The sequence below is a fragment of the Paenibacillus tengchongensis genome (genome assembly GCF_008973665.1).
GTDB classification, from domain to species: domain Bacteria; phylum Bacillota; class Bacilli; order Paenibacillales; family Paenibacillaceae; genus Paenibacillus_AQ; species Paenibacillus_AQ tengchongensis.
Genome location: NZ_WACP01000006.1, coordinates 57672 through 115342, shown reverse-complemented (window position 1 = coordinate 115342; position 57671 = coordinate 57672). Strand labels below are relative to the sequence as shown.

The following is a 57671-nucleotide window of genomic DNA, read 5'->3' as shown; positions in this document are numbered from 1 at the left end:
AAGAAGAGGCGCGCGAAGAAACAATGCGGATGCTGGAGAACTACCGTGATTTCGTTGAGAGCTATCTCGCGATCCCGGTCATCACCGGGCAGAAGACACCTTCCGAACGGTTTGCCGGTGCAGTGGATACTTATTCCATTGAAGCAATGATGAAGGATGGACGGGCTGTCCAGGCGGCGACCTCGCATTATCTCGGCACCAAGTTTGCTGTCGCTTTTGACATCCAGTATTTGAGCCGGGAAAATGTGCTGGAGTACGTGCACACCACCTCCTGGGGCTCCACGACACGCCTGATTGGCTCGCTGATCATGGTGCATGGAGATGACCGCGGACTGGCACTGCCGCCGAAGGTGGCCCCAACCCAGGTTATCATGATTCCAATTGGTCCGCCGAAGACCCGTGATGCCGTCATTGCCCGTACCGATGAACTTTTCAAGCAGTTGAAAGACGCCGGCGTGCGCGTACGCGTCGACGACCGTGCCGATGTAACGCCGGGCTGGAAGTTCAACGAATATGAAATGCGCGGCGTGCCTATCCGTCTGGAGCTGGGCCCGCGTGACATGGAGAACGGCGTATGCGTACTCGTCTCCCGCATTTCCGGCGAGAAGAAGGTCATCCAGCAGGAGAACCTGGTCGAAGAGGTCCAGGCGATGCTGGAGCAGGTCCACAATGAAATGTTCGAGCGTGCGCTGAAATTCCGTGAGGAGCACTTCTATTCCGTGGACACGCTGGAAGAGATGAAGAGCCTGATGGAAGAGAAACGCGGTTTCGCCCTGGCCGGCTGGTGCGGCTCCGAGGAGTGCGAGTCCGGCATCAAGGAAGAAACGGGTGCGGGCAGCCGCAACATCCCGTTTGAACCGGCTGAGACCAAAGACACCTGTATTTGCTGCGGCAAGCCTGCTGCTCATACCGTAGTATTTGCCAAGGCGTATTAATCCGCCTGACTATATCTGCTGTATCCATTTCAGCTTCTGGCGAGTAAAGTCGGCGGGCCTTAACAACCCGGGCGTTTTGCTTACCGGAAGCTTTTTCTCATGGCACTCTGGGTTCTATCATGTTAAAATTTTATAGATTGATCTATGCGCAAGTAAGGTGGGGGAGGCATGGAACAGAACTTGGAGAGAAGAAAACGATTTGAACTGCTGATGAAGCAGGCGGAGATTCCGCCGGCGGTTATCGATCCCTACTTTTTGGATGGTGTGATTGAAAGAGTTGAGATCAGCCGCGGCAACCGCGATTGGCATATTGTCATTGCCAAAGAAAGTCTGGTTCCGGCTCAGATGTACCGGACCTTTTGTCTGAAAGTACGCGAGAAGCTGCAACACATCGCCAAAGTCAGCTTCTTGTTTCAATATGATGGGAAGATCAGCCGCGCGGATATCGTGTATGAATATTGGGGCCTGTTCCTGGAGTGGGTGCAGCGGGAAATTCCTTCGGTCAACGGCTGGCTGACCCGGTCCGGCCAGGAATTGCAGGGCGAGACGCTGGTGCTTAGCCTGAGCGATTCAATGGCCTTGGAGCTTGCCCGCAAGAAAGGCATCGAAGGCGCGGTTACGGCATTTTATAACAGGTTCTTCGCCTTGCCGCTCAAGGTCAAGCTGCAAATCGCCGACAACGAGAGCAGTAAAGCGGAGGCTTATGAAGAGTTCCAGCAGAAGCTGCAGCAGGAGCAGCGTGAACTGGTTGAACTGATGATGCTGGCCAGCGAGCCGGAGGAGCCTGCGGAGGAAGTTGACCCGAACGAGGTCATTAAATTGCAGGTCGGTTACGATATCAAAGAGCCGCCGGTGCCGATTGTGCAAATTCAGGACGAAGAGAAGAAAATTACGGTTCAGGGTACCATTTTCGGACTGGAGAGCAAGGAGCTGCGCAACGGCAATACGCTGTTCACCTACTATATCACCGACTTTACAGACTCGCTGCAGATGAAGATGTTTGCCAAGACCAAAGAAGACTTGAAAATTATGGGCCAGCTCGCCAACGGCAAGTGGGTCAAGGTTCGCGGCAAAGTGGAATACGACCGGTTCATGCAGATTCCGGAGCTGGTGATGATCCCTTCGGATCTCAGCGAGGTTACCGCACCGCCGGCACGCAAAGATAACGCCAAACAGAAACGGGTAGAATTCCACCTGCATACGACAATGAGCACAATGGATGCGGTCACGCCGATCGATGCTTATGTCAAAACGGCGGCCAAATGGGGCCACCCGGCGATAGCTGTAACTGACCACGGCGTGGTGCAGAGCTTTCCGGAAGCGAATCATGCCGCGCACAAGAACAAGATCAAGATGCTGTACGGCGTCGAAGCGAACATCGTCAACGATTCCGTCAGTGTCGTGGAGAATGCGCAGCCGATTGATCTGAAGACGGCCACATTCGTTGTCTTTGACATCGAGACCACCGGCCTGTCCATTACCCGCAACAACATTACGGAGCTGGCTGCGGTTAAATACCGCGAGGGCTCCGAGCTGGAGCGGTATACAACCTTTGTCAATCCGCATGAAAAAATACCGTACCACATTCAGCAGCTGACCAATATTACCGACGAGATGGTCAAGGACGCTCCGGATCTGGAGCCGGTGCTGAAGCGCTTTGTGGAATTTATCGGGGACAGTATCCTGGTGGCGCATAACGCCAATTTCGATATGGGCTTTATCCAGGCGATGCTGGTGAAGCACGGCATGCCTACATTGCCCAATCCGGCACTCGATACACTTGAGCTGGCACGCCTCTTGTTTCCTTCCATGAAGAACCACAGGCTGAATACGCTGGCCGATAAATATAAAGTGCTGCTGGAGAGCCATCACCGTGCAGTAGACGATACCGTGGCGCTCGGCGGCATTCTGACCGGCCTTCTGTCCGACGCCGAGAAGCTGAAGGGCATCACCCGGCTGGATCAGATGAACGACTATGCCGGCAATGACCTGTCGAATGTCCGCCCGTTCCACTGCGGTGTGTACGCCCTCAATGAAGTGGGCAAGAAGAATCTGTACAAGCTGATTTCCATGTCGCATACAGAGTTTTTCAAAAAGGTTCCCTGTATTCCGAAATCGAAGCTGGAGCAGCACCGGGAAGGCCTGCTGGTCATTTCGGGCTGCGAGCGCGGCGAATTCTTTGAAGCCGTCCTCAACAAAACGGTGGAAGAAGCCATTGAAGTAGCTGAATTCTACGATGTGCTGGAGATCCAGCCACTGACAATGTATATGCATCTTGTGGATAAGGGCTTCGTGGCAACAGCGGAAGATCTGCGGGATGTTGTACGCAAAATATGTGAGATTGGCGAACGGATGAACAAGCCGGTCATTGCCACAGGGAATGTGCATTATCTGGAGCCCCGCGACAAGATGTTCCGCGACATTACCATTCACGGAATTACGGGCTTCAGCCCGCTGAAGGACCAGCGCAAGCCGGATGCCCATTTCCGGACGACGGATGAGATGCTGGAGGAATTTGGATTCCTCGGCGCGGACAAAGCGATGGAAGTCGTAGTGACCAACACCGTAGCGCTAGCCGAACGGTTCGAGGACTATGAGCTGTTCCCGAGCAAGCTCTTTACCCCGAATCTGGAAGGGGCCGACGAAGAGATCCGCCAGACCTGCTACGATACGGCTAAATCCATTTACGGCGAGGAATTGCCGGAGGTGGTAGTAGCCCGTCTGGAGAAGGAGCTGGCGCCGATTATCAAATACGGCTTCTCCGCCAACTACCTGATTTCCGAACGCCTGGTCAAAAAATCGAACCGCGACGGCTATCTGGTCGGTTCCCGTGGTTCCGTCGGTTCATCTGTCGTGGCGACTTTCCTCGGCATTTCCGAGGTCAACCCGCTCCCGGCCCATTACATCTGCCGCAATCCGGAATGCAAACACAGTGAATGGTTCCTGGACGGCAGCGTGCCGAGCGGATTCGACCTGCCGGACAAGAATTGTCCGGATTGCGGCGGCAAGCTGAAGGGGGAAGGACAGGATATTCCGTTCGAGACCTTCCTGGGCTTTAAGGGCGATAAGGTTCCCGATATCGATCTTAACTTCTCCGGGGAATATCAGCCGCAGGCCCACAATTTCACCAAAACCATGTTTGGTGAAGACAATGTATACCGTGCGGGAACTATAGGTACGGTAGCCGAGAAGACGGCCTTCGGCTTCGCCAAGAAATATGAGGAGCACCACCAGAAGCATTGGCGCGGTGCCGAGCTGAACCGCCTGGCTGCCGGCTGTACCGGGGTTAAGCGCAGTACCGGCCAGCATCCGGGCGGTATCGTGGTCGTTCCGGATTATATTGAGGTGGAAGATATCACCCCGGTACAATATCCGGCTGACGATGTGAACGCCGAGTGGAAGACGACGCATTTTGACTATCACGCCTTCGATGCGAACCTGCTCAAGCTCGATATTCTGGGACACGACGATCCGACCATGATGCGGATGCTGCAGGATTTGACGGGCGTCGACCCGACAACCATCCCGATGAATGATCCCAAGGTGATGAGCATGTTCAACTCGACCGAGGCGCTGGGAGTGAGACCTGAGCAGATTCGTACACCTGTTGCCACCTACGGGGTTCCCGAGATGGGGACGAAGTTCGTCCGGCAGATGCTGATCGAATCGAAGCCGTCGAGCTTTGCCGACCTGCTGCAGATTTCCGGCCTGTCGCACGGAACGGGCGTCTGGCTCGGGAATGCGCAGGAGCTGATCAAGAATAATACATGCAACATTAAGACAGTTATCGGCTGTCGTGACGATATTATGCTTTATCTGATTTATAAAGCGGGTATGGATGCGGGTCTCGCGTTTAAAATTACAGAGAGCGTGCGTAAGGGCAAGGGTCTCAGTGACGAATGGATTGAAGAGATGAAGAAGTGCAAGGTGCCGCAGTGGTACATTGACTCCTGCCTCAAAATCCAGTACATGTTCCCGAAGGCGCATGCGGCGGCCTATGTCATCTCCGCGGTGCGTACCGCTTACTTCAAGCTGTATCATCCGATTGAGTTTTATGCGACTTACTTCTCGGTCCGTGCGGCTGATTTCGACATCGAATTGTGCTGCCAGGGCTATGACGCCATTTTCCGCCAGATTGTCGAAATCGAGGGTAAGGGCTTCTCGGCCCAGCCGAAGGAGAAGGCGCTGCTGCCGATTCTCGAGATGGCACTGGAAATGACGGCGCGCGGTTTCACGTTCAAGAACATCGATCTGTACCGCTCGCAGGCGACGCGCTTTACTGTGGATGGCACCAGCCTGATTCCGCCGTTCTCGGCACTGGCCGGTATCGGTGAGAATGCGGCGATTAATATCGCCGCCGCCAAGGACGCCGGAGAATTCCTGTCCATTGAGGACTTCCAGCAGAAATCCAAGGCAAGTAAGACCATTATCGAGCTGCTGACAGGCATGGGCTGCTTCCGCGGCTTGCCGGAGAGCAATCAGCTATCGCTATTCTGACCCCACAAGGTGAAGTGTAGCTTCGAAGGCTATTCAGGTACTTTGCGGGGACCCCGGAATGCATGGCCACAAAGTGGAGCGATCTCTCCGGAGCTTGCTCAGGTACTTTGCGGGGATTCAAGTGGCTGGTGATGCGCCGTAATGGGGTGTTAATCGCCTTCGTCAAGGGCCGGCACTTGTCAGTCCGGGAGCACTATGGTATAATTTTTTTGGTAATAATGAGATAAGTCCGTTGTGTAAAGAGTGGGGAAACCCACTCTTTATCTTTGGTATATAGCAAAAGACAAGTTCGTGGAGGTAATTTTCTTTTGAGCACACCCAAATCCAAAATTAAACAAACGGTAGAGCAAATGCTCGGCTCCTATCTCGAGGAGAATGGTTTTGAACTGGTTGACGTGGAGTACGTTAAGGAAGGCTCGAGCTGGTTCCTGCGCATATTCGTGGACAAGGAAGGCGGCATTGACATCGATGACTGCGGCGCCATCAGCGAATATCTCAGCGCGCGGCTGGATGAGAATGATCCGATTCCGGAGGCCTATTTCCTTGAAGTATCCTCGCCCGGCGCGGAGCGTCCGCTGAAGAAGGCTGCCGATGTCGCCAAGGCGGTGGGCAAGGACGTATATGTGACAACCTATGAGCCTGTTTCCGGCCTGAAGGAATTCGAGGGCCGTTTGCTTTCGTTCGAGAATGAGGAACTGCTCATCTCCGCGGGCAAAAAAGAACATGTGGTGCCGTATGCCAAAGTCGCCAGCGCGAGATTGGCCATTATTTTTTGATGTCTTGAAAGGGGGACCGGAATTTCATGAGTATGGATTTTATTGAAGCTATGAATGAACTGGAAAGGGAGAAGGGCATCAGCAAGGATGTGCTGTTTGAAGCCATCGAAGCTGCGCTGATCTCCAGCTATAAACGTAATTTTAATGCGGCGCAGAACGTGCGCGTCGATATGAACCGCAATACCGGCGTCATCAAGGTGTTCGCCCGTAAGCTGATCGTCGAAGAGGTGCTGGATTCCCGTACCGAAATTTCGCTGACGGCGGCCAGAGAGATTAACCCGCATTTCCAGTTGGAGGATGTGGCCGAGCTTGAGGTTACGCCGCGCGACTTCGGGCGGATTGCCGCCCAGACCGCCAAGCAGGTGGTGACCCAGCGTATCCGCGAAGCGGAACGCGGACTCATCTATAACGCTTTTATCGACAAGGAAGAAGATATCGTAACTGGCCTTGTCCAGCGCCAGGATCTGCGCAACATCTATGTGGATCTCGGCAAGATCGAGGCCGTTCTGCCGCTCACGGAGCTAATGCCCGGCGAGAAGTTCAAACAGGCTGAACGGATCAAAGCGTATATTACCAAGGTGGAGAACACAACCAAAGGCCCGCAGATCTTGCTGTCCCGCAGCCATCCGGGTCTGCTCAAGCGGTTGTTTGAGCTGGAGGTTCCGGAAATTTTCGACGGAGTGGTGGAGATCCGCTCGGTTGCCCGTGAAGCCGGGTTCCGTTCCAAGATCGCTGTATACTCCCGTAATCCCGAAGTGGATCCGGTAGGTTCCTGCGTCGGTCCGAGAGGAACACGGGTACAGACTATTGTTACTGAACTGCGCGGCGAGAAGATTGATATCGTCCGTTATTCGGAGTCGGTGGAAGAGTATGTGGCGAACGCGCTCAGCCCGTCCAAGGTGCTGGAGGTACAGGTGTTTGAAGCTGAGAAGATGGCCCGGGTTATTGTGCCTGACTATCAGTTGTCGCTCGCCATTGGCATCAAGGGTCAGAACGCCCGTCTTGCCGCCAAGCTGACCGGCTGGAAGATCGACATTAAGAGCGAGACCCAGGCCGAGCAGGAGTTCGGCAGACCGATCTCTTCCAATGATGAAATGCATCAGGATTCCGTCTCCATCGACTAATTTGAGGATTATGGACGGGAGGCGTTTACCATGGTGAAACAAAGAAAGGTGCCGCTGCGCAAATGCGTGGCCAGCCAAGAAATGATGCCGAAGAAAGAGCTGATCCGTGTGGTCAGAACTCCTGAAGGCGAAGTCATGATTGACCTGACCGGCAAAAAGTCGGGACGGGGGGCCTATATCTGCGGCAAACTGGAATATTTCAAGCTGGCCCAGAAGAGTAAAGCGCTGGACCGTGCTTTGAAATGCCAGGTCAGTCCGGAGATTTACGCCCAGCTAATCAGAGATTTTGCTTCTGTGGAGGATGAATTTCTGGCGGCGAAGGATCGTGAGGAAGATGAGTAAGGCGCTATCTTATTTAGGGCTTGCCATGAGGGCAGGCAAGATTGTCACCGGCGACGAGAGCGTACTGAAAGCCGTACGTTCATCGGAAGCGAAGCTGGTCGTTTTAGCAGGTGACGCTTCAGATAATACCCAAAAAAAGTTTCGCGATAAATGCGGAACATACGATATTCCACTAGTCATCGCATCTGACCGGGATGAGCTCGGTGCAAGCATTGGTAAAGACCAGCGCGTAGTGCTGGCCGTTACGGACAAAGGATTCGCGGAAATGGTCTCCAAGGCGTTCGGAGATACAGTCGGAGGTGGAGTTATTGACTAAAGAAGATAACAAAGATAAACTGCGCGTGTATGAATATGCAAAATCGCTGAACATGAGCAGCAAAGAAATTATTACTATTCTGAAGCGTTTGAATGTTCCTGTGAATAACCATATGAGTGTGATGGAGAACGACTCCGTATCCAAAGTGGAACAATTCTTCAAGGACATTAAATCGAACGCGGCAGCCAAGCGGGAGGGCGGTGCCAGCAGCCGTCCAACTGCAGTGCATGCAACTGCAGAGCCGCAAAATGCCAACAAAATACAATCGGAAAAGCAGGTAGGTATGAACAGTAACCATAACAACAACCAATCGACAACGTCACAAAGGCCACAGAGCGGACAAGATTCCCGCCGACCATCAGGAAACGGACAGAATTCCCGTCCGCAAGGAAGTTCGCAAGGAGGAAACCGCCCGCAAGGCGGCAACCGTCCGCAAGGCAGCTCGCAAGGCGGCAACCGTCCGCAGGGCGGCCAAGGCGGCGGCAACCGTCCACAAGGTTCCCAAGGCGGCAACCGCCCGCAGGGCGGCCAAGGTGGCGGCAACCGTCCGCAGGGTGGACAGCAAGGCGGCGGCAACCGTCCGCAAGGCTCGCAGGGCGGACGTCCGCAGGGTCAAGGCGGCCCGTCGCGCAGCAATGACCGTCCGCAAAGCAGCGCTCCCCGCAACGATGGACGCGGCGGCCAGCCGGCGCAGGACTTCTCGCGCGGCGGCGACCGCAACCAGAAGAAGAATGTGCCCGGCGGCAGAGCGGGCAACGGAAACCAGAAGCGGTTCGAAGACGGCAAAGGCGGCAACAACTTCCGCGGCCGTCCGGGCAATAATAAGAATAACCGCGGCAGAAACCAGCAGCAGACTGAGCGCCGCGAGAAGATCGACAATACACCGAAGAAGATTATTGTGCGCGGCAATATGACGGTCGGCGAGACCGCCAAGCTGCTCCATAAAGATGCTTCGGAAGTAATCAAGAAGCTGATCCTGATGGGCGTAATGGCAACCATCAACCAGGAGCTGGACATCGAGACCATTCAACTGCTTGCCGGCGAATTCGGCGTAGAGGTGGAAGTGAAGATTCCGGTCGACGAGGACACCTTTGAGAATGTGGAAGAGAATGACTCCGAGGAGGAGCTGCAGTCCCGTCCTCCGGTAGTAACGATCATGGGTCACGTTGACCATGGTAAAACCACACTGCTTGACGCTATCCGTTCCACGAATGTAACCGGCGGAGAAGCCGGCGGCATTACCCAGCATATCGGTGCCTATCAGGTGGAGATCAACAACAAGAAGATCACCTTCCTCGATACTCCGGGCCACGAAGCGTTTACCGCCATGCGTGCGCGCGGTGCGCAAGTAACCGACATGACAATTATCGTGGTTGCAGCTGATGACGGCGTAATGCCGCAGACGGTGGAAGCGATCAACCATGCCAAGGCTGCTGCTCTGCCGATCATTGTCGCTGTCAACAAAATCGATAAACCGGGCGCCGATCCGGACCGTGTCAAGCAGGAACTGACCAACTATGAGCTGGTACCGGAAGAGTGGGGCGGCGATACGATCTTCGTTAACCTGTCCGCGAAGCAGCGCATCAATCTGGAAGAGCTGCTGGAAATGATTCTGCTGGTTGCCGAAGTCAACGAATACAAAGCCAACCCAGACAAGCGTGCGCGCGGTACAGTCATTGAAGCGGAGCTGGACAAGAACCGCGGTCCGGTTGCCCGCATACTCGTGCAGAACGGTACGCTGAAGGTTGGGGACGCATTTGTAGCCGGCAACTGCTTCGGCCGCGTCCGCGCCATGGTCAACGACAAAGGCCGCAAGATCAAGGAAGCGGGTCCTTCCACACCGGTGGAAATTACCGGCCTTACGGAAGTGCCGGGAGCGGGCGATCCGTTCATGGCCTTCGAGGACGAGCGCAAAGCGCGCGCCATCGCCGACCGCCGTTCGATCTCGCACCGTCAATCCGAGCTGAATACGAATACCCGGGTTACGCTCGACGACCTGTTCAAGCACATCAAGGAAGGCGAGATCAAAGACCTCAACGTCATTATCAAAGCCGACGTGCAAGGTTCGGTTGAAGCCCTTAAAGGCTCGCTTGCCAAGATCGAAGTGGAAGGCGTGCGCGTGAAGATAATCCACAGCGGAGCCGGTGCCATTACCGAATCCGACATTACGCTGGCTGCGGCCTCCAACGCCATTGTGATCGGCTTCAACGTTCGTCCGGATACGCAGACCAAAGCGGCTGCCGAACAGGAGAAGGTGGATGTACGCCTGCACAACATCATTTACAACGTAATTGAAGAAATCGAGAGCGCCATGAAGGGCATGCTCGATCCGGTCTTCAAAGAGAATATTATCGGTCATGCCGAAGTGCGCAATATCTTCAAAATCAGCAAAGTGGGCAACATCGCGGGCTGTATGGTTATCGACGGCAAAATTTCCCGCAATGCCGAGCTGCGCCTGATCCGCGGGGGTATCGTGGTGCATGAAGGCAAGGTTGACACTCTGAAGCGCTATAAAGACGATGCCAAAGAAGTGTCGCAAGGGTTTGAATGCGGCATAACTTTGGAACGCTATAATGACATCCAAGTGGGTGACATCATTGAAGCGTTCATCATGGAGAAGGTAGAGCGCTAAGCGAAGAGGTGAATGCATAATGTCCAAAATCAGAGCCGGACGGGTTGGCGAGCAGATCAAGAAAGAGCTCAGCCAGCTCATCCAGACCGGACTTAAGGACCCGCGTGTCGGGTTCGTTACAGTGACCGGCGTCGACGTGACAAGCGATCTGTCGCAGGCCAAAGTATACCTGAGCGTCTTCGGTGACGCGGAGCAGCAGGCTTCCTCGCTTAAAGCGATTGAGAAAGCGAACGGCTTTCTCCGCTCCGAGCTGGGAAAAGCGATCCGCCTGCGTCATACACCGGAGCTGATCTTCAAGTTTGATGAATCCGTAGCTTACGGCAGTCATATCGAGAAGCTGCTCGGTGAAATCGGCAAGAACGAAGAGCGCCAGGATTAATAAAGGAGACGGCGAATGCAGAGCTATGAACAAAGTCTCCGGCAGACCCGTGAGTTTCTGCTGGAACACGACGATTACCTTGTAGTGTCGCATGTTCAGCCGGACGGAGATGCAGTCAGCTCCACCCTAGCGGTGGGCTGGCTTCTCTCATGTCTGGGCAAAAAATACACCATGCTGAACGAGGGGCCGATTCCGCAGCGGATGAAATATCTATGGCATGCCGACGAGATCCTCAACATGGCCGATGGCGGATTGAGCCGGAAGTTCAGCCATGTAATCTGTGTGGACTGCGCCGATTTTCAGCGCGTCGGGTTGACCCGGAACTATTTTGCGGATGACTGTCTTATCGTTAATATCGATCATCATCCCACCAACAACGGATATGGTTCCGTCACGCTGATCAAGCCGGACGCGGCTGCGACTGCCGAAATTTTGTTCGACCTGCTGAAGACGTTTCAGGTGCAGTGGGATCTGAATATCGCCACCGCCATCTATACCGGGCTGTTGACGGATACCGGCGGGTTCCGCTATACCAATACATCCCCGAAAGTAATGGCCGCTGTGTCTGAACTGCTGGCCATGGGCGTCAACGGCCCCCTGCTGGCGGAGACGCTGCTGGAGGAGATGACGCTGGCCCAGGTGAAGGTGCTGCAGCGAGCCTTAAGCACGCTGGAAATGTCTGAGGACGGACAGATTGCCTGGGTGTCTGTGACTCCGCAGGATATGGTGGATTGCGGGGCGGCGAATGAAGATCTGGAAGGGATCGTCAATTATCCGCGCAATATCCGCGGCGTTGAGGTAGGTATCCTTTTTAAAGAGATTAATGGACAAGCTGTAAAAGCCAGCCTGCGTTCCGCCGGCAAAGTGGATGTTGCGGCTTTGGCGCAGGTCTTCGGCGGCGGGGGGCATACGCGGGCTGCAGGGGCGCGGATTGACGCTCCGCTGGCACAGGCGATTCCGCTTGTGCTCGAGGAGGTTAAGCGGCATTTATGAGTGAACTTACAGGCGTCCTCGCCGTATACAAACCGGCCGGCTTCACCTCGCATGATGTCGTGGCCAAGGCGCGGCGGATTCTCGGGATGAAGCGGATTGGCCACACGGGAACGCTGGACCCGATGGTGACGGGAGTACTCCCGATCTGCCTGGGACGGGCGACCCGCGTGGTCGAATATATCCAGGAGCTTCCAAAGGAATATGTGGCAACCCTGAGGCTGGGCTTGTCCAGTGATACAGAGGACATGACCGGTACAATTACCGAGTCTGTGGACGAGGTGCATGTTAACCAATCCCAGGTGCAGGCCGTGCTTCAGGCTTTTGTGGGCACCATCTCGCAGGTTCCGCCGATGTATTCGGCCGTGAAGGTGGACGGCAAACGGCTCTATGAGCTCGCCAGAGAAGGCAAGACGGTGGAACGCAAAAGCCGTGAAGTGGAGATTTATGAAATCGAAATGACCGGGATGGTCTACAGTGGCAATTATCCCGATATTACCTTTCGCGTCAAGTGCTCCAAGGGTACATATATCCGCACCCTCTGCGTAGATATCGGCAAGGCGCTGGGTCTTCCCGGGGTGATGGTGAGCCTGACGCGGACCATGTCCGGCGGCATTCCCGCCAGCCGTTGTCTGACGCTGGAGCAGATTGCCGAGTATAAAGCTGCCGGAACGCTGCAGGACTTCCTGATTGCAGCCGATGAGGCGATTGCCCACTTGCCCCGGCACACGGTGACCGAGGAGAAGAAGAAAGCCGCTTTGCAGGGGCAGCGGCTCTCACTCCGGGCGGTTACGCCAGAAGTGGGAAATGGCGGCCATTTCCGGCTGTATGATCCTTCGGGAGAATTCCTGGGCATTTATGAACGGGATGAAGCCGGCGCGATCGCTCCAGTGAAGGTGTTCGCTCAGGCATAAGCGTAATTTTACTTATGAAGTGTAGGTGAGAAGCAGCGTGAGAACGATTAATTTAAGCTATCCAATGCCGCCGGAGACCACGGCGCAATGGGCACAGCCGCAGGTGGCCGCGCTCGGGCAGTTCGACGGACTGCACCGCGGGCATGCCAGCGTCATCTCCACCGCTGTAGCGCTGGCCCGCCGGGAAGGGGTGCCTGCGGCAGTCATTACCTTCCATCCCCATCCGAAGGATGTGATGGGCCGGGGCGATTACGACGGATATTTGACGCCGCCGCGGGACAAGCAGGAACTGCTGGCCGCAATGGGCGTCGATCTATTATATATTATTGAATTTAATCCGGAGCTCTCCCGGGTCAGCCCTCGGGATTTCGTTACGGGCATGCTGCTCCCGCTGCAGATTTCTACGGCGGTGGTCGGCTTTGACTACCGCTTCGGATACAAAGGCGAAGGCGATGCCGATATGCTCCGCGAGCTGGGCGGCGGCGTCATGAAAGTGGAGACAACACCTCCATACCTGCTTGCCGGCGAGAAGGTCAGCAGCTCAGGCATTCGCAAGAGCCTGCAGGCCGGGGATATGCAGCAGGCCAACGCCTGGTTCGGCCGCTTCTACCATCTCCGGGGAACGGTCGGCCACGGCGAGAAGCGCGGACGGACCATCGGTTTTCCGACGGCTAATCTGCAGCTCGAAGATCGGTACGTGGTCCCTGCCAAAGGCGTGTACGCCGTAAAGGTCCATCACCTCGGGGACGTCTTGCACGGTGTCATGAACGTCGGCGTGAAGCCGACCTTTCATGAAGGGGTCAGCGCACCGAGCTTCGAAGTGCATCTGTTCGATTTTGCCGCAGACATTTATGGACAGGAGCTCCGGGTGGAGCTGGTGGATTTCATCCGCCCGGAACGCAAGTTTCCCTCCATCGATGCGCTGATCGCGCAGATTGCCGAGGATGCGGAAACCGCCAAGCGGCTGCTCGGTTATCATTCATAAACATGACGTTTACTTTTGATGGCGGAAATGCTATACTGATTAACGTTGCTGGAAAGACAGCATCATAACCTTGGCTTGGTTGCCCGTTCTCACCGACGGTTACGAGGCCATTGGCGATTATAATGAAGGAGGTGAACAGGATGGCATTGACTCAAGAACGTAAACAACAATTGATCAGCGAGCACAAAACTCATGAATCCGATACAGGATCCCCTGAGGTGCAAGTTGCTATCCTTACGGAAAATATCGTAAACTTGACTGACCACTTGCGTACGCACAAGAAGGATCATCATTCCCGTCGCGGACTCTTGAAGATGGTTGGACAACGTCGTAAACTGCTGGCATATCTGAAGAACAAAGATGTGCGTCGTTACAGCGCCCTGATCGAAAAACTGGGATTGCGTCGTTAATTTTCCATAAGATGACCCTTAAAGCAGCCTGGTTGTATACCGTATGTCCTTAATTATGAGGTACAGCGGGACAGCCGGGTTGCTTTTTGAAAATTTAGGGAAAACTTTAACAGTGACTTGCTTTTAAAGAAGCACAGAAACCAAACGGCTGTTGCATTAGTGCTGGACAAGCCGTTTCTTCTTTTATGATATGCTACAATACAATGCCTGGCTTCCCCGGAAACAGGTATTCTTTGTCTCATTCGACCGCTTGAATAGCTTGCAAAGTAATTATAGGTGGTCTATCACCACCCGAGGAGGGACTTTATGGAAAAACGTGTGGAAATGCAACTTGGCGGAAGACGCCTCGTGCTGGAAACCGGCCGTCTGGCCAAGCAGGCCAACGCTGCCGTTATGGTCCGTTACGGCGATACTGCCGTATTGTGTACGGTTACAGCCTCCAGCGAACCCAAGGATCTTGATTTCTTTCCGCTGACTGTAAATTATGAAGAAAGACTGTATGCCGTCGGCAAAATTCCGGGCGGTTTCATTAAGCGTGAAGGCCGTCCCAGCGAAAAAGCGATTCTGTCCAGCCGTCTGACCGACCGGCCAATCCGTCCGCTCTTCCCGGAAGGCTTCCGTAATGATGTACAGGTGCTGAATCTGGTGATGAGCGTGGATCAGGATTGTGCGCCGGATATCGCTGCAATGATCGGTACCTCGGCTGCTCTGAGCATCTCTGACGTTCCGTTTGACGGACCGATCGGCGGAGTCTCTGTCGGACGGATTGCCGGTGAATTCGTCATTAACCCGGATGTTGCGCAGCAGGAAGCCAGTGACCTGTATCTTGTCGTGGCCGGAACCAAGGATGCCATTATGATGGTAGAAGCGGAAGCCAACGAGGTGCCGGAAGAAGTGATGCTGGAAGCGATCATGTTCGGTCATGAAGAGATCCGCAAGATTGTAGCTACCATTGAAGAGCTGGTTCAGATCGCCGGCAAAGAAAAGATGGAAGTGAAGCTGCACGCCGTCAATGCCGAAGTGAACAACGAGGTTCGCGACTTCGCGCAAGCGCGTCTGGTCGAAGCCGTCAGAATCGCCGAGAAGCATGCCCGCCAGGAAGCCATTGACGAAGTGAACAACGAGACGGTTTCGTATTTCGCGGAGAAATACATAGAGACCCCGGAACTTGTGGGCGATGTTAAAGAAGTTCTGCATGATATCGTCAAGGAAGAAGTCAGAAGACTGATTACCCATGACAAAATCCGTCCGGATGGACGGAAGCTGGATGAAATCCGTCCGATTGATTGCGATACCAATCTGCTGCCGCGTACCCACGGCTCCGGTCTGTTCACGCGTGGACAAACCCAGGCGCTCAGCGTCTGCACCCTTGGCGCGCTCGGCGATGTGCAGATTCTCGACGGAATTGATCCGGCCGAGACGAAGCGCTTCATGCATCATTACAACTTCCCGCCGTTCAGCGTAGGGGAAGCCCGTCCGCTCCGTGCACCGGGCCGCCGCGAAATCGGCCATGGCGCCTTGGGCGAGCGGGCGCTGTCCAAGGTCATTCCAAGCGAGACCGAGTTCCCGTATACGATCCGCCTTGTTTCCGAAGTCATTGAATCCAATGGTTCGACTTCCCAGGCCAGCATCTGCGCCAGCACTCTGGCTATGATGGATGCGGGCGTGCCGATCAAAGCACCGGTTGCCGGTGTGGCCATGGGTCTGATCAAGGACGGCGAGCATGTCTCGATCCTGACCGACATTCAGGGGATGGAAGATCACCTGGGCGATATGGACTTCAAGGTTGCCGGTACGGCAGAAGGCGTTACGGCGATTCAGATGGACATCAAGATTGCTGGCATCGACCGTGCGATTCTGCAGGAAGCGCTGCAGCAGGCCAAGGAAGGCCGGATGCACATTCTCGGCAAGATGATGGAAGCCATCTCTGCTCCAAGAACGAGCCTCTCGCAGTATGCGCCTAAGATCATTATCATGAACATCAACCCGGACAAAATCCGTGATGTTATCGGTGCAGGCGGCAAGATCATCAATAAGATCATTGAAGAAACCGGCGTGAAGATCGACATCGAGCAGGATGGCCGTGTATTCATCGCTTCTTCTAATGAAGAAATGAACCAGAAAGCCCGCAGCATTATCGAAGGCATCGTGAAGGAAATCCAGGTCGGCGAAATTTATGTCGGTACGGTCAGACGGATCGAGAAATTCGGGGCATTTGTTGAGCTGATTCCGGGTAAAGACGGTCTGGTGCATATTTCGCAGCTGTCTACGGAACGAGTAGCCAAAGTGGAGGATGTGGTGGCCATCGGGGATACGATCACGGTCAAGGTAACCGAAATCGATCAGCAGGGCCGCGTCAATCTGTCCCGCAAAGCTGTGCTTACTGCAGAAAGCGGCACAAAAGCCTAAGGATGTATTAAAAATCCAACTGCAATGTGTCCACTGGAATAAAAGAGTAGGAAGAAGAGACAGAATCGGTTACCGATCTGGCTCTTTTTTTAATGTGTGGACATTCGCGACATCTGCCGGCTCGCTCCGACTGTCCTATTCTCCGGCCAAGCCGCATAATTTCCGGACATGACTCATAGGCTGGGACAAAGCGTCTTCTGCAGCCCGCGGAAGATGCCCTAGTTGCTTCGGGGAGGCAGGACGTCATGAAGACGGAAAAAGCGGCAATTGTACTGGCCTGTATGGCCATTGTTATCGGCCTGGGTTCAAGCGACGGCCCCATTAAGGACATGCTGGCGGATCTCAAGCCGCAGACAGAGCTCGCGGTATGGAACGAACTGCAGAGCGGGGACGCTGATCTGCTCAAGCGGATAGAGGATCAGGCAGCCAAGCTGAATGCGGCGCCTGTGGATGCTGCCGTGGATCGGGTATGGAAGGCTGTACCCGGCTATAACGGGCTTGAGGTGGATGTGGAGGCGACGTACCGCCATGCGCTTTTGAAAGGCCCTGAGGACCGTCTGAGGCTGATTGTCCGCCAGATTAGACCGAAGGTTTCGCTGGAGGATCTGGGTGCGCAGCCGATCTACCGGGGGAATCCCGGCAAGCCGATGGTCTCGCTGATGATCAATGTGGCCTGGGGTAACGAGTATCTGGTGCCGATGCTGGATATTCTGGATCAGGAGAAGGTCAAGGCTACATTTTTTCTGGACGGCAGCTGGCTGAAGAAGAACCGCGAGCTGGCGCAGGAGATACAAAAACGCGGACATGAGCTGGAGAACCACGCGTACACGCACCCCAATATGAGCACGCTGAGCCGGGCGCGGGCTACGGCCGAAATCGAGAAGACGAAGGCGCTCCTGAAAGAGAGTCTCGGCGTAGACAACAAATGGTTCGCCCCGCCTTCGGGCGACTTCGACCAGGAGACCGTGGAGATCGCTGCATCGCTTGGCCTGAAGACCGTACTGTGGACGCTCGATACGGTGGACTGGCGCCATCCGTCGCCCGAGTCGCTGGTACAGAAGATCAGCAGTAAAGCGGCTCCCGGCACACTGATCCTGATGCACCCGACCGACTCCTCCTCGCAGGCTCTGCAAGGGATGATTCGCGGAATCAGAGCCAAGGGCCTGCAGCTCGGAACAGTCAGTGAGACGCTGTCGGCGGAGCGGGTGCTGCCCGGCGAAGTTGAGTGAGCCGTTTTTTTCTGGTAGGATAGTTAGCATGCGTATCAATTGCAGGGCTGAAAAGAGCTATGCCAGGAGGACGAAGAATTGGAAAAAATCGTATTATCAAACGGCCTGCGGGTGGTGACGGAGACAATTCCCACCGGACGGTCCGTTTCATTTGGAATTTGGGTGAAGAACGGCTCGCGCAACGAAAATCCGCTTAACAACGGAATCTCCCATTTTATTGAGCACATGCTGTTTAAAGGAACCGAGCGGTTCAGCGCCAAGGATATCGCTGAGCAGTTTGATGCCATAGGCGGCAATGTGAACGCCTTTACGGCCAAGGAATATACCTGCTATTATGCTAAAGTGCTGGATGAGCATCTGCCGATTGCCATGGACGTACTGGCGGATATGTTCTTCCGGTCGCGTTTTGACGCGGAAGAACTGGCTAAAGAGAAGAATGTCATCCTGGAGGAGATCGCCATGTGCGAGGATACGCCGGATGACCTGGTGCATGACCTGATGTGCGCCGCCGCTTACGGCGATCATCCGCTGGCCTATACCATTCTGGGGCTCAAGGAACGTTTGCTGGAGATGACGCCGGATGATCTTCGCGCGTTTATGCAGCAGCGGTACACCGTGGAGAACACGGTAATCAGTGTTGCCGGGAATATCAATGAAGGTCTGCTGGAGCTGTTGGAACGGCATTTCGGCTCATTTGACAACCATGGCTCTGCAGAATCGCTCACAGCGCCTGATTTCCATGGCAACCTGGTGTTCCACCGCAAGAAGACCGAGCAGAATCACATCTGCATCTCTCTTCCGGGCGTGGAAAGCGGCGGACCGCTGCAATATCCGATGGTGCTGCTCAACAATGCCATCGGCGGGGGGATGAGCTCACGGCTCTTCCAGGAAATCCGCGAGAAACGCGGCCTGGCTTATTCCGTCTATTCCTACCATAGCGCCCAGGCCGACAGCGGACTGTTCACAGTCTATGCCGGCACCGCTCCGAAGCAGACGAAAGAGGTCACCGAGCTGATCAAGGAAATGCTGCATGAGCTGGCCGTCAAGGGCCTGAGCGAGGACGAACTCAGCAAGGGTAAGGAGCAGCTCAAGGGCAGCCTGATTCTCAGTCTGGAATCCACCAGCAGCCGGATGAACCGGATCGGCAAGAACGAGCTGATGCTCGGCAGACATGACACCCTGGACGAAATGATCGCCAAAATCCAGCAGGTGACAATGGATGACGTCAACCGTCTGCTGGATCATATGTTTGCCCAGCCGCTGGCTGCAGCGATGGTAGGTTCAACCGATAAAGTGATTGCAAATGTTAGGAGAGATGATCTTGTCTTATTACGTGCAAATTCATAAGCTTCCCGGTAACGAGGATGTTCCGCTGCCGCGCAAAATGTCCGAGCAAGCCTCAGGTTACGATCTGTTCGCGGCTGTAGCGGAAGAGGTTGTGCTTGCTCCGGGCGAGCGGGCGCTGATCCCCAGCGGGATCGCACTGGCGATGCCGGACGGTCTCGAAGCGCAGATCCGCCCGAGGAGCGGCCTGGCGCTGAAGCATGGCATCACCTGCCTCAATACGCCGGGAACCATTGATGCCGATTACCGCGGTGAAATCAAGGTGCTGTTAATCAATCTGGGCCAGGAGCCGTTTACGATTGTGCGCGGCGAACGGATCGCCCAGATGGTATTCCAGGCCGTACCTGCCGTTACCTTGACGGAAGTTGACGTCCTGTCCGAAACCGAACGCGGAGCCGGAGGCTTCGGGCATACCGGGAGATAGACTCCCGAACAGGTATATAAAAAGGCTTGCAGACGGGCGCTTGATAAGCGCCGTGCTGCAAGCCTTTTTGGATAGGAGATGTCTATGGGAATTGATAGTGCTGAGGGCTTGGGGTGTACTTCGCTTAACGTTGCAACCAAGCAATCCAGATCGGCTTTCATTTGTGCGGGAGTCAGGGTGGCAGGCTGTTCCGCAGAATTGGCAATGGGTTGTGGAGACAGTGTGGGCAACGGTGATAAGGTGGCTTCGGCCGCAGCCGTCCCGGCCGCGCCTGTTCTAATAAAGAGAACTATATTACGACTTTGTATTTATATCTGTGACGAATCTGCCCAGCGGCTTTTTCCGCTGCAGCGTTTCACCCATCCGCACATGCCGGCATAAGATGCTTTATAGTCGATTGTCTATGTGGAAAGGAGCGTCATCCCTATGCTTACTGGCATCAGGATCGTGTTCCTGGGCGGGGACGCGAGGCAGATAGAAGTGATTCGTAAATGTGTGGAAATGGATGCGACGGTAAGCGCAGCCGGGTTCGAGAAGTGGGATTCTCCAAGTCCCGGGGTCAATCTGGAGCCGTTCTCGGAAGCGCTGCTGGCCGGAGCGGATGTGCTGGTGCTGCCGACCGTAGGCTGTGATCAGGAGGGCAATATCAGCGCACTCTTTGCGGGTGAACGGCTGAAGCTGGAGGAAGAACACGTGGCGGCGCTTCCGCCGAACTGTACGGTATATACCGGTATAGCCAAAAGCTATCTGCGCAACCTGTGCGCCAAATATTCGCTGAAGCTGGTGGAGCTGCTCGACCGGGATGATGTGGCAATCCTCAATTCGATCCCTACGGCGGAAGGCGCACTGGTGATGGCGATTCAAAATACCGATTTTACCATTCATGGCGCAACTTCCATGGTGCTGGGAATGGGGAGGACCGGATTTACGATGGCGAGGGCGCTGCAGGGGCTCGGTTCAAGCGTCAAGGTGGGAGTGCGAAAGCAGGAGCATTATGCCCGTGCCGAGGAAATGCGCTGGCGGCCGTTCATGACCGGTGAGCTGCTGCAGCAGGTGGGGGATGTGGATCTCATCTTCAATACGATACCGAGCATGATCATCACCGCCCAGGTGCTCTCGCGCATTCCCCGGCATTGTGTGATTATCGATCTCGCTTCCGCCCCGGGGGGCGTCGATTTCCGGTATGCGGAGAAGCGCGGCATCAAGGCCATGCTGGCACCGGGTCTTCCGGGCATTGTAGCCCCCAAGAGTGCCGGAATCATTATGGGCAACGCGCTGGTTCAGTCGATCTCGGAAGAGATCATCATCAGGGGGGATTGATTCAATGGATTGGCACGGAAAAACAGTAGGTTATGCAATTACCGGCTCCCACTGCACCTTTGCCGAGGTTATGCCGCAAATCCGGCGTTTTATGGACGGCGGTGCCAAGGTCGTGCCGATTGTGTCGGCTTCGGTGCTGAATACAGACACCCGGTTCGGGACCTCGGAAAATTGGTTAAAACAGTTGAAAGAAATAACAGGGAATGATATCATTTCTACAATTGTTGAAGCGGAACCGCTCGGGCCGTCCAAACTTCTGGATGTGCTCGCCATCGCTCCCTGCACAGGGAATACCACGAGCAAACTGGCCAATGCCATGACCGACAGCCCTGTGCTGATGGCGGCCAAGTCGCAAATGCGCAACGGGCGTCCGCTCGTCATTGCGATCTCGACCAACGACGGTCTTGGCCTGAATGCAGCCAACATCGCGAAGCTGCTGGTGACCAAGAATATTTATTTTGTGCCGTTCGGCCAGGATAATCCCGAGGGTAAACCGAATTCGCTGGTGGCGCGTATGGAACTCATACCCGAGACCTGCTATGCGGCGCTTTCCGGCAAGCAGCTGCAGCCGATGATCGTCGAACGGTTTCATTCAGCATAGATAAAGATGTATCAGCATATAGCTGCTGCGATAGTTCGTTCATTTCCGCCGTCCCCTGCTGGGGGCGGCCTGAAATATTTTAACAGCCCTTCGGAAATGAACAGCGCTTCGGCTTAGAGAAGTTATGGAGGAATTATTCATGGGTATTTTGGTGCAAAAATTCGGCGGTACCTCACTCTCCACACCGGTGGCCAGAGAACATGTCATCCGCCATGTCAAACGCGAGCTGGCCAGCGGTTACAGCCTGGTGGTCGTCGTGTCGGCTATGGGCCGCAAGGGTGAGCCGTATGCCACCGACACTTTGCTGGACTGGTCCGTACAGAACGGCAATGCCCTGCCGGACCGCGAGAAGGACCTGCTGATGGCGTGCGGTGAGATTATCTCCGCGACGACGCTCTGCGGCCTTCTGGAGCAGGAGGGAATCCGCTCTACCGTGCTGACCGGGGCGCAGGCAGGCTTTGTCACGGACAACAGCTTCGGCAACGCGCGGATTCTGGATGTGCGGACCGACCGGATTATGCGTGAGCTGCGCGAGAATAAGGTCGTCATTGTGACCGGGTTCCAGGGCCAGACGGAAGCCGGCGATTTCACGACCCTCGGACGGGGCGGAAGCGACACATCGGCGACGGCGCTGGGTGCAGCGCTGCGTGCGGATATTGTGGATATTTACACTGACGTGGACGGTATCCTGACCGCCGACCCGCGCATTGTCGAAGACGCCAAACCGCTGACCTATGTCAGCTACACGGAGATTTGCAATATGGCTTACCAGGGGGCTAAGGTCATCCATCCGCGTGCGGTGGAGATCGCCATGCAGGCGCAGATTCCGGTACGCGTGCGCTCTACCTTTTCCGACGGAGAGGGTACTTTGGTGACTCACCCTGAAGGCTTCAGCGATGTGTCGCACGGCATTGTCGACCGCTATGTGACCGGTATCGCTTATGTCAGCAACATTACCCAAATTTCGGTGGAATGCCCGGACGGCAACGGTACCGGAGTGCAATTACAAATCTTTAAGAGCATGGCCGACAACGGCATCAGCGTTGACTTTATCAATGTAACGCCTACAGAGGCGGTATATACGGTTAATGACGACAAATCCGAACAGGCCATCGCCGCGCTTCAGGAGCTTGGGCTGCGGCCGAAGAGTCTGTCCGGCTGTGCCAAGGTGTCCGTCATCGGGGGCGGAATTAACGGAGTACCGGGGATTATGGCCCGGATTGTTGAAGCGCTCAGCTCTGAGCATATCCAAATTCTGCAGTCTGCGGATTCCAACACGACCATCTGGGTACTGGTGAAGAAGGAAGACATGGTTCAATCCGTGCGTGCCCTGCACAACAAGTTTGAATTACACCGCTAATGTAGGAGGAATGGTGCGTGGACTTCGGAAGATTAATCACAGCTATGGTTACTCCGTTTGACGGAGAGGGCAAGATCAACTGGGAAGCAGCTTCCCGGCTGGTGGATTACCTGATTGAAGAACAGAAATCTGATGCGCTGGTGGTTTGCGGCACTACCGGCGAATCGCCTACGCTCAGCGACCGGGAGAAGCTGCAATTGTTCGCATTTGTGAAGGAGCATGCGGCCGGGCGCTGCAAGATCATTGCCGGAACCGGCACCAACAGCACCAAGCATTCCATAGATCTAACGAAAGAAGCGGAGAAAATCGGCGTGGACGGTGTACTGCTTGTCGTCCCGTATTACAATAAACCGAATCAGGAAGGGCTGTACCGTCACTTCGCGGCGATTGCCGGGGAGACGTCGCTGCCTTGCATTCTGTATAATGTTCCGGGCCGGACAGGGGTCAGTATGAGCGCGGCGACAACGCTGCGGCTGGCCGAAATTCCGAACATTGTTGCCACCAAGGAATGCTTATCGGTCGACCAGATCACCCAAATATGCTCGGCGTGTCCGGAAGACTTCCATGTGTATACCGGCGATGACTCTGCGGGTCTGGCAGCGCTGGCTGTCGGCGGCCATGGCATTATCAGTGTGGCCAGCCATATCGTCGGGCCGGAGATGAAGACAATGATTGATGCCTTCACCAGGGGGGATGTGCTGGAGGCAGGCCGGCTGCACCGGCGGCTGTTCCCGGTCTTCAAGGGCCTCTTTGAATGTCCGCAGCCCCTGCCGAATCCTTCGGCGGTAAAGTATGCGCTGGGCCTCCGCGGACTTGATGTCGGTTCTGTCCGCCTGCCGCTAGTACCGCCTTCCGCCGAGGAAGCAGATTTTATTGAAACGCTTGTTAAGCAATATTAAGCTTTGGCCGGCTTCCGGGAGGAAGCCGGTTTTTATATGGCAAGATTCCTCGATTTTTATGGAAAGAATAGGCTGACCATCAGAGTGACTTGTCTTTTGCCAAAAAAATCATGTATAATGTTCTCAAGTGACTGGGTGCGGTTAAAATTAAATATGCGGTAATCTTCCGTCAATGTTTTTTTACATTGTAAACAGGATAGGTCCTAGTATAAGTCTGTCTACAGGCAAATGCTCATGCAGAGGACGCGGCAGTGATGTTTGACGGCGGATATCGTCTTCAAGAAGGAACTCACTACCCGGATTCGGGGGTTTTTGGCTACACTGGGATGTGTATATAAGTATAGGATCAGCGCAAATTTCCTGTTAACCGCGGAAGCTTTCGGCAATTTAGCAATGTGTTCAGCGCCGCTGAGATAATGAGCCAATGGTTTACAAAATAAACGTATGACGTCCAACATCATAGGAGGGTTAGATTCATTTGTCCAAAAAAAATAACAACAACGATAAACTAATGATCTTCGCACTGGGCGGAGTCGGTGAGATCGGGAAGAACATGTACGTTATTCAATACGGAAACGACATTGTGGTCGTGGATTCCGGGTTGAAGTTCCCAGAAGAGGATATGCTTGGTATTGATATCGTTATTCCTGATATCTCATATTTGACAGAGAATCGTGACAAGGTCAGAGGCATTCTGCTGACGCACGGACATGAGGACCACATCGGCGGATTGCCTTATGTACTGAAGAATTTGAATGTTCCTGTATACGGAACAAGACTGACGCTGGGCCTGGTGGAGAACAAGCTGAAGGAAGCTAATCTGCTCGGCGAAACGAAGCGGATTCTCATTCACGAGGATTCCGTGGTTGAGCTTGGCAGCACACTTAAGGCTACGTTCTTCAGAACGAACCACAGTATTCCCGATTCTGTCGGGGTTTGCATTGAGACACCGGAAGGCAGTGTAGTCCATACCGGCGACTTCAAATTTGACCACACCCCAGTCAATGATCAATACGCCAACCTGCACCGTATGGCCGAAATCGGGCAGAAGGGTGTTCTCGCCCTGCTGTCGGACAGCACGAATGCCGAGAAACCGGGCTTTACGCCTTCGGAGAAGAATGTCGGCATCGTCCTGGAGGATATTTTCCGCAAAGCAGATCAGCGTGTGGTTGTGGCAACCTTCGCTTCCAACGTACACCGCATTCAGCAGGTGGTGAATGCCGCCGAGTCTACCGGACGCAAGATTACCGTGATTGGCCGCAGCATGGTCAATGTGGTATCCATCGCCTCCGAGCTGGGTTATCTCCATGTACCGGACGGCATGCTGATTGAGCCGGAAGAGATGAACCGGATGGCCGGCAACCGTGTGGTTGTGCTCTGCACGGGCAGCCAGGGCGAACCGATGTCGGCACTGACCCGCATGGCGCGCTCAAGCCACCGCAAGGTGGATATCCTGCCGGGCGATACGGTCATTATTGCTGCCACGCCGGTTCCGGGCAACGAGAAGTATGTCGGCCGCACCATCGATGAGCTGTTCCGCCTCGGCGCCAATGTCATCTACAGCGGTTCGAATTCCGGCGTACACGTCTCCGGGCACGGCAGCCAGGAAGAACTGAAGCTGATGCTGAATCTGATGAAGCCGAAATTCTTCCTGCCGATTCACGGTGAATTCCGGATGCAGCGCAGGCATGCATTGCTGGCTGAATCCGTCGGCGTAGAGCCGGAGAATATCTTCATCACGGAGATCGGTGAAGTGATCGAGATTCAGGGCGGTGTGGCGCGCAGAGCCAGCAAGGTCACTTCCGGCAATGTGCTGATTGACGGCCTTGGTGTAGGCGATGTCGGCAATATCGTATTGCGCGACCGTAAGCTGCTGTCCCAGGACGGTATTCTGGTGGTCGTTGTAACCCTGAGCAAGCAGAACGGGGCTATTGTCTCCGGACCGGATATTATCTCGCGCGGATTTGTCTATGTGCGTGAGTCGGAAGGACTCCTCGACGAAGCGAACCGGATCGTCTCCAGCACATTGCAGCGTCTGATGAGCGAGAAGGTCAACGAATGGGCGTCGCTGAAGACAAGCGTCAAAGATTCGCTGGGCCGCTTCCTGTTCGAACAGACGCGCCGCAGACCGATGATTCTGCCGATTATTATGGAAGTTTAAACAGGGATCGCAATTCGTACATTGCGCTCATTTATAATCAAGGCCCCTCTCCCGGAAATATTGGACGGTTTCCGCGAAGAGGGGCTTTTTTGCCGTAAGCAGGCTTCCCGCTGAATAGATCTGCCCTTCTCATTGTCATACTAAGGATTCAGTAAGCGATGACTAGAACTTGAAGCGGAAAAGGAGAATGCGGGCCATGGAAATGATGAGTGGAATCAGCAAGGGTGGCGGTAATGAGGAGCTGAATCCCGGCGATATCAAGCCGGAAGGACATGAACAGATTCCGCCGGGGCCGGCCGGGATCGTAAAGGAGCTGGGGCAGACAGCGGTACCCAGCGGGGAGCCCGATGTTTTTTGCATGACGATCATTGGTCAGATTGAGGGCCATTTTGTGCTGCCGCCGCATAACAAGACGACCAAATACGAGCATATTATTCCGCAGCTGGTGGCGGCGGAGCAGAGTAAGAGCATTAAAGGGCTGCTGATTATTCTCAATACCGTAGGCGGGGATGTAGAGGCCGGATTGGCCATCGCCGAGATGATCGCTTCACTGTCCAAGCCTACGGTAACGGTAGTGATCGGCGGCGGCCATAGCATCGGTGTGCCGATTGCGGTGGCTTCCAGCTATTCCATCATTGCCGAAAGCGCGACGATGACCATTCACCCGATCCGGATGAACGGGCTGGTAATCGGGGTACCGCAGACGTTTGAATACATGGAGCGGATGCAGGAGCGGATGGTCCGGTTCGTCACCTCGCATTCCCGGATCACCGAGCAGCAATTTAAGGATCTGATGTTCAAGACCGGGGAGCTGAACCGGGATATTGGCACGGCTGTCGGCGGTTATGACGCCGTGAAGTACGGACTGATGGATGAAGTGGGCGGCATCGGTTTGGCACTCGCCCAACTGAACCGGATGATCGCTGCTCAGGCCGCAGCCCCTGTCGGCGCACCTGCCGTACCGCAAGGGGGGCTGACGCAATGACGATGTATACGGTGCTGCCGGTGGAGCAGATTCTGGCCGGTGCCATTCAGCCGGCGGCGGCATCATACCGCGAAGTGAATGTTCAAGGCATGCTCATGCAGGTGGAGCCGCTGGAAGGCGGTGATGCCCGGGTGGTCCGGCTGCTGCAGTGTCCCCTCGATAAATACCTGGACCCGGCCTTTGCCCCCGGTGCCATTATCCGCTATGACGGCTGAGATAGCCTGGCCGGAGACAGGTTGTCCCTGCCCAAGGGCTTCTTATACGCTGCCCAATATCCGACAAAAGAGAACATAGGTACGCCACGCCATTATATGGTATAATGTTGTTCCGGGGGTGGCTCTACTGTGGCGAAGCGCAGAAAGAAGAAGAAGAAGAAAGCCCTGTTGGGCAGCGTTCTGAAATATGAAATTTACGGAATTATACTGATTACCCTTTCCGTCATTGCCTTATCGGGGGAAGCGGCCGTGGGACGTACGCTCTCCAGCATGGCGGGTTATTTATTTGGGCGATTTTATTTTGTGCTGCCGCTTGTCGGCATAATATACGGGCTCATGGTAATGATTCACCGGAGGTGGCCCTCCAAATGGACAAGCCGCCAGTCCGGCGCACTGCTGCTGGTTCTGGCCCTATGCCTGATGAGCACCATTTCCGCTATGCAGCAGAAGCTGGGTCCGCTTGGCATGCTCCATCCGGGCAATGTGCTGGCGCAAATACATAACGACCTGTCGGGATCGCTGAAGCCGGGGCCGGACGATGGCGGAGCCTATATGCTGGGCAAGGACATCAGCGGCGGTTACATCGGTGCGCTCGAATATGCGGCGCTGCTGTGGCTGTTCGGCAATCTCGGGGCCAAGCTGCTGATGATTGTCATGCTGGCCATCAGCTTTATGCTGATTACCAATCTGTCTTATGTGGAGCTGTTTACCTGGATCAGAGTGCACGGTGTGAAGCTGCTGGACGATCTGCGGCAGAAGGCCGCCAACCGCCCGAAGGCGGTGCCGGTTGCCCCCCGTGCCGCCAAAGCGCGTAAACCAGCGGCTCCGTTGCCGGAACCGGACGATGATGACGATTACTTCGAGGATGAAGAAGAGCTGCCGTTGCCTAAGCGCAGCGGACCAGCCTTCCTGAAGACCATCGGCGGCTGGTTCAGCGGAGCAGGGCAGAATAAGGCTCCAGCCGGAACGGGGCCGAACTTGGATGAGGATGACGGCGATCCTACTGCCGCCGGTGATCCTATTGTATTTACCGGAGTACCACAGAAGCATGCGATTAACGAGGGAGCATCCGGGCATGGAGCCGTCTGGGATGACCGGGAGCCGGAGTTTACCGAAGACGATGATCTGGAGCCTGTTACACCGATCATCCGTGATTTCTTTGAGCATATCCGTTCCGAAGGTCTCTCGGAAGAAGACCGGGAGGAATGGGGCGGATTCTCGCCGGCGGCACGCGGCAGCGCGGCGAAGCCTGCGCCCGGAATGGAGATGGCTGTCCTGGATGCCGCAGATGCTATGGAAGATGAGGTCCTGCCGGATATGACGGCGGCTCACAGCGAGCTGCCTCCGGAGACGGATAACGGTGAGGCGGTCCTCCCGCCGGCACCGCTTCCGCCTCCGCCGAAGCCGTACAAGCTGCCGCCGTTCCGCCTGCTCTCGAAGCCTAACAACGGCGGCAAAGGCGGCGACCAGAACGATTATATGCAGACTGCCCGCAAGCTGGAGGCGACGCTGGAAAGCTTCGGCGTACGGGCGAAGGTGCTTGAAGTCGTCCGCGGACCGGCTGTGACACGCTATGAAATCCAGCCGGACATTGGCGTGAAGGTCAGCCGGATCGTCAATCTGACCGATGATATTGCGCTTGCGCTTGCCGCCAAGGATATCCGGATGGAAGCACCGATTCCCGGCAAATCGGCAATCGGGATTGAGGTCCCGAATCCCGAGGTATCTGTCGTTACCATGCGCGAAGTTATGGAAACACAGGTATTCCAGGAGGCCGAGGCGAAGCTGTCGATTGCTTTCGGCCGGGATATTTCCGGCCAGACCATTATCGGCAATCTGGCCAAGATGCCCCATCTGCTGGTGGCGGGCGCTACCGGCTCCGGGAAATCGGTTTGCATCAACGGCATTATCACCAGTATTCTTTATAAAGCGAAGCCTAATGAGGTTAAATTCCTGATGGTTGACCCGAAGATGGTCGAGCTGAACGTATATAACGGCATTCCGCATCTGCTGGCTCCGGTTGTTACCGATCCGAAACGTGCGAGCCTCGCGCTGAAGAAGATCGTTGTGGAGATGGAGAAACGGTATGAGCTGTTCTCCAAGTCAGGCACTCGCAATGTGGAGGGCTACAACCTGCTGATGAAAGACAACCCGTCAGCGGTATTACCTTACATTGTCGTCATTGTGGACGAGCTTGCCGACCTAATGATGGTAGCGGCGAACGATGTGGAGGATGCGATCTGCCGGCTGGCGCAAATGGCGCGGGCGGCAGGCATCCACCTGATTATCGCCACCCAGCGGCCGTCGGTCGATGTCATCACCGGACTGATCAAAGCAAACATTCCGTCGCGGATCGCCTTCGGCGTGTCCTCGAACGTCGATTCGCGCACCATCCTCGATTCGCCGGGTGCCGAGAAGCTGCTCGGCCGCGGCGATATGCTGTTCCTGCCGATGGGCGCCTCCAAGCCGGTTCGTGTGCAGGGCGCGTTCCTGAGCGACCAGGAGGTCGAAGCGGTCGTCGGATATGTCAGCAGCCAGGGTGAGGCTGTATACGATGAATCGATCGTCCCTGAAGTCGATGATGAAGCGGCAGCGGAGGATCAGGAGCCGCAGGATGAACTGTACGACCAGGCAGTGCAGATTGTACTGGAAGCGAAGCAGGCCTCGGTCTCGCTCCTGCAGCGGCGTATGCGCGTAGGCTATACCCGGGCTGCCCGGTTGATCGATGCGATGGAAGCACGCGGCGTGATCGGCCCTTACGAGGGCAGCAAGCCGCGCGAGGTGCTGATGTCGCTGGAGCAGTACCAGCATAATAACCGGATCAGTTCATAGCATATAGATCCTGTCTCGAAGCGCTCTTTCCTTTAAGGAAAGGGCGTTTTTGTGCATAACAGCCACTCTTTCTATATGTTCCGCCGCTGCAATGCATAGGAAGCCCTGCCAGTCGTCATAATAACTTTAGCCATTCATGCAGAACTAACACAGAAAGGTAGAGCGCACCCTATGACAAAACAGAAGCAATGGATTTTAGCGGCGATCACCCTAGCCTTGGCTACCGCTCCGTTCGCGGGCCAGCTCCTGGCGGAGAAGCCCGGCAGCTATGCGAGCGCTTATGCGGCGGCGCAGGAACCAAATCCGGCTGCTTTCGATGATGAGGCCCTTCCCGTATTCGGAACGACACCGCTTAAACTTGGTTCCTCCGGCCAGGATGTGTATGAGCTGCAGGGACGACTGAAGCATCTCGGCTATTACGGCGGCAAAATTGACAGCCAGTTCGGGCCGAAGACAAAAAATGCCGTAACGTGGTTCCAATGGAAATTCGGCATGAAGGTTGACGGTATTGTCGGAGGCAAAACGAAGCTGAAGCTGTACAATGCCACAAAAGCATGGAGACCGACGGAACCGCGCACAGATACGGCAGGCGCCAGTAACGGGGATAAACAGAATCAGAAGACCGAGAAAACCAATGGCGGCAACGCCGGTCTGTCCTCCGGCAACACGATGGGCTTGTCCGACAATGATTTGAAGATCATGGCGAACGCTGTTTACGGCGAAGCGCGGGGTGAACCGTTTGAAGGCCAGGTTGCCGTGGCGGCGGTTATTCTCAACCGGGTTAAATCGCCAAGCTTTCCAAACACGCCATCAGGCGTAATCTTTCAGCCCGGCGCCTTCACAGCGGTAGCGGACGGTCAGATTTATCTGGAGCCCAACGAGCAGGCGCGTAAAGCGGTGCAGCAGGCACTGAACGGCTGGGACCCTTCCGGCGGCTGCCTGTACTACTTCAATCCCAAGACGGCGACATCTAAATGGATATGGACCCGTCCCCAGGTGAAGACGATTGGCGAGCATATTTTCTGCATGTAGGTAACGATATTTCAAGTTCAAGCAACCGGACCAGGGTTCCGGTTGCTTCCTTACTTTGGAATGGTTTAGAATGGATAATACTTCATACACTTATTTGAGAAGCACCTATTCACGTCGTAAAGGAGTTTTGGACTTGACAAATAACGGATTTCAACATGGCAGCGCGGCGGGCATACGGATTCATGTTCTGCCGACCAAGGCGTTCAAGACGTTTGCCATTTCGCTGTATGCAGGTGTCCCGCTGGACGAGAATACGGTGACCGAGACGGCGACAATGCCTTTTGTACTCCGCAGGGGTACAGCCTCCTACCCGGAAACGATCCAGTTCCGTGAGCGGCTGGAGGAACTGTACGGGGCTGGCTTTGGTTTCGACATCTACAAACGGGGCGATTATCAGATTCTCCAATTTCGGATGGACACGATCAACGATTCTTTTGTACAGAGTAAAGACAGCCTGCTGGCGGAATCCTTTGCCTTTCTTGGCGAGGTGCTTACACGCCCGCTGGTGGAAGACGGCCACTTCCGCACTGCCTATGTCAACACTGAACGCGAGACGGTGCGCAAGAAGCTGGAAGCGATTGTGAACGATAAAATCCGCTATGCCGCCGAACGCTGCATTGAAGAGATGTGCGCCGGCGAGCCTTACCGGCTGCATCCGCTGGGACAACGGAAGGATCTTGACAAGATTACTCCGGAATCGTTGTACGGCACTTACCAGAAGTGGCTGGACAATGCGATCTTTGATCTGTATGTCGTCGGCGACACGACTCCCGAGGAAGTGGAGAAGCTGGTGGCTGCCCATTTCGGGCGGGGAAATGCCAGTACTGCAGAGTATGGTTCCCGCTTTACACCGGTGCAGGTGGGGGAGGTCCGGACAGTCGAGGAACGGCTTAATGTTAATCAAGGCAAGCTGAACATGGGGCTGCGCACTTCAATTACCTACAGTGACGACAAATATGCAGCGGCGCTGATGTACAACGGGATTCTGGGCGGATATCCGCATTCCAAGCTGTTCGTCAATGTACGGGAGAAAGCAAGTCTGGCGTATTATGCGTCGTCCCGCTATGATGGCCACAAAGGCATCGGCACGATCCAATCCGGGATTGAAACCCAAAATTACGATAAAGCCGTCGATATTATCCGCAAGCAGCTGGATGAGCTGAGAAACGGAAACATTACCGATCTGGAAATGAGCCAGACCAAAGCGATGATCCGTAACCTGCTGTCCGAGATTCAGGATTCCGCGTTCGAAATGATCTCCTTCGATTTCAACCGGCAGCTGTCCGGCAAGAACCGTACAACCGCGGAGCTGCTGAGCCAAGTGGACGGTACCGGGGTGTCCGATGTCAAGGCGGCGGCGGAGACCTTCCAGCTCGATACGATTTATTTCCTGACAGGGCAGAAGGAGGAATAGCGGTGGAAAGTAAAATCTACGAACGACTTCAAGAAACGCTGTATTATGAAAAAATGGATAACGGACTGCAGGTCTACGTGCTGCCTAAGCCGGCATTCAAGAAAGCCTATGCCACTTTTGCCACCAAATACGGCTCTGTGGATAATCACTTCCGCGTAGAGGGCGGGGAAGAAACCCAGGTGCCTGACGGAATCGCCCACTTTCTGGAGCATAAAATGTTCGAGGAGCCCGAAGGCGACATCTTTGCCACCTTTGCTTCCAATGGAGCCTCTGCCAATGCTTTTACCAGCTTTGACCAGACGGTATATCTCTTTTCGGCGACCGAGAACATTGAGACGAACCTGAGCACGCTGGTCGACTTTGTGCAGCGCCCTTATTTTACGGATGAGAATGTGGACAAAGAGAAGGGCATCATCGGCCAGGAGATCAACATGTATGCCGACAATCCCGATTGGCGGGTCTACTTCGGTCTGATCGAAGCGCTGTACTCCAAGCATCCGGTGCATATCGACATTGCCGGTACGGTGGAATCGATCAGCACGATTACCAAAGAGACGCTGTATTCTTGCTATAATGCGTTTTACCACCCGAGCAATATGCTGCTGTTCGTGGTCGGAGGCGTTGAGCCGGAGCGGGTGTTCTCGCTGATCCGGGATAATCAGAACGCCAAATCCTACGGCAAGCAGGGGCAGATTGAACGGATTTTTGAGCAGGAGCCGGCGGAAGTGGCTGAGAAGTGGAAGGAATGCAAGCTGGCTGTATCCATGCCAAAGTGCCTGTTCGGCTTCAAGGAGAAGACTTCCGGCCTGACCGGAACGGATGCCGTCCGCCGCGACCTGACGACCAAGCTGATGCTGGATTTGCTGTTCGGCAGCAGCACCGAGCTGTATCAGAAGCTTTATAATGAAGATCTGATTTCCGACAGCTTCAGCCATGAATTCAACAGCTCCCCGCAGTATGCCTTTTCCGCGGTCGGCGGAGACACGAAGGACCCGGGCAAACTGATTGCTCGGATCAAGGAAGAAGTCTCGGCTATTTTGGAGAGCGGCTTCACCGCCAAAGACTTCGAACGCGCCCGCAAAAAGAAAATCGGCGGTTATCTGCGTATGCTGAATTCGCCTGAAAATATCGCACATGAGTTTACCCGCTACCAGTTCCGCGGCGGAGATCTGTTTGAGGTGCTGCCCGTATACGAATCGCTTACCCTGGAAGATGTGAACGAGCGGCTGCGGGAGCATATTGACTGGGAGCAGATGTCTGTATCGCTTGTGGTGAGTCCGTAATGGCGCTTCCGGGAGAGAGCGGCAAACCCATTAAAGAAATGACAGTGCTTATCACCGGGGGCAGCGGGGGAATCGGGGGCGCAATCGCCGAGCGGTTTGCTTCTGTGGGAATGAATATTGTCATTCATTATATGAATTCGCATGAAGCGGCCAATGAAGTGGCACGACGCTGCATGGCGCTTGGGGCGAAGGTGCTGACAGTAGCGGCCGATGTCCGCGACCGCACCCAGCTTGAGCGCATGGCGGAACGTCTGGAGAGCAGCGGCATGCTGCCGGACATTCTGGTGAACAACGCCGGAAAAGCCCACTACGGGATGCTGGCCGACGTGACGGAGCAGGAATGGGATGATATCATGGCCGTCAATCTAAAGGGAACCTTTTTGTGCAGCCAGATTTTTATGCAGCATATGATTTCCCAGCGGTTCGGAAGGATTATCAATGTATCATCGGTCTGGGGGATTTCCGGAGCTTCCTGCGAGGTGGCCTATTCGGCCAGCAAGGGAGGCATCAACGCTTTTACCAAGGCGCTGGCCAAAGAGCTGGCGCCTTCGGCTGTGACAGTAAATGCCGTAGCGCCCGGGGCTGTCCATACCTCCATGCTTTCCAATCTGCAGGAAGATGAGATGCGCATGCTGGAGGAGGAGATTCCGGCCGGGCGGCTGGCGGCGCCTGAGGAGATATCATCGCTGGTTTATTTTCTGGCCTTGCCGGAGTCCGGGTACATCACGGGCCAGATCATCAGCCCGAACGGCGGCTGGATCACCTGACCTCCTAGCCGGCGGAGATTGGCGAAATGCTCCAGCATAAGAAGCTCCGTACGGACACATATTAATACTGTTGCTTTTAAATCTCACGCAAGCGGCGTCCCTTACACAAGGCAGGCGGCCGTAACCCTGAAGGAGGATTTAAGATGTCAACAGAATCCGTAGTGAAGAACTTTGATACCTGGAAAAGCTTTCTCGGCGATAAGGTCATTCAGGCCGAAAAGATGGGGATGAGCGACGAAACCATCTCCAAGCTGGCTTACGAAATCGGGGAGTTCCTCGATAAGAAAGTCGATCCCGGGAATTATTCCAACCGGGCGATCAAAGAGCTATGGGATGTCGGCACGGATGCAGAGAAGCATACCATTGCTTCCCTGATGGTCAAGCTGGCCAAGAAAAACGCATAGCACGCGGAAGAAGCTCCCGTCAGGGAGCTTTTCTGCAATTATTACAGGGGCGGCTTGCCTTTCAAAAGTATTTTATATATCATTAACATGACCCGTGTTTCAGAACACTTACGGAAGCCGGTTTTTTTGTTGTTTTAGGCGGAAAGTGTCGGGAAAAGGAATCTATGAGGTGCATGAAGTGGAATATAAACAATGGTATATGGAGTACAAGATACATAAGAACAGACCAGGTCTGCTCGGGGACATCGCGTCGATGCTCGGTATGCTGGAGGTCAATATTCTGACCATTAACGGCGTCGAAGGCAAGACCAGGGGAATGCTGCTGGAAACGAGCGACGACGAGAAGATTATGCTGATGGGCGAAATGCTCAAAAAGGTTGATAATATAACGGTGACTGCACTGCGGTCTCCGCGTCTGGTCGACAAGCTTGCCGTCCGCCATGGCCGCTACATTGACCGTGACTCTGACGACCGCAAGACATTCCGGTTCACCCGGGATGAGCTTGGTCTGTTGGTCGATTTCCTCGGCGAGCTGTTTAAGCGGGAGGGGAATCAGGTTATAGGACTACGTGGCATGCCCCGTGTCGGCAAGACCGAATCGATTATTGCAGGAAGCGTCTGTGCAATGAAGCGCTGGACCTTTGTGTCCTCGACGCTGCTGCGGCAGACGGTCCGCAGCCAGCTGGCCGAGGATGAGATGAATCCGCAGAACGTATTTATCATTGACGGGATCGTCAGTACAATCCGTTCAAACGAAAAGCATTACAATTTGCTGCAGCAAGTGATGAGCATGCCGAGTACGAAGGTAATTGAGCATCCGGACATTTTTGTGCGGGAATCCGAGTACAGCTATGACGATTTCGATATTATCATCGAACTGCGCAATACACCGAACGAAGAGATTCAGTATGAGTCGTTTACGGCTTATACGGATGATCTTTAAAGATACGCAGCATTATTACATTCCAGGAGGTGATGGTATATGTCGGAACTGGGCCAGCAGTTGAAAGAGGCGCGCCTGCAAAAGGGAATGAGCCTTGACGATGTCCAGGAAGTCACAAAAATTCGCAAAAAATATCTAGAAGCCATCGAAGCAGGCGACTATAAGGTGCTGCCGGGGAGCTTCTATGTCCGGGCATTTATCAAAACCTACGCGGAAGCTGTCGGCGTCAATCCGGACGAGCTGATGGAGGAGCACGGCAATGTTCCCGCAGCGCCCCCGGACACTACGATGGAAACCGTCATCCAGAAGCGCAGCCGCAGATCTGAGACGCAGCGTGACACCAAATGGCTGCCGACCGTGCTGATGTGGACCTTTCCGATACTGATCGTCGTCGTGATTTATATATACGCGTCGCACAATTGGGATAAATCAGATTCCGCGACCGTCGATTCCTCTAATGTCACCAATGCAACGCAGAATCCTTCCGAGGCGACGCCTTCGCCGACAGCGGTAGGCGGCGGAATTGTTCCTTCGGCAACGGCGGGAGCAGATAATACGGCACAGGCGACAGTGGCGCCGACAGCGGCACCGACGCCAAGTCCTTCGCCGACCACACAGCCGGTAACCGTTACGGAAGATGGCAAATCGGGCAAGACGACCAAATTCAAAGTAACTGCGCCGGAAGGCAGCGCCATCGAAGTGAAGATCGCTGCTACCGGAACGAGCTGGCTCGAGGTTTACCGCGGCGAGAACTCCAAGGGGGAGAAGCTCAGCTTCGGCAATACCGCCGATGGTGACAATATGACCTTTACGCTTGATGCGCAAGGAATGTACATCAAATCCGGCTATTCACCGGCTACCGTAATTACCGTCAACGGCCAGGAGATTACCGACGGCAAAACCTCTTCACGGCTGCTGCTGCAGCTTGATGACGGGTCATCGGCCGCTGGCGGAGATGAGGCGCAAAGCACGGATGAAGCAGACAACAACGGTGACGGCGGTGAATAACGGTCAGGTATAGTTTTCGGGTTATTGGAGAACCTAGGAGTGATTTACAGTTCTTACGCCAAAGAGAGGTGTATTCACTCATGACCGTCAGCTGGATCGTTACCGGACTTGGTATTATAGTCAGCCTGCTTGGCTATTACTTGACGCCGAGCGCGTGGGGCTATGGAATTCTTGGCTTCGGACTGGCGCATATCGTGCTGGGAATTCTGGATATGTTCCGGGCTCCCGCCCGCAGCAGATAGTACCGATGTACCGACGCCTCCCGAGGTCAGCCCCGGGAGGCGTGTTTTGCCTGTTCTTTTCCATTATTAGACTTGGCAGCGACTTTTTCATATAATAGGAACAGTATAATTGTAAACAAAGGACGTGGAACAATGGCTTCGGAAAGCTCGTTTGATATTGTATCGAAGATGGACATGCAGGAATTGACCAATGCCGTGAATCAGACGGAGAAGGAAATCGCCAACCGGTTTGACTTCAAGAACAGCAAGAGCAGTCTGAAACTGGAGAAGGACGCGCTGATTATCGCCTCTGAGGATGAATACAAGCTGAACGCTGTTATCGACATCCTGCAGTCCAAGATGGTTAAGCGCGGGATTACGCTCAAGAATCTGGATTTTGGCAAGATCGAACCGGCCGCTTCGGGAACCGTCCGCCAGCGTCTCGGCCTCAAACAGGGGATCGATCAGGATAATGCCAAGAAGATCAACATCCTGATCCGCGATTCGAAGCTGAAGGTCAAGAGCCAGATCCAGGGAGACCAGATCCGCGTGACCGGAAAGAGCAGAGATGATCTGCAGCAAATCATTCAGCTGCTGCGGAATGCCGATTTGCCGCTTGATCTGCAGTTTAATAACTTCAAGTAATTCCATGTACCCCGCGGTGCTGATAACTGCCTTAGCGGGGTGCTTTGTGTTTGTTTTTGACACCTACATAGGGCTATAATATACTAGCTTAAGCAGTTTCGCAGAAATATGTGGAATTTTGGATTCGTAAGGACCAGGGGAGGAACTTCAGTGAATTTGCCCAACCGCATTACACTCGCGCGTATTTGTCTTATCCCGATCATGATGATTTTCCTGCTGGCGGACTTCAGCTTTCTTCCTGAACCGATCCATTGGGGCTCCTTTGAGCTTTCTGTTAATCACCTGATCGCTGCTCTGATCTTCCTGCTCGCAGCCAGCACGGACGGCATCGATGGTTACATTGCGCGCAAATACAACATGGTTACCAATCTCGGCAAGCTGCTGGACCCGCTGGCGGACAAGCTGCTTGTCTCCGCTGTGCTGATCTCGCTGGTGGAGATGGGGAAATGCGACTCCTGGATCGCAGTGGTCATTATCAGCCGGGAGTTTGCTGTAACCGGGCTACGTCAGGTTGCACTTCTTGACGGCAAAGTAATGGCTGCGGGCAAATGGGGCAAAATCAAGACCGTTGTGCAGATTGTCGCAATTTCTCTTTTGCTGCTCAACAATTTCCCGTTCCAATTTATAAGCATCCCAGTTGATGATATTGCCATTTGGGCGGCTGCGTTGATTACGATTTATTCGGGTATTGATTATTTTGTGAAGAACAAAGAGATCTTAAAAGTCTCATAGAGCTGAGTGCGTACTTCACATTATAAGCAGAGGGAGGAAGCCGGCTATGAAAGCGGAAATTATCGCGGTAGGTACAGAACTTTTATTGGGGCAAATTGTAAACAGCAACGGGCAGTTTTTATCGGTGGAGCTGGCTGCGCTGGGAGTAGACGTCTATTTTCAAACCGTAGTCGGTGACAACAGCGCCCGGATTCAGCAGGCGATCGGGATCGCCAAGAGCCGCGCGGACATCATTCTGTTCACCGGTGGCATCGGTCCGACCGAGGATGATCTGACCAAAGATGCACTCGCGGCATCGCTGGGCCGTTCGATGCATATTGATCAGCTGGCGATGGACCATGTGCAGCGTTTCTTCGATGAACGCAAGATCACAATGACGGAGAACAACCGCAAGCAGGCGCTCGTTATCGACGGAGGCACTCCGCTTGCCAATGAGATCGGCTTGGCCGTAGGCCTGGCGCTGGCCCATGAGGATAAATATTACATTGTATTGCCGGGGCCGCCCCGGGAGATGAAGCCCATGTTTACAGACAAGGTTAAGCCGTGGCTACTGCAGCATGCGCTGACGGATGAAATGCCGATTTACTCCAAAATGCTGAAGTTCGCCGGAATCGGCGAGTCGCTGCTTGAGGATAAGCTGATTGATCTGATTCGCAACCAGACAGACCCGACGATCGCTCCTTACGCCAAGGAGGGCGAGGTCACGGTGCGCATCTCGACCAAAGCGCCTTCGGAGCATGACGCCATGGTGAAGCTGGACGCTTTGGAGAAGCAAATCCAGGAGCTGCTTCCTGAGCATCTGTATTCCAACATCGATGAACCTTTGGAGCAGCTGATTGTAGATTGGATGGCTGATGCTGGACTGACGATGAGTGCGGCGGAGAGCTGCACCGGAGGGCTCCTGATGGAGAGCATCACTAATATTCCCGGCAGCGCCTCCATGTTTGCCGGAGGAATTGTCTGCTACTCCAATGATATTAAGAAGAAGCTTCTCAATGTACCCGCCTCCTATCTGGAAGGGCCTGATGCCGTTGGCGCAGTCAGTCCTGAAGTGGCCGAGGTTCTGGCGGAGCAGGTACGGATGATTGCCGACAGCGATTTTGGCCTGTCCGTAACCGGCGTGGCCGGTCCCGGGTATTCGGAACGCAAGCCGGTCGGACTGGTGTATGTCGGTCTGGCGGAACGGGGCCGCAAGACCGAAGTTTACGAGCTGAACCTTAAAGGGACCCGTGAGAACATCAGGCTGCGGACAGTCAAGGCGCTGCTTTACCGTCTCTGGCGCAGGCTGGAAGCGCGTAAGGTAGAGACACCGCTTGAAGGCTCGGGATTGCAATAAGAGTATCATTTGGGATATAATAGGGTATACGGAAGAACCGTGGCAATGAAATTAATTTGCTGCGGTTTTTTGTTTGTTATCCAGGCATACACTTGTTTAAGCAGCTCCGGAGGCAAAAAAACGAATGTATGTTCGAAAAAAAGCTTGGCAAGACCCAAAAAACAGGGTATTATATTACTATAAACAAGTGAAGGAAGTGGTCTGATTGTCAGATCGTCGTGCAGCGCTGGATATGGCGCTTCGTCAAATAGAAAAGCAATTTGGTAAAGGCTCAATCATGAAGCTGGGCGAATCCAACCACATGAAGGTGGAAGTAGTACCCAGCGGAGCTTTAGCACTTGATATTGCCTTGGGAATCGGCGGATTTCCTAAAGGCCGCATTATTGAAGTATACGGACCGGAATCTTCCGGTAAGACAACGGTTGCACTGCATGCTATCGCCGAAGTGCAGAAGGTTGGCGGACAAGCTGCTTTTATCGATGCGGAGCATGCGCTTGATCCTAAATATGCCAGCGCGCTTGGCGTAAATATCGATGAACTCCTGCTTTCGCAGCCGGATACCGGCGAGCAGGCGCTGGAAATTGCCGAGGCGCTGGTGCGCAGCGGCGCGGTCGACATCATCGTTGTGGACTCTGTAGCGGCACTGGTACCGAAGGCGGAAATTGAAGGTGATATGGGGGATTCCCATGTCGGCTTGCAGGCCCGTCTGATGTCGCAGGCTCTGCGTAAGCTATCGGGTGCGATCAATAAATCCAATACGATTGCCATCTTCATCAATCAGCTTCGCGAGAAGATCGGTGTAATGTTCGGTAACCCGGAAACAACGCCGGGCGGACGCGCTCTGAAATTCTATTCCTCTGTGCGGCTGGATGTACGCCGTGTAGAGAGTATTAAGATGGGTAATGATGTGGTAGGTAACCGTACCAGAATTAAGGTAGTTAAGAACAAGGTAGCACCTCCGTTCAAGCAGGCGGATGTAGATATTATGTATGGTGAAGGCATTTCCAAGGAAGGCAGCCTTGTCGATATCGGTACAGAAATGGATATCATCAACAAGAGCGGCGCCTGGTATTCCTATGAAGGCGAACGTCTCGGCCAGGGCCGTGAGAACTCCAAGCAGTTCCTGAAGGAGCATCCGGAGATTGCACTTGTGATCGAGAACAAGATCCGTGAAGCGAGCAGCCTGTCGACGATAGTAGCAGCCCCAACCGAGGCAGAGATTGCCGCAGAGGAAGAGGAAGAACAAAATCTGCTGCTGGAAATTGAATAATACGATAGGCAATAGCGCGCCCTGTGAAGAATATTTACAGGGCGCTTTTTATTAGAAATATTACAGTAAGGTACCCGAACAAACATCAAGCTAGAGGTGAAATGCAGAAATGGTAATTCAGCTGAATCCGGAGCCGGAAGAACAGAAAGAATCGGTGCTTGCCGATTTTCCGAGTAATGAACAGCTGATCATTACTCGTGTGGAGCGGCAGAAGAAAGCAGACCACCGGTACATCATCCATTTTGGGCAATATAATATGACGGTTCATGAGGATGTCATGATTAAATACCGGATGATTACAGGCAGCTCTTTTATGAAAGAGGAACTGCAGGAAGTCATTGTCGCCGACGAGCGTCAGCGGGCTTACGTGGAGGCTTTGCGTTATCTGGGGCTTAAACCGCGGACTGCGGAGGAGATTGCCCGCCGTTTACGGCAGAAGGAAATCGGAGAGACTATTATAGCCGAGGTTCTGCAGCGGCTGGAGCAGGAACGTTTGGTGGATGACAGTTTATATGCCAGACAATGGGCGGAACAGCGGCTAATGAACCAGAAGAAGGGCAAGCTGTGGATTCGTCAGGAACTGCGCGATAAAGGGGTCGATAAGTCATTGATCTCAGAGGCACTGGAGAATATAACGCCGGAGCAGGAGCTGGAGAGCGCGCTTCAGACGGGGCGGAAGAAATGGAACGCGCTCCGCGGTGAAGCGAGAGAGAAGTATAACAAGACCGGAGCGTTCTTGATGCGCCGCGGTTATCCGGGTGAACTGGTGCGGCGTGTGCTGAATCAATTGATACAGGAAGAGAACGCAGAAAGCGATGAAGAAGAGTTCTACTTTTCGGACTGATTGTCTTGACTTTCACAGAGGTTTCGACTCTCTTGACAATGTCATTTTATAAATAATAAAATATAACATGAATCGGCATGGATAAGAAGTCCTTTTTCCTTCCCAAAAAGCTGACTTTACTTTCCGGTTCACGTACAACTCATATGATATGTAATCGCCGTGAATGGCGGGCAATGTGCATGTGCAGCATGTGCAGTATGGCAATCGGTGGGTTACCGGTTTTTTGTATGGTGATGAACGGATAGTTTAACAACTGCACAAGTACCAAGGATTGTTCCTTGGAGGAACCAACGAGGAGGTGAACTAGATGGTATCATGGATCTGGGTCATATTAATCGTTCTCGTTGTAGCTGCAATTTTCTTTGGATTCGGTTATTTTATTCGTAAATCCCTTGCAGAAGCTAAAATTTCCAGCGCTGAGAAGGAAGCTGTCGTCATCGTGGAGAACGCGAAGAAGGAAGCGGAGGCGCTGAAGAAGGAAACGGTACTCGAGGCTAAGGACGAGGTCCACAGAATTCGTACTGAAGCTGAAAAAGAAACTCGTGAACGTCGGAACGAAATCCAACGTCAAGAGAGACGTTTACTGCAAAAGGAAGAAACGCTGGATAAAAAAATGGAATCGCTTGAGCGAAAAGAAGAACAAGTAGCTAACAAAGAGAAACGAATTGATGAGACCCAACAGCAAATTGATGTTATTTACAAGAATCAGGTCACAGAATTGGAGCGTATCTCCAATTTGAGTATCGACGATGCCAGAGAGATCATTCTCAGCAACGTAGAACAAGAAGTGCGTCATGAAACCGCGCAGATGATCAAGGACATTGAGCAGCAGGCCAAGGAAGAAGCGGACAAGAAAGCACGCGAAATTATTACCCTGGCGATTCAGCGCTGTGCAGCCGATCATGTGGCGGAGACCACGGTATCTGTAGTAACGTTGCCGAATGAAGAGATGAAGGGACGGATTATCGGCCGTGAAGGACGGAATATCCGTGCGCTGGAAACTCTTACTGGTATTGATCTCATTATTGATGATACGCCGGAAGCCGTGATTTTGTCGGGATTTGATCCGATCCGCCGTGAGGTGGCGCGGACTGCACTGGAGAAACTCGTGGCCGATGGACGTATCCATCCGGCACGGATCGAGGAAATGGTGGAGAAATCCCGCAAGGAAGTCGATGAACGGATCCGTGAATACGGTGAGCAGGCAACCTTTGAGGTTGGCGTTCATGGCTTGCATCCGGACCTCATTAAAATTCTTGGCCGCTTGAAATTCCGTACGAGCTACGGTCAAAATGTACTTAAACACTCGATGGAAGTTGCGTATCTGAGTGGACTTATGGCCAGTGAGCTTGGGGAAGACATTGTGCTAGCAAAACGTGCCGGGTTGCTTCATGATATCGGCAAGGCGCTTGACCACGAAGTGGAAGGTTCACATGTGGAAATTGGCGTCGAATTGGCGAAGAAATACAAAGAGCATCCGGTGGTTATCAACAGTATTGCATCACACCACGGCGATTGCGAGGCTACTTCGGTAATCGCGATGCTGGTGGGTGCAGCCGATGCATTGTCGGCCGCACGGCCGGGTGCACGGCGTGAGACGCTGGAGACGTACATCAAACGTCTGGAGAAGCTGGAAGAGATTTCGGAAAGCTTCGAAGGCGTCGAGAAGTCTTATGCAATCCAGGCGGGCCGTGAGGTTCGCGTGATGGTGCAGCCTGAGAAGATCGACGATGCAGAAGCCTTCCGCCTGGCCCGCGATATTACGAAGACGATTGAAAGTGAACTGGATTATCCGGGTCATATCAAAGTTACCGTTATCCGCGAGACACGGGCAGTCGAATATGCCAAATAAGATTGCGAAATCCGCTGTACCGTTTTTACGGAAGACGGTACACGATTTTGCAGCAGAAGAAATGGTCCCCTTAAGGGACCTTTTTTCTTTCATTTATTGACAAGCACCCAAGTAACAGCGGGGGTTACAAATAGGAGGAGAGTATCATTAAAGTACTATTTATCGGTGACATTGTAGGCAATACAGGCAGAAAAGCGCTGCGAGAAATGCTGCCTACCCTGAAGAGTAAGTACCAGCCGCATATCATCATCGCCAACGGCGAGAACGCTGCAGCCGGCCGGGGGATTACCTCAGCCATTGCCAATGAATTCTTTAACTGGGGGGTGCACGGCATTACGCTGGGCAATCACACCTGGGATAACAAGGATATCTTTCAGTTTATTGATGATGAGCCGCGGATGATCCGGCCGGCGAACTTCCCGCCGGGGACGCCGGGCAGAGGATACACAGTGGTCAAAGGAAACGGGAAACAATTGGCTATTGTCAATCTCCAGGGACGCACCTTTTTGCCGGCAATCGATGATCCGTTCCGGATCGGCGAAGAGATTGTTGATGAGCTGCGGCGCAGCCACAAATGCATTCTGGTGGATTTTCATGCTGAGGCAACCTCCGAAAAGATCGCCATGGGTTATTTTATGGATGGCCGGGCTTCGATCGTTGTGGGCACGCATACCCATGTGCAGAGCAATGATGATGTGATTCTGCCGGGAGGAACAGCGTATTTGACCGACGCCGGCATGGTTGGTTCAAGGGAAGGAATTTTGGGTATGGAAAAAGATGCAGTTCTTTACAAATTCACTACCCAGCTTCCGGCCCGATTCGTGGTCGATGAAGGCAAATGGCAGCTGCACGGGTTATTCGCGGAGATTGACGAGGCTACGGGAAAGGCAACACGACTGGAGAAAATAAGGCTGCGTGAAGATGAATGGGTCATGAGCTAGACGGCAACGTAAATAATAGGTATTTTGGGAATGTTCATCGTTAATTGGGAGTAGTGTGATCTTTTTTATATCGAAAAAGAGTAACTTTTGTACCATTTTCTCCGGCGTAGTCCGCAAAAAGAAGGAATTATTTCTTCTCTCGCGAATAACATCTACAGTAGTGGAAGAAGAACACCATTATTTTTCCCAGGGGAGGTACTTACTATGGATGTATTAAAAGTATCAGCTAAATCCAATCCAAATTCCGTTGCCGGCGCATTAGCGGGTGTTCTTCGTGAACGTGGATCGGCCGAGCTGCAAGCGATTGGAGCAGGCGCGCTGAACCAAGCAGTCAAAGCTGTTGCCATTGCCCGGGGATTTGTCGCACCGAGCGGCGTCGATCTGGTGTGCATTCCGGCATTTACCGACATTGTCATTGACGGGGAAGACCGGACGGCAATCAAGCTAATTGTAGAACCGAGATAATGATGAACCGTTAAATTGAACCTGTTTACTTGGTAAACAGGTTTTTTGCTGTGCAGGAAAAGAGCCGGCAGACCATACATACACTAATTATAGACAGTCAGATATATCCCCACTCTGAGTAAAGGCGGGAGATGAGATGGCAAATTTTCTTAAGGTAGCGGACTTTCATTGCGATGCGTTAAGCAAGCTGCAGATGGACGCGGGAATGGATTTCCGGAACGATCCGCGGCTGGATGTCACGCTGGAGCGGTTAAAAGCGGGCAATGTTCAGCTGCAGGTATTTGCGGTGTATTTGTCAGAAGCCGGAGGCCGCCGCGGGTTGGCGGATGTGCTCGGCCAGATCGAACTCTTCCACAGCAGGATTGCCGGTCCTGATGGACTCCGGCGGCTGTACTGGAAGGAGGATATGGTGCAAAGGGATGAAAAAAATGCAGTGCCATGGGCGCTGCTCTCTCTTGAGGGAGTAGACGGTCTGGAAGGCAATCTCTTCTATGCACAGGCTCTCTTCGAGCTGGGAGTGCGTGTAATGGGTATTACCTGGAATTACGCCAATTGGGCGGCAGACGGGGTTCTGGAGCCGCGTGGCGGCGGATTTACCGTTAAAGGCCGGCAGCTGATTGACTGGTGCAACGGGAGCGGGATGCTGCTTGATGTATCGCATCTCTCGCAAGCAGGGTTCTGGGAGCTGGCTGAACGCAGTGAACGGCCGTTTATTGCTTCACACTCCAACTGTGCCGCTGTCTGCAATCATGTGCGGAACTTGAACGACGAACAGATTAAAGCGCTGATCGCGCTGGACGGAAGAATTGGATTGACCTTTGTTCCCATGTTTGTGCGGAACCAGGGCATAGCAAGGCAGGAAGACATGCTTACACATATTGAGCATATCTGCAGTTTGGGGGGCAGCAAACAAATTATGTTCGGCTCCGATTTCGACGGCATCGACATTTGGGTGGAGGGCCTGGAGCATCCCGGCGCTTATGCCGGTTTTGCCGATTTGCTGCTCCGCCATTATCCGGAGAACGAGGTGAGAGGCTGGCTGTACGACAATGCGGCTCTTTTCTTGGCGGATCAGCTGCCTTCTAACCGCAGAACTCCTGACAAATAAGTGACATTATCTGCTGTGGGGCAGAAAATAGCTGAAAAATGATCTTCCTTGTGCGGAGGGTCTTTTTCTTTTCGGGTAATAAGGAGTATAATGGACAATGGCTTGTACAGATACTAGAGAAAATACAAGGAGTGACTACAAAAATGAGCAAGACTGTACCCGTAGGTGTGTCGGCCCGGCATATTCACCTTACGCAGGAGCATGTGGAGATTCTGTTTGGCGCAGGTTATCAATTGACCGAATTCAAACCGCTCTCCCAACCAGGACAATTCGCAGCTAACGAGCAAGTTGCCGTTATCGGCAGCAAAGGAAAATTTGATAAAGTCAGAATTCTCGGCCCGGCCCGTCCGGCCTCCCAGCTGGAAATTTCCCGCACCGATGCATTCAGCCTCGGCGTGAAAGCACCGGTCCGTGAATCCGGAGATATTGAAGGAACACCTGGTATTACGATTAAAGGCCCTGCCGGTGAAGTAGAGCTGGACAAAGGCGTAATCGTAGCTGCCCGTCATATTCACTTCCATACTTCTGAAGCTGCGGCTTGGGGTATTGCCGACAAGCAGCTGCTTAAAGTGCGTCTCGGCGGTGAACGTGGTCTGGTGCTGGAAAATGTGCTCGCCCGCGTATCCGACAATTTCGCCCTGGATATGCATATCGATACCGACGAAGCCAATGCAGCCGGAGCGAATAACGGCGACACAGCTGAAATTGTAGAATAAGGTTATGAACCAACAGAACAAGCGGAGGACGCGTCCTCCGCTTGTTCTTTGTTTTCGAGTGTTGCCTGAAATCAGCCTACCCTATGAATTTGCAATACATATGCAAAGCACTTCAACCCGGAACTTGGAGCTGTCCGAAGTTTCGCTGCGCTGTGCAGCCACACGGGATCTGTACCACGCGGAGTTGTAGTGCTTCTTGCAGTATCCTTTGGCGTAATGTCTGATGTCACAGCCCGATACCGAGCAGAGCAGGGGATTTGCTGATCTTCTTTTACTCATGTTTTCTGAAGCTCCTTTGACTGGTTCCCTGTTATTTATTTCTATATTACATCAGGCCACTGAACCATTACTGAACATATTTACCAACAAATATTTAAAAATTTTAATAATGCTAAATAACAACCTGTGTCCAGCAGCTTCAAAATTGAAAAACCCGCTATCTGCATCAATCATGCAGTCAGCGGGTTTTTACTTTACGGAGATTCAGGCGATAACGCTGTCGGCCAGATAAGCGCCCAGTTCTTCACGGAGCCCGGCAGTAATCGAAGTCATCGGCAGGCGCAGTGTGTCCGAAGCGATTTCACCGCGGGCGCTGAGCAGCCATTTGACCGGGGCCGGGTTTGATTCCTTAAACAGCAGGCGCATCAGCGGCAGCAGAGCGTTAAATTCCGCCTGGGCTGCTTCGGTGCTGCCGGCTCTGAACAATTCATAAATGCCGAGGAATTTGTCGGTATGAACATTGGCGGAGGCGAGCATGCCGCCGGCTGCTCCATGGCCCAGCATATCGAGGAAATGCACATCATCTCCGCAGAGCACAGGCTTTGAGCCTAAAGCGGACAATTGGGAAACGAGCTGCGCCGAGCCGGAGCAGTCCTTCAGCCCGACGACATGCTCCATGTCCAGGATGGCGCGGGCGGTGTCCAGGGTCATGCCAACGCCGGTACGGCCGGGAATATCATAAGCCAGGATGGGAATCCCGACTTCAGCGGCCTTGCGGAAATGGGCGATAATGCCCTCCTGGGATGGGCGGCTGTAGTAAGGCACTACTACCAGTGCGGCATCGGCTCCGGCGTTGGCCGCAAGCTCCGTACGCTTCACGGTGGATGCCGTATCATTGGTGCCGGTGCCGATCACGAGCGGGATGCTGCGGCCGCGCAGCAGTTCCTGCGATGCCGCGATGAGGCTCTGCAGCTCCTGTATGTTGACTGTAGGCGATTCTCCAGTGGTTCCATTGACGACCAGACCATGAATGTCGTTCTTGATGATGTTGTTCACATATCGCTGATACGATTCCAAATCAATCTCCCCTGCGGTATCAAACGGGGTTACCACAGGAACATAAACTCCATAAATCTGCTCTTCTGTTAACATGAACTATCGTCCTCCAAATTTGTGCAGCCTTTTATTCTACTTTAGCATGGATTCTTGTATCATCGTTATCTATAATAAATGATGTAGGTTATCAATAATATTGATGTTAGGGTGAGGACATGGATTTAACATATATGCGGACCTTCCGCGAGGTGGCCAAGCGGCAGAGCTTTACCCGCGCAGCAGAAGAGCTGGGATACGCCCAGTCCAGCGTTACGATGCAAATCCAGAAGCTGGAGAAGGAATACGGCGTACCGCTGATTGAACGGCATGGGCGCGCCCTGCGGCTTACACCGCCGGGAGAAGAGCTGCTGAAGCTGTTTGCCGAAATTCTTGATTTGTATGACCGTTCCAAAGAAACTATCGCCCAAAGAATCGGCGGCACGCTGACGATCGGCACAATCGATTCGCTGGCCGCCTTTTATTTGCCGCCTTTTCTGCAGCAGCTGCGGACCCGGTTTCCGGGACTGAATATTCATCTGCAGACCGAGCAGGAGGCCAAGCTGCTGGCCAAGCTCAGAGACGGCGAAGTGGACATCGGCCTGATGCTCGACCGGAGTACGGCGGACGCGCTGCTGCAGCGCACGGTGATCCGCAATGAACCGCTTGTTCTGGTGGCGCCTGCGGGCCATCCTTTGGCCGGCGTGGAGCGGGTCACGCTGCAGGATCTGAACAATTGTGAGCTGATCGTCTCGGAAGAGAGCTGCATTTACCGCAGTTTATTTGAGAATCTGCTCAAGGAGCATGGCATCATCTTTCGGATCGGCTTTGAGCTATCCAATCTGGAGGCGATCAAGCGCTGTGTGCGCAACGGTCTCGGCATCGCCCTCCTGCCACGGATAGTGGCTGAAGAGGAGATCGAACGCGGAACGCTGGCCGAGCTGCCGTTTGCTCATCCGGAAATTCATTTTGATCTCCAGCTGCTGCTGCACCCGAAGAAATGGCATTCATCGCCGCTGGAATACTTGATTCAAATGCTGCTGGATGATGCCAGAACGAAGTCTGCGGTTTCCTGAACGCCCGAATTTCCGTTAATATGACGCCGCTTAACAACCGGATATTGACAGCAAAAACGGGAATATGGTATATAAAAGGAAGTGTTAGCACTCATCTGAATGGAGTGCTAATCTTTCTGGACATAGCGGAAGCTATTTAGAATTGCTATTTTTGAAAGGAGATCATTTAGTTCATGGCCAAAAAAGAATTCAAAGCCGAATCGAAACGATTACTGGAAATGATGATCAACTCCATCTACACGCAGCGCGAGATTTTCCTTCGGGAACTGATTTCCAACAGCAGCGATGCCATTGACAAAATCTATTACAAAGCACTGGCCGACGATAGTCTGGTGTTTAATAAAGAGGATTATTTCATTAGAATATCCGCGGATAAAGACAGCCGTACGCTGACTATCTCCGACACGGGGATCGGGATGACCCAGGAGGAGCTGGAGAACAACCTCGGGATTATTGCGAACAGCGGCTCTTTTGCCTTCAAGAAGGACAACGAAGCCAAAGACGGTCACAACATTATCGGCCAGTTCGGCGTAGGCTTCTATTCCGCCTTTATGGTGGCTGACCGGGTAACCGTCATCAGTAAAGCGCTGGGCAGCGGCCAGGCGTTCAAATGGGAATCGCAGGGTGCTGACGGCTACACGATCGAGCCTGCCGAGAAGGCTGAGGTCGGTACCGATATCATTTTGCAGATCAAGCCCAATACCGAAGATGACAATTACGATGAATTCCTGGAAGAATACCGCCTGAAATCAATCGTCAAGAAATATTCGGATTTCATCCGCTTCCCGATCAAGATGGACGTAAGCCGCAGTCAGCCGAAGGAAGGCGCAGAGAACGAGTATGAGACGGTTGTGGAAGAGCAGACGGTCAACAGTATGGTGCCGATCTGGCGCAAGAACAAGAACGAGCTGACCGAAGAGGATTACAACAACTTCTACAACGAGAAGCGCTACGGCTTCGACAAGCCGCTCAAGCACATCCATATCAGCGCCGACGGGGCCGTAGTGTACAATGCGATTCTGTTTATTCCGGAGAATACACCTTTTGATTATTACACCAAGGAATATGAAAAAGGTCTGGAGCTCTACTCGAACGGCGTGCTGATTATGAACAAATGCGGCGATCTGCTGCCGGATTATTTCAGCTTCGTCAAAGGGATGGTCGATTCCGAGGATCTGTCGCTCAACATCTCCCGCGAGCTGCTGCAGCATGACCGCCAGCTGACGCTGATCGCCAAGAACATCAAGAGCAAGATCAAGAGCCAGCTCCTGAGCCTGCTGAAGGATGAACGGGAGAAATATGAGACGTTCTATAAATCGTTCGGCCGCCAGTTGAAATTCGGGGTCTACAACGACTACGGTATGGAAAAGGACACGCTGCAGGATCTGCTGATGTTCTACTCCTCCAAGGAGAAGAAGCAGGTTACGCTGGCTGAATATGTCGAGAGAATGCCGGAAGAGCAGAAGTATATTTATTATGCCGCCGGCGATTCGGTAGAACGCATCGAGAAGCTGCCGCAGACGGAGCTGCTGCTGGACAAGGGCTATGAAATTCTGTACCTGACCGACGATATCGACGAGTTTGCGCTCAAGATGATTATGTCCTACAAGGAAAAAGAGTTCAAATCCGTATCGAGCGGCGATCTCGGCATCGACGATGCCGACAACAAGCCTTCGGAAGAGGAAGAGACCGAGAATAAGGGCTTGTTCGAGGAAATGCAAGGCATTCTGGCCGGTAAGGTGAAGTCCGTCAAAGCCTCCAAGCGGCTGAAATCCCATCCGGTGTGCCTGTCCGCAGAGGGCGAGCTGTCGATCGAAATGGAGAAGGTGCTGAAGTCCATGCCGAACGGACAAGAGGTCCAGGCCGACAAGGTGCTCGAAATCAATATCAACCACGACGTCTTCAAATCATTGAAGGCTGCCGCCCAAGGCGATAAGGAGAAGCTGAGCCTGTACACTAACCTGCTGTACAACCAGGCGCTGCTGATCGAGGGGCTGCAAGTGAACGATCCGGTGCAATTCACCAACGATATCTGCAAAATCATGGTATAAGCTTCGGCCTGCTGCGGCCAAGCATGAAACAACCCGCCCCGGGCACTGCCTGGGGCGGGTTGTTTTGCTAAAGCTAGAGGATTATTGGCCGGTAAAACTGTCGATAAACCGCTTGGCCGGGGCGGACAGATATTTGTCCTTGATCCAGACCGCTGCGACCCGGGTGACCAGTGATTCGCTGATGATCTCTTTGGAGATGAGATTGCCGTTGCCGGCCAGTCCGAAGGCAGACCTCGGAATCAGGCCGATGCCGAGACCGGCATTGGCCCAGTGCAGCGTGGTGCGCGCATCGTCATTCATGCAGAAGAATTCGGGTTCAAAGCCGTTCTCGAGACTCGTCTCCCGGATCAGCTGCTCGAACCGGCGGTAGACAATGAGCGGCTTCTGCTTCAGTTCCCCCAGCTCGATCGCGGTACGCCCATGCGTCCAGTCCGCGTCCGGCGTCATGACGGCGACCATCGGCTCGGATCGCGCATACCGGCATTCCAGGCTCGCGCTGTTGAACGGCGTGCGCACAATGCCGACCTCCACGATGCCTCTGTTCAGTAGATCCAGAATGCGGTAGGTGTTGCCTTCGTGGATGGCAAATTTAATGCCGGAATACTCCTTATGAAATTCAAAGAGCCGGTCCTGCAGCAGCGTGGCTGCGGAAGAGGAGACAGTCCCGATGGAGAGGGTGCCCCGCACGCCTTTGACCAGGTCTGCCAGCTCGCGTGCGGTAGAATCGGCCATCTCGAGAATCTGCTGGGCCCGCTCGCGGAGCAGGGTACCTGCTTCAGTAAGCTGAATGCTGCGCGGGCCGCGCTCCACCAGCTTGACGCCAAGCTCCTCTTCCAGCAGCTTCAGCTGCTGACTGAGCGGGGGCTGGGCCATTTGCAGCTTACGTGCCGCCGAAGTGATTTGTCCTTCCTCGGCAATGGCCAGGAAATATTTTAACTGCCGGATGTCCATGCGGAAGACTCCTGTTCCTCAAAAAATTGAGATATGAAATACATATGGGACGAATACGAAAGCAATATTATTAATATGCAAACGGATATGACATAATCATAACGGGTGTTTGACAGAAAGGCCAGTCAATAAGACTACATAATGTTAAGGTGAGGATGCTTGTGTTTAAAATTGCCGCATTTTTAAAGCCGTACCGTAAGGAGGTGATTCTCGGCCCGCTCTTCAAGCTGCTGGAGGCTGTTCTTGAGCTGCTGCTTCCGACGGTTGTTGCCTTAATTGTCAACAACGGCATCGGCGGGCACGACAGTGCGTATGTTTACCGGATGGGAGGTGTGATGCTGCTGATGTCGCTGCTGGGCTTCGGCAGCTCAATGATTTGCCAGCATTACGCCGCCAGAGCCTCGCAGGGCTTCGGCACATCGCTGCGCAATAAATTGTTCGTCCATATTTCCGGCCTGTCCTGGGCTGAGTTGGACCGTCTGGGCACGCCGTCTTTGATCAACCGGGTAACCAATGATGTCAACCAGCTGCAGGTTGCAGTAGCGATGCTGATCCGGCTTGTCGTCCGGGCTCCGTTCATATGTATCGGAGCGATTATCATGTCGATGATCCTGGATTTCCGTCTGTCGCTGATTCTGCTTGCGGCAACGCCGGTGTTCGGACTTATCCTGTATTTCATCATCACCCGCAGTTCGCCGCTCTACCGCAAAACCCAGCAGAAGCTGGACCGGCTGGCCCAGGTGCTGAGCGAAAATCTCTCCGGCGTCCGGGTCATCCGCGCATTTGCCAAGGGACGGCGGGAGAAAGAGCGTTTTGACGCTGCCTCCGAAGACTTGACGGCAACAGCCATCCGCGTCGGGCGTATTGCCGCCTGGCTGAATCCTATGACGTCGGTGGTTGTCAATGCGGCAATTATCGCCATACTATGGGCCGGAGGAATCCGGATCAATGCCGGCTCTCTGTCGCAAGGGGAGATTATCGCTTTTATCAACTATGTCACCCAGATATTGCTGGCGCTGATTGTCGTCTCCAATCTGGTCATTCTGTTTACCAAGGCTGCTTCCTCGGCTGCGCGCGTCAATGAGGTGCTGGAGACGCAGCCGTCGGTGCGGGAAAGCGGCAGCGGTGCCGTTCCCAAGGCTGATCCTTCTTCCCCGGCTATTGCCTTCAAGCATGTGTCTTTCCGCTATCATACCACCGGTGAGCTGGCGCTGCAGGATATTACGGTGAATATTGGCCGCGGACAGACGGTCGGCATCATCGGCAGCACCGGGTCGGGCAAATCCACGTTCATTAACCTGATTGCCCGGTTCTATGATCCTGCGGAGGGGAGTGTTGAAGTAGGCGGCAGCGATGTCCGTGCTTATCCGCTGGAGCAGCTGCGGAGCAAGATCGGTCTGGTGCCGCAGAAGGCGGTACTGTTCACGGGCACCATTGCCGACAATCTCCGCTGGGGCAAGCCGGAAGCCACGGCGGAGGAGCTGCGTCAGGCCGCAGCGGTCGCACAGGCAGAGGAATTTATCCTGAAGTCTCCGGATGGCATGGATACACAGGTTGCCCGCGGCGGGCAGAACCTGTCCGGCGGTCAGAAGCAGCGGCTGACGATTGCCCGCGCTGTGGTAGGGCGGCCGGAAATCCTGATTCTGGACGACTCGGCCAGTGCGCTTGATTTCGCCACGGATGCCGCCCTGCGCCGCGCGCTGAAGGAATACAGCGCGGAGATGACAGTGCTGCTGGTGTCTCAGCGCGTCAGCACAGTCAGACAGGCGGACCGGATTATCGTATTTGAAGAAGGGCGGATTGCCGGAACAGGCAGCCATCAGGAGCTGCTGGAGACATGCGCAGAGTACCGTGAAATATGCGCGTCACAGTTGTCGGCAGAGGAGGTGCAGGGATGAATAGTACCGCAGCAACCTGGAAAAGGATTTTATTATATACAAAGCTGCAGCGTAAATCCGCTGGAGCCGCAGCCGCCAGCGCCGTCATCAGCGTGATTGCCAGCCTCATCGGTCCGCTGCTGATCGGCCGGGCGATTGACCGGATGCTTGGTGCAGGACAGGTGGACTATCCCGCTGTGCTGCGTATCCTGCTGATTCTGGGAGCGGTGTATCTGGTTGGCAGCCTGTTCACTTGGCTGCTGACCTATTATACGAACCGGATAGCGTATAGGACGGTGTATGAGCTGCGCCGGGAGCTGTTCGGCAAGCTGGAGGCACTTCCGTTGAAGTTCCATGACAATCATCCTCAGGGAGACAGCATCAGCCGGTTCGTGAATGACATGGACGCTGTCTCGGACGGCCTGCTGCAGGGCTTCTCTACCCTGCTGACCGGCATTGTGACGATCGTCGGCGCTACCTTGCTGATGCTTTATATCAGCCCGGTAATGACGATTGTGGTGCTGCTCTCCGCACCCGCCGCGTATTATGTGGCGCGCTTTATTACTACACGCTCCCAGAAGCTGTTCCGCGAGCAGGCGAAGATTCTCGGCGGACTGAACGGGTATGTCGAAGAGATGGTCGGCGGGCAGAAAGTAGTGCAGGCCTACCGTTACGAAGACCGGACCTACGCTGCATTCTCACAGCGGAACAGTGAATTGTATGATACGGGAGTCAAAGCGCAGTTCTATGGTTCACTGGCAAATCCCTCTACCCGGCTTGTCAACAATATTACCTTCTCCGTAATTGCCATGTTCGGAAGTGCACTGGTCATCGCGGGACATTTCTCCGTCGGGGACCTGTCCAGTTTCCTGATCTATTCCAATTTGTTCGCCAAGCCGTTTAACGAGATTACCGGAGTGCTTACCCAATTGCAGTCGGCGACCGCTTCCGCCCAGCGGATCTTTGCGGTTCTGGATCTGCCGGAGGAGACAACAGACGCTCCGCAGACGCCGGCCCTCAGCACCAAGCAGAGCGCCGTCAGCTTCGACCATGTGAGCTTCGCCTACGATGCGGAGCGCCCGCTGATCCGTGATTTCAGCCTGGAGGTGCCGCCCGGCACCCGTGTAGCCATTGTCGGGCAGACCGGCGCAGGCAAGACGACACTGGTCAATCTGCTGATGCGGTTCTACGACGTGGACAGTGGAGCCATCCGGCTGGACGGTATAGACATTCGGGAGTTCAGCCGGGACAATCTGCGCCGGAACTTCGGCATGGTGCTGCAGGATACGTGGCTCTTCGGCGGCACAATCCGCGACAATATTGCCTACGGCATGCCGGAGGCTACGGAGGAGGAGGTCATTGCTGCGGCCAAAGCGGCAAATGCGCATGGCTTTATCAAACGGCTGCCTGATGGCTATGCAACGGTGATTTCCGCCGCCGGTGATAACCTGTCCCAGGGGCAGAAGCAGCTGCTGACCATCGCCCGGGTCATGCTGGCCGACCCGCCGATGCTGATCCTGGACGAAGCGACGAGCAGCATTGATACACTGACGGAGATTCGCATCCAGAAAGCATTTCTGGCGATGATCGCCGGGCGGACCAGCTTTGTCATCGCGCACAGGCTGTCTACCATCCGTGAAGCAGATATCATCCTGTTCATGAAGGACGGCGATATCGTTGAGAGCGGTACCCATAAAGAGCTGCTCGCTGCCGGCGGCTATTACGCCCGTCTGTACAACAGCCAGTTTGCGGCAGTGTGAACGGTCGTATATATTCCATATGACTGTATAGAATATAATTTAAACCATGGCAAACACCCGCTCCGGCGGGTGTTTGTGTATGTCCGGCTGATTTCCGGGCCAAAGCGGAGATTGAAACTGAGGCACGAGCACTTTTTTTAGCAGAGAGGCTTCTCTAAGAAAAGGACTTCGAACGGGAGAGATGAATAGTTTCTTCGTAATGTTTCTTGAAATCCCTGGCGTTCATAATAGCTTTTAAGGCGTGTAAATTCGGCGACTATCGAGACCTGAACAACGCTGCAGCCCAGCTGAAGTAGTTCGTTTTCGGCAAAATACAGCAGCTGTTCACCATATCCTCTGCCTCTGCTGGCAGGCAGTACAGCCAGCCTCTCAATATACCCAGTACCTCCGGTTGCATATAAGCCGATGGTACCCAAAGGCTGCTCGTCCAATTTCATCAGGTAAACTTGTGTGCCGGCAATTCTTGAGCTGGCGCTTGCCGCACTTTCAAAAGCAACGTAATTTGGAAACTCATTCTCACTGATGCCAAGCAGTTGTGCCTGACGCTGAAACGATGATCTGATGATGTCGGATATCTGATTGCCATCATCGGCGCCTGCCCGTGAAATTATGGTTGAAGTCACAAGTATCACCTCCTCTCAGCAAGTTGCTTAACTTTTTATTCTATTAGGGCAGAGTATTGAAGCTGCGTCAGCGATACATGTAATTGACAGCTCTATTTAATGTGGATATTATTTCCTGGTGAGTATATATACATAGAATATGGTATTTGTTGAAGACAAAGGAGAACAGAATGAAGATTTATGGCGTCAACCTGGCGGAGCAGCTGGACAATGAATTTGCGCTGGAGCAATGGCTGGGGCTTCTCCCCCTGGAGCGCCGGGAGACCATCAGCAGGTTCATAAGGTGGAGCGACCGTCTGCGTTCATTCACCGGCGAATGCTTGATCCGCAGCCTGGCCGGGTCTTATTTGGGCTGCCGTCCAAGTGAAGTGCGGATCGCCAAGGAAAGCAATACAGGGAAGCCGGTATTGCTATACGAGGGAATGCATTTCAATATTTCCCATTCGGGTGAATGGGTAGTCTGCGCTATCGACTGCAGTCCGATCGGCATTGATGTGGAGGAGATGAAACCGATTGAGTTCGGCATTGCCGAGCGGTTTTTTTCGGTGGAAGAATATCAGCTATTGCTCTCTGAGCCGGCCGATAGGCAAGTGGCTGTATTCTATGAGCTGTGGACGCTTAAGGAGAGTTACTTGAAGCAGACGGGCCAGGGACTTTCCGGAGGACTGGACTCGTTTACGGTGAGTAGGAACGGAAAGGGCTATTATGATGAGAACGGACGGTGCTTCTTCCGGCAGTATGAGGTGGACCCGCGATATAAGCTGTCCGTATGCGCAGGCCATACGGAGTTTCCGCAGGAGGTCATCCGGCTGTCGCTGGATCATATACTGCAGAAAATCAATTAACCTGCAGCAGGGCAATGAAAGTTTAAGAGAGCCTAAGATATATATCCGCTTGCAGGCAGGACAATAAGCCGTCTCCGATTACGGAGGCGGCTTATTGCTGCTCAGCGCTCACCTTTT

The 57671-nt window shown here is 53.9% G+C and carries 52 protein-coding genes (2 of these 52 cut by a window edge); 48 read left to right on the top strand and 4 right to left on the bottom strand.

Features of this window, described 5'->3' with window-relative positions; genetic code table 11:
• The 43 genes from proS to F1381_RS28240 form a co-directional block, all read left to right on the top strand.
• Positions 1 to 935, top strand: partial view of a proline--tRNA ligase gene (gene proS / locus F1381_RS11970; RefSeq protein WP_151735093.1) — the 3' portion only. Its footprint begins 514 nt before the window's first position; 935 of the gene's 1449 nt are visible here — the last part of the coding sequence; its start codon lies beyond the left edge, outside the window; its stop codon occupies positions 933 to 935.
• A 168-nt stretch (positions 936 to 1103) separates the two neighbouring features.
• Positions 1104 to 5432, top strand: coding sequence for a PolC-type DNA polymerase III (locus F1381_RS11965; protein ID WP_151735092.1), 4329 nt, complete (start codon positions 1104 to 1106; stop codon positions 5430 to 5432).
• A 308-nt stretch (positions 5433 to 5740) separates the two neighbouring features.
• The gene (gene rimP, locus F1381_RS11960; protein WP_151735091.1) at positions 5741 to 6208 is read left to right on the top strand and encodes a ribosome maturation factor RimP; all 468 of its coding nucleotides are present in this window, start codon (positions 5741 to 5743) and stop codon (positions 6206 to 6208) included.
• Positions 6209 to 6234: 26 nt separating this feature from the next.
• On the top strand, positions 6235 to 7332 hold the full coding sequence (gene nusA, locus F1381_RS11955; protein WP_151735090.1) for a transcription termination factor NusA: 1098 nt from the start codon (positions 6235 to 6237) through the stop codon (positions 7330 to 7332).
• 33 nt (positions 7333 to 7365) lie between these two features.
• Complete coding sequence (rnpM, locus tag F1381_RS11950) at positions 7366 to 7674, top strand: RNase P modulator RnpM (RefSeq protein ID WP_151735283.1); 309 nt, start codon at positions 7366 to 7368, stop codon at positions 7672 to 7674.
• Positions 7667 to 7990 (top strand): YlxQ family RNA-binding protein, encoded by a 324-nt coding sequence (locus F1381_RS11945; protein WP_187355309.1) that lies wholly within the window; start codon positions 7667 to 7669, stop codon positions 7988 to 7990. The genes rnpM and F1381_RS11945 overlap by 8 nt, the downstream gene beginning before the upstream one ends.
• Positions 7983 to 10622 (top strand): translation initiation factor IF-2, encoded by a 2640-nt coding sequence (gene infB / locus F1381_RS11940; RefSeq protein ID WP_151735088.1) that lies wholly within the window; start codon positions 7983 to 7985, stop codon positions 10620 to 10622. The genes F1381_RS11945 and infB overlap by 8 nt, the downstream gene beginning before the upstream one ends.
• Before the next feature lie 19 nt (positions 10623 to 10641).
• The gene (gene rbfA / locus F1381_RS11935; RefSeq protein WP_151735087.1) at positions 10642 to 11001 is read left to right on the top strand and encodes a 30S ribosome-binding factor RbfA; all 360 of its coding nucleotides are present in this window, start codon (positions 10642 to 10644) and stop codon (positions 10999 to 11001) included.
• Between the two features lie 15 nt (positions 11002 to 11016).
• Positions 11017 to 11994, top strand: a complete 978-nt coding sequence (locus F1381_RS11930; RefSeq protein ID WP_151735086.1) for a DHH family phosphoesterase — start codon at positions 11017 to 11019, stop codon at positions 11992 to 11994.
• Positions 11991 to 12905, top strand: coding sequence for a tRNA pseudouridine(55) synthase TruB (gene truB / locus F1381_RS11925; protein ID WP_151735085.1), 915 nt, complete (start codon positions 11991 to 11993; stop codon positions 12903 to 12905). Before F1381_RS11930 ends, truB begins: the two co-directional genes overlap by 4 nt.
• A 37-nt stretch (positions 12906 to 12942) precedes the next feature.
• Positions 12943 to 13890 (top strand): bifunctional riboflavin kinase/FAD synthetase, encoded by a 948-nt coding sequence (locus F1381_RS11920; protein ID WP_151735084.1) that lies wholly within the window; start codon positions 12943 to 12945, stop codon positions 13888 to 13890.
• Positions 13891 to 14030: 140 nt separating this feature from the next.
• Positions 14031 to 14300, top strand: coding sequence for a 30S ribosomal protein S15 (gene rpsO, locus F1381_RS11915; RefSeq protein WP_151735083.1), 270 nt, complete (start codon positions 14031 to 14033; stop codon positions 14298 to 14300).
• Positions 14301 to 14606: 306 nt separating this feature from the next.
• Positions 14607 to 16709, top strand: coding sequence for a polyribonucleotide nucleotidyltransferase (pnp, locus tag F1381_RS11910; RefSeq protein WP_151735082.1), 2103 nt, complete (start codon positions 14607 to 14609; stop codon positions 16707 to 16709).
• Positions 16710 to 16954: 245 nt separating this feature from the next.
• Complete coding sequence (locus tag F1381_RS11905) at positions 16955 to 17938, top strand: polysaccharide deacetylase family protein (protein WP_151735081.1); 984 nt, start codon at positions 16955 to 16957, stop codon at positions 17936 to 17938.
• Positions 17939 to 18016: 78 nt separating this feature from the next.
• Positions 18017 to 19285, top strand: a complete 1269-nt coding sequence (locus F1381_RS11900; RefSeq protein ID WP_151735080.1) for a M16 family metallopeptidase — start codon at positions 18017 to 18019, stop codon at positions 19283 to 19285.
• Complete coding sequence (dut, locus tag F1381_RS11895) at positions 19260 to 19706, top strand: dUTP diphosphatase (RefSeq protein ID WP_187355308.1); 447 nt, start codon at positions 19260 to 19262, stop codon at positions 19704 to 19706. The genes F1381_RS11900 and dut overlap by 26 nt, the downstream gene beginning before the upstream one ends.
• Before the next feature lie 426 nt (positions 19707 to 20132).
• Positions 20133 to 21026, top strand: coding sequence for a dipicolinate synthase subunit DpsA (gene dpsA, locus F1381_RS11890; protein ID WP_151735078.1), 894 nt, complete (start codon positions 20133 to 20135; stop codon positions 21024 to 21026).
• Positions 21027 to 21030: 4 nt separating this feature from the next.
• Positions 21031 to 21627: a dipicolinate synthase subunit B gene (locus F1381_RS11885; RefSeq protein ID WP_151735077.1), complete on the top strand. Its 597-nt coding sequence runs from the start codon at positions 21031 to 21033 to the stop codon at positions 21625 to 21627.
• A gap of 139 nt (positions 21628 to 21766) precedes the next feature.
• On the top strand, positions 21767 to 22987 hold the full coding sequence (gene dapG, locus F1381_RS11880; protein ID WP_151735076.1) for an aspartate kinase: 1221 nt from the start codon (positions 21767 to 21769) through the stop codon (positions 22985 to 22987).
• Positions 22988 to 23004: 17 nt separating this feature from the next.
• Positions 23005 to 23886 (top strand): 4-hydroxy-tetrahydrodipicolinate synthase, encoded by an 882-nt coding sequence (gene dapA, locus F1381_RS11875; protein ID WP_151735075.1) that lies wholly within the window; start codon positions 23005 to 23007, stop codon positions 23884 to 23886.
• 511 nt (positions 23887 to 24397) lie between these two features.
• On the top strand, positions 24398 to 26047 hold the full coding sequence (locus F1381_RS11870; protein ID WP_425495267.1) for a ribonuclease J: 1650 nt from the start codon (positions 24398 to 24400) through the stop codon (positions 26045 to 26047).
• A 202-nt stretch (positions 26048 to 26249) separates the two neighbouring features.
• A complete protein-coding gene (locus F1381_RS11865) occupies positions 26250 to 27032 on the top strand; it encodes a ClpP family protease (protein ID WP_425495266.1) in 783 nt (260 codons plus the stop codon).
• Entirely contained in the window at positions 27029 to 27247 is a 219-nt protein-coding gene (locus F1381_RS11860) for a YlzJ-like family protein (protein ID WP_151735072.1), read from the top strand. The genes F1381_RS11865 and F1381_RS11860 overlap by 4 nt, the downstream gene beginning before the upstream one ends.
• Positions 27248 to 27376: 129 nt before the next feature.
• Entirely contained in the window at positions 27377 to 30079 is a 2703-nt protein-coding gene (locus F1381_RS11855; RefSeq protein WP_151735071.1) for an FtsK/SpoIIIE family DNA translocase, read from the top strand.
• A 171-nt stretch (positions 30080 to 30250) separates the two neighbouring features.
• Positions 30251 to 31111, top strand: a complete 861-nt coding sequence (gene sleB / locus F1381_RS11850) for a spore cortex-lytic enzyme (RefSeq protein ID WP_151735070.1) — start codon at positions 30251 to 30253, stop codon at positions 31109 to 31111.
• Positions 31112 to 31244: 133 nt separating this feature from the next.
• Positions 31245 to 32525, top strand: coding sequence for an EF-P 5-aminopentanol modification-associated protein YfmF (gene yfmF / locus F1381_RS11845; protein WP_151735069.1), 1281 nt, complete (start codon positions 31245 to 31247; stop codon positions 32523 to 32525).
• A 2-nt stretch (positions 32526 to 32527) separates the two neighbouring features.
• Complete coding sequence (yfmH, locus tag F1381_RS11840; RefSeq protein WP_151735068.1) at positions 32528 to 33808, top strand: EF-P 5-aminopentanol modification-associated protein YfmH; 1281 nt, start codon at positions 32528 to 32530, stop codon at positions 33806 to 33808.
• Complete coding sequence (gene ymfI, locus F1381_RS11835; RefSeq protein WP_151735067.1) at positions 33808 to 34575, top strand: elongation factor P 5-aminopentanone reductase; 768 nt, start codon at positions 33808 to 33810, stop codon at positions 34573 to 34575. Before yfmH ends, ymfI begins: the two co-directional genes overlap by 1 nt.
• Positions 34576 to 34718: 143 nt before the next feature.
• On the top strand, positions 34719 to 34979 hold the full coding sequence (locus F1381_RS11830) for a DUF3243 domain-containing protein (RefSeq protein ID WP_151735066.1): 261 nt from the start codon (positions 34719 to 34721) through the stop codon (positions 34977 to 34979).
• A gap of 178 nt (positions 34980 to 35157) precedes the next feature.
• On the top strand, positions 35158 to 35922 hold the full coding sequence (locus F1381_RS11825; RefSeq protein ID WP_151735065.1) for a DUF3388 domain-containing protein: 765 nt from the start codon (positions 35158 to 35160) through the stop codon (positions 35920 to 35922).
• 39 nt (positions 35923 to 35961) lie between these two features.
• Positions 35962 to 36930, top strand: coding sequence for a helix-turn-helix domain-containing protein (locus F1381_RS11820; RefSeq protein ID WP_151735064.1), 969 nt, complete (start codon positions 35962 to 35964; stop codon positions 36928 to 36930).
• An 80-nt stretch (positions 36931 to 37010) separates the two neighbouring features.
• Positions 37011 to 37172, top strand: a complete 162-nt coding sequence (locus F1381_RS28245; RefSeq protein ID WP_167347618.1) for a hypothetical protein — start codon at positions 37011 to 37013, stop codon at positions 37170 to 37172.
• A 132-nt stretch (positions 37173 to 37304) separates the two neighbouring features.
• Positions 37305 to 37796, top strand: a complete 492-nt coding sequence (locus F1381_RS11815) for a YajQ family cyclic di-GMP-binding protein (protein WP_151735063.1) — start codon at positions 37305 to 37307, stop codon at positions 37794 to 37796.
• 150 nt (positions 37797 to 37946) lie between these two features.
• Positions 37947 to 38528, top strand: coding sequence for a CDP-diacylglycerol--glycerol-3-phosphate 3-phosphatidyltransferase (gene pgsA, locus F1381_RS11810; RefSeq protein ID WP_151735062.1), 582 nt, complete (start codon positions 37947 to 37949; stop codon positions 38526 to 38528).
• A gap of 46 nt (positions 38529 to 38574) precedes the next feature.
• Positions 38575 to 39864 (top strand): competence/damage-inducible protein A, encoded by a 1290-nt coding sequence (locus F1381_RS11805; protein WP_151735061.1) that lies wholly within the window; start codon positions 38575 to 38577, stop codon positions 39862 to 39864.
• 205 nt (positions 39865 to 40069) lie between these two features.
• Positions 40070 to 41134 (top strand): recombinase RecA, encoded by a 1065-nt coding sequence (gene recA / locus F1381_RS11800; RefSeq protein ID WP_151735060.1) that lies wholly within the window; start codon positions 40070 to 40072, stop codon positions 41132 to 41134.
• A gap of 109 nt (positions 41135 to 41243) precedes the next feature.
• A complete protein-coding gene (locus F1381_RS11795; RefSeq protein WP_151735059.1) occupies positions 41244 to 41978 on the top strand; it encodes a regulatory protein RecX in 735 nt (244 codons plus the stop codon).
• Between the two features lie 307 nt (positions 41979 to 42285).
• Positions 42286 to 43830 (top strand): ribonuclease Y, encoded by a 1545-nt coding sequence (gene rny / locus F1381_RS11790; protein ID WP_151735058.1) that lies wholly within the window; start codon positions 42286 to 42288, stop codon positions 43828 to 43830.
• Positions 43831 to 43976: 146 nt separating this feature from the next.
• Entirely contained in the window at positions 43977 to 44771 is a 795-nt protein-coding gene (locus tag F1381_RS11785) for a TIGR00282 family metallophosphoesterase (RefSeq protein ID WP_151735057.1), read from the top strand.
• A 204-nt stretch (positions 44772 to 44975) separates the two neighbouring features.
• Complete coding sequence (locus F1381_RS11780) at positions 44976 to 45236, top strand: stage V sporulation protein S (protein ID WP_068723905.1); 261 nt, start codon at positions 44976 to 44978, stop codon at positions 45234 to 45236.
• A gap of 136 nt (positions 45237 to 45372) precedes the next feature.
• Positions 45373 to 46344, top strand: a complete 972-nt coding sequence (locus tag F1381_RS11775; protein ID WP_151735056.1) for a dipeptidase — start codon at positions 45373 to 45375, stop codon at positions 46342 to 46344.
• Between the two features lie 143 nt (positions 46345 to 46487).
• Positions 46488 to 47060: a phosphate propanoyltransferase gene (gene pduL / locus F1381_RS11770; protein ID WP_151735055.1), complete on the top strand. Its 573-nt coding sequence runs from the start codon at positions 46488 to 46490 to the stop codon at positions 47058 to 47060.
• A 223-nt stretch (positions 47061 to 47283) separates the two neighbouring features.
• Positions 47284 to 47571 carry a hypothetical protein gene (locus F1381_RS28240; RefSeq protein ID WP_187355307.1) on the top strand — a complete coding sequence of 96 codons (288 nt, stop codon included), beginning with the start codon at positions 47284 to 47286 and terminating at the stop codon, positions 47569 to 47571.
• Here F1381_RS28240 and dapA (F1381_RS11765) read toward each other — a convergent pair.
• Positions 47544 to 48431, bottom strand: a complete 888-nt coding sequence (gene dapA, locus F1381_RS11765) for a 4-hydroxy-tetrahydrodipicolinate synthase (protein ID WP_151735054.1) — start codon at positions 48429 to 48431, stop codon at positions 47544 to 47546. The genes F1381_RS28240 and dapA (F1381_RS11765) overlap by 28 nt on opposite strands.
• A gap of 119 nt (positions 48432 to 48550) precedes the next feature.
• Here dapA (F1381_RS11765) and F1381_RS11760 point away from each other — a divergent pair, with 119 nt between their 5' ends.
• Both F1381_RS11760 and htpG read left to right on the top strand, forming a co-directional pair.
• Positions 48551 to 49447, top strand: a complete 897-nt coding sequence (locus F1381_RS11760) for a LysR family transcriptional regulator (RefSeq protein ID WP_151735053.1) — start codon at positions 48551 to 48553, stop codon at positions 49445 to 49447.
• 173 nt (positions 49448 to 49620) lie between these two features.
• Positions 49621 to 51498, top strand: coding sequence for a molecular chaperone HtpG (gene htpG, locus F1381_RS11755; protein ID WP_151735052.1), 1878 nt, complete (start codon positions 49621 to 49623; stop codon positions 51496 to 51498).
• Positions 51499 to 51579: 81 nt separating this feature from the next.
• On the opposite strand, the gene F1381_RS11750 is transcribed toward htpG, so the two are convergent.
• The gene (locus tag F1381_RS11750; RefSeq protein WP_151735051.1) at positions 51580 to 52449 is read right to left on the bottom strand and encodes a LysR family transcriptional regulator; all 870 of its coding nucleotides are present in this window, start codon (positions 52447 to 52449) and stop codon (positions 51580 to 51582) included.
• A 161-nt stretch (positions 52450 to 52610) separates the two neighbouring features.
• On the opposite strand from F1381_RS11750, the gene F1381_RS11745 reads away from it, so the two are divergent.
• Entirely contained in the window at positions 52611 to 54347 is a 1737-nt protein-coding gene (locus F1381_RS11745; RefSeq protein ID WP_151735050.1) for an ABC transporter ATP-binding protein, read from the top strand.
• Positions 54344 to 56086 carry an ABC transporter ATP-binding protein gene (locus F1381_RS11740; RefSeq protein WP_151735049.1) on the top strand — a complete coding sequence of 581 codons (1743 nt, stop codon included), beginning with the start codon at positions 54344 to 54346 and terminating at the stop codon, positions 56084 to 56086. The genes F1381_RS11745 and F1381_RS11740 overlap by 4 nt, the downstream gene beginning before the upstream one ends.
• Positions 56087 to 56223: 137 nt before the next feature.
• Here F1381_RS11740 and F1381_RS11735 read toward each other — a convergent pair whose 3' ends face one another.
• Positions 56224 to 56709, bottom strand: a complete 486-nt coding sequence (locus F1381_RS11735) for a GNAT family N-acetyltransferase (protein ID WP_187355306.1) — start codon at positions 56707 to 56709, stop codon at positions 56224 to 56226.
• A gap of 170 nt (positions 56710 to 56879) precedes the next feature.
• Here F1381_RS11735 and F1381_RS11730 point away from each other — a divergent pair, with 170 nt between their 5' ends.
• Positions 56880 to 57554 carry a 4'-phosphopantetheinyl transferase family protein gene (locus tag F1381_RS11730; protein ID WP_151735047.1) on the top strand — a complete coding sequence of 225 codons (675 nt, stop codon included), beginning with the start codon at positions 56880 to 56882 and terminating at the stop codon, positions 57552 to 57554.
• Positions 57555 to 57655: 101 nt separating this feature from the next.
• On the opposite strand, the gene F1381_RS11725 is transcribed toward F1381_RS11730, so the two are convergent.
• Positions 57656 to 57671 carry the end of a helix-turn-helix transcriptional regulator gene (locus F1381_RS11725; RefSeq protein WP_151735046.1) on the bottom strand. The gene runs 833 nt beyond the window's last position, so the window shows 16 of its 849 coding nt (coding positions 834–849); the start codon falls outside the window, past its right edge; the stop codon is at positions 57656 to 57658.

Excerpts from the sequence above, each read along its gene's own strand:
- F1381_RS11965 (WP_151735092.1), top strand. The coding sequence starts at position 1,104 with ATGGAACAGAACTTGGAGAGAAGAAAACGATTTGAACTGCTGATGAAG.
- nusA (WP_151735090.1), top strand. The coding sequence starts at position 6,235 with ATGAGTATGGATTTTATTGAAGCTATGAATGAACTGGAAAGGGAGAAG.
- F1381_RS11945 (WP_187355309.1), top strand. The coding sequence starts at position 7,667 with ATGAGTAAGGCGCTATCTTATTTAGGGCTTGCCATGAGGGCAGGCAAG.
- rbfA (WP_151735087.1), top strand. The coding sequence starts at position 10,642 with ATGTCCAAAATCAGAGCCGGACGGGTTGGCGAGCAGATCAAGAAAGAG.
- F1381_RS11930 (WP_151735086.1), top strand. The coding sequence starts at position 11,017 with ATGCAGAGCTATGAACAAAGTCTCCGGCAGACCCGTGAGTTTCTGCTG.
- truB (WP_151735085.1), top strand. The coding sequence starts at position 11,991 with ATGAGTGAACTTACAGGCGTCCTCGCCGTATACAAACCGGCCGGCTTC.
- rpsO (WP_151735083.1), top strand. The coding sequence starts at position 14,031 with ATGGCATTGACTCAAGAACGTAAACAACAATTGATCAGCGAGCACAAA.
- pnp (WP_151735082.1), top strand. The coding sequence starts at position 14,607 with ATGGAAAAACGTGTGGAAATGCAACTTGGCGGAAGACGCCTCGTGCTG.
- F1381_RS11905 (WP_151735081.1), top strand. The coding sequence starts at position 16,955 with ATGAAGACGGAAAAAGCGGCAATTGTACTGGCCTGTATGGCCATTGTT.
- dpsA (WP_151735078.1), top strand. The coding sequence starts at position 20,133 with ATGCTTACTGGCATCAGGATCGTGTTCCTGGGCGGGGACGCGAGGCAG.
- F1381_RS11885 (WP_151735077.1), top strand. The coding sequence starts at position 21,031 with ATGGATTGGCACGGAAAAACAGTAGGTTATGCAATTACCGGCTCCCAC.
- dapG (WP_151735076.1), top strand. The coding sequence starts at position 21,767 with ATGGGTATTTTGGTGCAAAAATTCGGCGGTACCTCACTCTCCACACCG.
- F1381_RS11870 (WP_425495267.1), top strand. The coding sequence starts at position 24,398 with ATGATCTTCGCACTGGGCGGAGTCGGTGAGATCGGGAAGAACATGTAC.
- F1381_RS11865 (WP_425495266.1), top strand. The coding sequence starts at position 26,250 with ATGATGAGTGGAATCAGCAAGGGTGGCGGTAATGAGGAGCTGAATCCC.
- F1381_RS11860 (WP_151735072.1), top strand. The coding sequence starts at position 27,029 with ATGACGATGTATACGGTGCTGCCGGTGGAGCAGATTCTGGCCGGTGCC.
- sleB (WP_151735070.1), top strand. The coding sequence starts at position 30,251 with ATGACAAAACAGAAGCAATGGATTTTAGCGGCGATCACCCTAGCCTTG.
- ymfI (WP_151735067.1), top strand. The coding sequence starts at position 33,808 with ATGGCGCTTCCGGGAGAGAGCGGCAAACCCATTAAAGAAATGACAGTG.
- F1381_RS11830 (WP_151735066.1), top strand. The coding sequence starts at position 34,719 with ATGTCAACAGAATCCGTAGTGAAGAACTTTGATACCTGGAAAAGCTTT.
- F1381_RS11820 (WP_151735064.1), top strand. The coding sequence starts at position 35,962 with ATGTCGGAACTGGGCCAGCAGTTGAAAGAGGCGCGCCTGCAAAAGGGA.
- F1381_RS28245 (WP_167347618.1), top strand. The coding sequence starts at position 37,011 with ATGACCGTCAGCTGGATCGTTACCGGACTTGGTATTATAGTCAGCCTG.
- F1381_RS11815 (WP_151735063.1), top strand. The coding sequence starts at position 37,305 with ATGGCTTCGGAAAGCTCGTTTGATATTGTATCGAAGATGGACATGCAG.
- F1381_RS11805 (WP_151735061.1), top strand. The coding sequence starts at position 38,575 with ATGAAAGCGGAAATTATCGCGGTAGGTACAGAACTTTTATTGGGGCAA.
- F1381_RS11795 (WP_151735059.1), top strand. The coding sequence starts at position 41,244 with ATGGTAATTCAGCTGAATCCGGAGCCGGAAGAACAGAAAGAATCGGTG.
- rny (WP_151735058.1), top strand. The coding sequence starts at position 42,286 with ATGGTATCATGGATCTGGGTCATATTAATCGTTCTCGTTGTAGCTGCA.
- F1381_RS11780 (WP_068723905.1), top strand. The coding sequence starts at position 44,976 with ATGGATGTATTAAAAGTATCAGCTAAATCCAATCCAAATTCCGTTGCC.
- F1381_RS11775 (WP_151735056.1), top strand. The coding sequence starts at position 45,373 with ATGGCAAATTTTCTTAAGGTAGCGGACTTTCATTGCGATGCGTTAAGC.
- pduL (WP_151735055.1), top strand. The coding sequence starts at position 46,488 with ATGAGCAAGACTGTACCCGTAGGTGTGTCGGCCCGGCATATTCACCTT.
- F1381_RS28240 (WP_187355307.1), top strand. The coding sequence starts at position 47,284 with ATGTCACAGCCCGATACCGAGCAGAGCAGGGGATTTGCTGATCTTCTT.
- dapA (WP_151735054.1), bottom strand. The coding sequence starts at position 48,431 with ATGTTAACAGAAGAGCAGATTTATGGAGTTTATGTTCCTGTGGTAACC.
- F1381_RS11760 (WP_151735053.1), top strand. The coding sequence starts at position 48,551 with ATGGATTTAACATATATGCGGACCTTCCGCGAGGTGGCCAAGCGGCAG.
- htpG (WP_151735052.1), top strand. The coding sequence starts at position 49,621 with ATGGCCAAAAAAGAATTCAAAGCCGAATCGAAACGATTACTGGAAATG.
- F1381_RS11750 (WP_151735051.1), bottom strand. The coding sequence starts at position 52,449 with ATGGACATCCGGCAGTTAAAATATTTCCTGGCCATTGCCGAGGAAGGA.
- F1381_RS11740 (WP_151735049.1), top strand. The coding sequence starts at position 54,344 with ATGAATAGTACCGCAGCAACCTGGAAAAGGATTTTATTATATACAAAG.
- F1381_RS11730 (WP_151735047.1), top strand. The coding sequence starts at position 56,880 with ATGAAGATTTATGGCGTCAACCTGGCGGAGCAGCTGGACAATGAATTT.